Origin of the sequence: Kitasatospora viridis, assembly GCF_007829815.1 — a bacterium.
In the GTDB taxonomy this organism is placed as follows: Bacteria; Actinomycetota; Actinomycetes; order Streptomycetales; family Streptomycetaceae; genus Kitasatospora; species Kitasatospora viridis.
This window is the reverse complement of record NZ_VIWT01000001.1, coordinates 1,135,172-1,188,800: the sequence shown is the minus strand read 5'-3', so window position 1 is coordinate 1,188,800 and position 53,629 is coordinate 1,135,172. Positions and strand designations below refer to the sequence as shown.

Annotated in this window: 59 protein-coding genes (2 of these 59 cut by a window edge); 37 read left to right on the top strand and 22 right to left on the bottom strand. The window is 72.9% G+C overall.

The annotated features are described in order from the left end of the window. On the bottom strand, window positions 1-18 hold the beginning of the coding sequence (locus FHX73_RS05375; protein WP_145903687.1) for a P-loop nucleotide/nucleoside kinase family protein. Its footprint begins 480 nt before the window's first position; only the first 18 of its 498 coding nucleotides appear in the window; it begins with the start codon at window positions 16-18; its stop codon lies beyond the left edge, outside the window. Window positions 19-145: 127 nt separating this feature from the next. Here FHX73_RS05375 and FHX73_RS05370 point away from each other — a divergent pair, with 127 nt between their 5' ends. The 5 genes from FHX73_RS05370 (at window position 146) to FHX73_RS05350 (ending at window position 3,304) form a co-directional block, all read left to right on the top strand. Then, window positions 146-961, top strand: a complete 816-nt coding sequence (locus FHX73_RS05370) for an alpha/beta fold hydrolase (RefSeq protein WP_145903685.1) — start codon at window positions 146-148, stop codon at window positions 959-961. A gap of 27 nt (window positions 962-988) precedes the next feature. Next, window positions 989-1,528, top strand: a complete 540-nt coding sequence (locus FHX73_RS05365; RefSeq protein WP_211786286.1) for a hypothetical protein — start codon at window positions 989-991, stop codon at window positions 1,526-1,528. 10 nt (window positions 1,529-1,538) lie between these two features. After that, complete coding sequence (locus FHX73_RS05360) at window positions 1,539-2,144, top strand: hypothetical protein (RefSeq protein WP_145903681.1); 606 nt, start codon at window positions 1,539-1,541, stop codon at window positions 2,142-2,144. Between the two features lie 130 nt (window positions 2,145-2,274). Continuing rightward, entirely contained in the window at window positions 2,275-2,739 is a 465-nt protein-coding gene (locus FHX73_RS05355) for an excisionase family DNA-binding protein (RefSeq protein WP_145903680.1), read from the top strand. A 1-nt stretch (window position 2,740) separates the two neighbouring features. After that, window positions 2,741-3,304: a PIN domain-containing protein gene (locus FHX73_RS05350; RefSeq protein ID WP_145903678.1), complete on the top strand. Its 564-nt coding sequence runs from the start codon at window positions 2,741-2,743 to the stop codon at window positions 3,302-3,304. A 106-nt stretch (window positions 3,305-3,410) separates the two neighbouring features. Here the strand turns inward: FHX73_RS05350 and FHX73_RS05345 are convergent, their stop codons facing one another. The 6 genes from FHX73_RS05345 to FHX73_RS05320 all read right to left on the bottom strand — a co-directional run bounded on the left by FHX73_RS05345 (window position 3,411) and on the right by FHX73_RS05320 (window position 6,966). After that, on the bottom strand, window positions 3,411-4,178 hold the full coding sequence (locus tag FHX73_RS05345; protein WP_145903676.1) for a helix-turn-helix domain-containing protein: 768 nt from the start codon (window positions 4,176-4,178) through the stop codon (window positions 3,411-3,413). 10 nt (window positions 4,179-4,188) lie between these two features. Next, window positions 4,189-4,461, bottom strand: a complete 273-nt coding sequence (locus FHX73_RS05340; RefSeq protein ID WP_145903674.1) for a hypothetical protein — start codon at window positions 4,459-4,461, stop codon at window positions 4,189-4,191. A 631-nt stretch (window positions 4,462-5,092) separates the two neighbouring features. Continuing rightward, window positions 5,093-5,578 (bottom strand): GNAT family N-acetyltransferase, encoded by a 486-nt coding sequence (locus tag FHX73_RS05335; RefSeq protein ID WP_145903673.1) that lies wholly within the window; start codon window positions 5,576-5,578, stop codon window positions 5,093-5,095. A 100-nt stretch (window positions 5,579-5,678) separates the two neighbouring features. Next, window positions 5,679-5,894, bottom strand: a complete 216-nt coding sequence (locus FHX73_RS05330) for a hypothetical protein (RefSeq protein ID WP_145903671.1) — start codon at window positions 5,892-5,894, stop codon at window positions 5,679-5,681. A 42-nt stretch (window positions 5,895-5,936) separates the two neighbouring features. After that, a complete protein-coding gene (locus tag FHX73_RS05325) occupies window positions 5,937-6,149 on the bottom strand; it encodes a DUF397 domain-containing protein (RefSeq protein WP_246213361.1) in 213 nt (70 codons plus the stop codon). Continuing rightward, window positions 6,124-6,966, bottom strand: a complete 843-nt coding sequence (locus tag FHX73_RS05320; RefSeq protein ID WP_145903670.1) for a helix-turn-helix domain-containing protein — start codon at window positions 6,964-6,966, stop codon at window positions 6,124-6,126. The genes FHX73_RS05325 and FHX73_RS05320 overlap by 26 nt, the downstream gene beginning before the upstream one ends. A gap of 119 nt (window positions 6,967-7,085) precedes the next feature. Here FHX73_RS05320 and FHX73_RS05315 point away from each other — a divergent pair, with 119 nt between their 5' ends. Further along, entirely contained in the window at window positions 7,086-7,319 is a 234-nt protein-coding gene (locus FHX73_RS05315; protein ID WP_246213360.1) for a hypothetical protein, read from the top strand. Between the two features lie 2 nt (window positions 7,320-7,321). After that, a complete protein-coding gene (locus FHX73_RS05310; protein ID WP_145903668.1) occupies window positions 7,322-7,510 on the top strand; it encodes a hypothetical protein in 189 nt (62 codons plus the stop codon). Window positions 7,511-7,517: 7 nt separating this feature from the next. Here the strand turns inward: FHX73_RS05310 and FHX73_RS05305 are convergent, their stop codons facing one another. Next, window positions 7,518-8,381 (bottom strand): HipA family kinase, encoded by an 864-nt coding sequence (locus tag FHX73_RS05305; RefSeq protein ID WP_145903667.1) that lies wholly within the window; start codon window positions 8,379-8,381, stop codon window positions 7,518-7,520. A 61-nt stretch (window positions 8,382-8,442) separates the two neighbouring features. Between FHX73_RS05305 and FHX73_RS05300 the strand changes: the two genes are divergently transcribed. From FHX73_RS05300 to FHX73_RS05260, 9 genes are all read left to right on the top strand, one after another. After that, window positions 8,443-8,883, top strand: coding sequence for an SRPBCC family protein (locus FHX73_RS05300; RefSeq protein ID WP_145903664.1), 441 nt, complete (start codon window positions 8,443-8,445; stop codon window positions 8,881-8,883). 157 nt (window positions 8,884-9,040) lie between these two features. Continuing rightward, the gene (locus FHX73_RS05295; RefSeq protein ID WP_342795282.1) at window positions 9,041-10,189 is read left to right on the top strand and encodes a glycosyltransferase family 4 protein; all 1,149 of its coding nucleotides are present in this window, start codon (window positions 9,041-9,043) and stop codon (window positions 10,187-10,189) included. A 334-nt stretch (window positions 10,190-10,523) separates the two neighbouring features. Continuing rightward, window positions 10,524-12,029: a sugar transferase gene (locus tag FHX73_RS05290; protein WP_145903663.1), complete on the top strand. Its 1,506-nt coding sequence runs from the start codon at window positions 10,524-10,526 to the stop codon at window positions 12,027-12,029. 42 nt (window positions 12,030-12,071) lie between these two features. Continuing rightward, complete coding sequence (locus FHX73_RS05285; RefSeq protein WP_246213359.1) at window positions 12,072-13,391, top strand: O-antigen ligase family protein; 1,320 nt, start codon at window positions 12,072-12,074, stop codon at window positions 13,389-13,391. Continuing rightward, complete coding sequence (murJ, locus tag FHX73_RS05280; RefSeq protein ID WP_145903661.1) at window positions 13,388-15,121, top strand: murein biosynthesis integral membrane protein MurJ; 1,734 nt, start codon at window positions 13,388-13,390, stop codon at window positions 15,119-15,121. Before FHX73_RS05285 ends, murJ begins: the two co-directional genes overlap by 4 nt. Further along, window positions 15,111-15,908, top strand: coding sequence for a polysaccharide deacetylase family protein (locus tag FHX73_RS05275; protein WP_170304855.1), 798 nt, complete (start codon window positions 15,111-15,113; stop codon window positions 15,906-15,908). The genes murJ and FHX73_RS05275 overlap by 11 nt, the downstream gene beginning before the upstream one ends. A 2-nt stretch (window positions 15,909-15,910) precedes the next feature. Continuing rightward, a complete protein-coding gene (locus FHX73_RS05270) occupies window positions 15,911-17,029 on the top strand; it encodes a glycosyltransferase (protein WP_342795281.1) in 1,119 nt (372 codons plus the stop codon). 1 nt (window position 17,030) lies between these two features. Continuing rightward, a complete protein-coding gene (locus FHX73_RS05265) occupies window positions 17,031-17,831 on the top strand; it encodes a YveK family protein (RefSeq protein ID WP_145903657.1) in 801 nt (266 codons plus the stop codon). Continuing rightward, window positions 17,828-18,997, top strand: a complete 1,170-nt coding sequence (locus tag FHX73_RS05260) for a GNAT family N-acetyltransferase (RefSeq protein WP_145903655.1) — start codon at window positions 17,828-17,830, stop codon at window positions 18,995-18,997. The genes FHX73_RS05265 and FHX73_RS05260 overlap by 4 nt, the downstream gene beginning before the upstream one ends. 46 nt (window positions 18,998-19,043) lie before the next feature. Here FHX73_RS05260 and FHX73_RS05255 read toward each other — a convergent pair whose 3' ends face one another. After that, window positions 19,044-20,297 (bottom strand): glycoside hydrolase family 26 protein, encoded by a 1,254-nt coding sequence (locus FHX73_RS05255; protein WP_145903653.1) that lies wholly within the window; start codon window positions 20,295-20,297, stop codon window positions 19,044-19,046. A 327-nt stretch (window positions 20,298-20,624) separates the two neighbouring features. Between FHX73_RS05255 and FHX73_RS05250 the strand changes: the two genes are divergently transcribed. The 10 genes from FHX73_RS05250 to FHX73_RS05210 all read left to right on the top strand — a co-directional run bounded on the left by FHX73_RS05250 (window position 20,625) and on the right by FHX73_RS05210 (window position 27,786). Next, window positions 20,625-21,578 (top strand): hypothetical protein, encoded by a 954-nt coding sequence (locus tag FHX73_RS05250; protein WP_145903652.1) that lies wholly within the window; start codon window positions 20,625-20,627, stop codon window positions 21,576-21,578. Window positions 21,579-21,765: 187 nt separating this feature from the next. Continuing rightward, a complete protein-coding gene (locus tag FHX73_RS05245; protein ID WP_145903650.1) occupies window positions 21,766-23,364 on the top strand; it encodes an ABC-F family ATP-binding cassette domain-containing protein in 1,599 nt (532 codons plus the stop codon). A gap of 400 nt (window positions 23,365-23,764) precedes the next feature. Next, window positions 23,765-23,998, top strand: a complete 234-nt coding sequence (locus tag FHX73_RS05240; protein WP_180356646.1) for a helix-turn-helix domain-containing protein — start codon at window positions 23,765-23,767, stop codon at window positions 23,996-23,998. 336 nt (window positions 23,999-24,334) lie between these two features. Beyond that, the gene (locus FHX73_RS05235; RefSeq protein ID WP_145903648.1) at window positions 24,335-25,144 is read left to right on the top strand and encodes an enoyl-CoA hydratase/isomerase family protein; all 810 of its coding nucleotides are present in this window, start codon (window positions 24,335-24,337) and stop codon (window positions 25,142-25,144) included. A 160-nt stretch (window positions 25,145-25,304) separates the two neighbouring features. Then, a complete protein-coding gene (locus tag FHX73_RS05230) occupies window positions 25,305-25,781 on the top strand; it encodes an Asp23/Gls24 family envelope stress response protein (protein ID WP_145903646.1) in 477 nt (158 codons plus the stop codon). Window positions 25,782-25,814: 33 nt separating this feature from the next. After that, window positions 25,815-26,006 (top strand): hypothetical protein, encoded by a 192-nt coding sequence (locus FHX73_RS05225; RefSeq protein WP_145903645.1) that lies wholly within the window; start codon window positions 25,815-25,817, stop codon window positions 26,004-26,006. Beyond that, window positions 26,006-26,374 (top strand): alkaline shock response membrane anchor protein AmaP, encoded by a 369-nt coding sequence (locus FHX73_RS05220; RefSeq protein WP_246213358.1) that lies wholly within the window; start codon window positions 26,006-26,008, stop codon window positions 26,372-26,374. The genes FHX73_RS05225 and FHX73_RS05220 overlap by 1 nt, the downstream gene beginning before the upstream one ends. Beyond that, window positions 26,374-26,550 carry a hypothetical protein gene (locus tag FHX73_RS44525; protein ID WP_170304854.1) on the top strand — a complete coding sequence of 59 codons (177 nt, stop codon included), beginning with the start codon at window positions 26,374-26,376 and terminating at the stop codon, window positions 26,548-26,550. The genes FHX73_RS05220 and FHX73_RS44525 overlap by 1 nt, the downstream gene beginning before the upstream one ends. Further along, a complete protein-coding gene (locus FHX73_RS05215; RefSeq protein WP_145903643.1) occupies window positions 26,547-27,080 on the top strand; it encodes a DUF6286 domain-containing protein in 534 nt (177 codons plus the stop codon). Before FHX73_RS44525 ends, FHX73_RS05215 begins: the two co-directional genes overlap by 4 nt. A 10-nt stretch (window positions 27,081-27,090) precedes the next feature. Further along, window positions 27,091-27,786, top strand: a complete 696-nt coding sequence (locus FHX73_RS05210; RefSeq protein ID WP_145903641.1) for an alkaline shock response membrane anchor protein AmaP — start codon at window positions 27,091-27,093, stop codon at window positions 27,784-27,786. 220 nt (window positions 27,787-28,006) lie between these two features. Here the strand turns inward: FHX73_RS05210 and FHX73_RS05205 are convergent, their stop codons facing one another. Further along, window positions 28,007-28,768: an SDR family oxidoreductase gene (locus tag FHX73_RS05205; RefSeq protein ID WP_145903639.1), complete on the bottom strand. Its 762-nt coding sequence runs from the start codon at window positions 28,766-28,768 to the stop codon at window positions 28,007-28,009. Window positions 28,769-28,841: 73 nt separating this feature from the next. Continuing rightward, window positions 28,842-29,855 carry a DEDDh family exonuclease gene (locus FHX73_RS05200; RefSeq protein WP_145903637.1) on the bottom strand — a complete coding sequence of 338 codons (1,014 nt, stop codon included), beginning with the start codon at window positions 29,853-29,855 and terminating at the stop codon, window positions 28,842-28,844. 122 nt (window positions 29,856-29,977) lie between these two features. Between FHX73_RS05200 and FHX73_RS05195 the strand changes: the two genes are divergently transcribed. The 4 genes from FHX73_RS05195 (at window position 29,978) to moaA (ending at window position 34,382) form a co-directional block, all read left to right on the top strand. Then, complete coding sequence (locus FHX73_RS05195; RefSeq protein WP_145903635.1) at window positions 29,978-31,021, top strand: zinc-dependent alcohol dehydrogenase family protein; 1,044 nt, start codon at window positions 29,978-29,980, stop codon at window positions 31,019-31,021. Between the two features lie 261 nt (window positions 31,022-31,282). Further along, a complete protein-coding gene (locus FHX73_RS44520; protein WP_170304853.1) occupies window positions 31,283-31,669 on the top strand; it encodes a DUF485 domain-containing protein in 387 nt (128 codons plus the stop codon). Then, on the top strand, window positions 31,666-33,297 hold the full coding sequence (locus tag FHX73_RS05190) for a solute symporter family protein (protein ID WP_170304852.1): 1,632 nt from the start codon (window positions 31,666-31,668) through the stop codon (window positions 33,295-33,297). The genes FHX73_RS44520 and FHX73_RS05190 overlap by 4 nt, the downstream gene beginning before the upstream one ends. 95 nt (window positions 33,298-33,392) lie before the next feature. Next, window positions 33,393-34,382 carry a GTP 3',8-cyclase MoaA gene (gene moaA, locus FHX73_RS05185; protein WP_145903633.1) on the top strand — a complete coding sequence of 330 codons (990 nt, stop codon included), beginning with the start codon at window positions 33,393-33,395 and terminating at the stop codon, window positions 34,380-34,382. A gap of 50 nt (window positions 34,383-34,432) precedes the next feature. On the opposite strand, the gene FHX73_RS05180 is transcribed toward moaA, so the two are convergent. The 6 genes from FHX73_RS05180 to FHX73_RS05155 all read right to left on the bottom strand — a co-directional run bounded on the left by FHX73_RS05180 (window position 34,433) and on the right by FHX73_RS05155 (window position 40,313). Further along, the gene (locus FHX73_RS05180; RefSeq protein ID WP_145903631.1) at window positions 34,433-34,681 is read right to left on the bottom strand and encodes a hypothetical protein; all 249 of its coding nucleotides are present in this window, start codon (window positions 34,679-34,681) and stop codon (window positions 34,433-34,435) included. 344 nt (window positions 34,682-35,025) lie between these two features. After that, on the bottom strand, window positions 35,026-35,400 hold the full coding sequence (locus tag FHX73_RS05175) for a DUF3099 domain-containing protein (protein ID WP_246213357.1): 375 nt from the start codon (window positions 35,398-35,400) through the stop codon (window positions 35,026-35,028). A 107-nt stretch (window positions 35,401-35,507) separates the two neighbouring features. Further along, complete coding sequence (locus FHX73_RS05170; RefSeq protein WP_145903626.1) at window positions 35,508-36,071, bottom strand: RNA 2'-phosphotransferase; 564 nt, start codon at window positions 36,069-36,071, stop codon at window positions 35,508-35,510. 13 nt (window positions 36,072-36,084) lie between these two features. Continuing rightward, a complete protein-coding gene (locus FHX73_RS05165; RefSeq protein WP_145903625.1) occupies window positions 36,085-37,500 on the bottom strand; it encodes a metallopeptidase TldD-related protein in 1,416 nt (471 codons plus the stop codon). Then, a complete protein-coding gene (locus tag FHX73_RS05160; RefSeq protein WP_145903623.1) occupies window positions 37,500-39,047 on the bottom strand; it encodes a TldD/PmbA family protein in 1,548 nt (515 codons plus the stop codon). The genes FHX73_RS05165 and FHX73_RS05160 overlap by 1 nt, the downstream gene beginning before the upstream one ends. Window positions 39,048-39,176: 129 nt before the next feature. Next, window positions 39,177-40,313: an MBL fold metallo-hydrolase gene (locus FHX73_RS05155; RefSeq protein ID WP_145903621.1), complete on the bottom strand. Its 1,137-nt coding sequence runs from the start codon at window positions 40,311-40,313 to the stop codon at window positions 39,177-39,179. A 311-nt stretch (window positions 40,314-40,624) separates the two neighbouring features. Between FHX73_RS05155 and fabG the strand changes: the two genes are divergently transcribed. Together fabG and fabI are read left to right on the top strand one after the other, a co-directional pair. Then, on the top strand, window positions 40,625-41,344 hold the full coding sequence (gene fabG / locus FHX73_RS05150) for a 3-oxoacyl-[acyl-carrier-protein] reductase (RefSeq protein ID WP_145903619.1): 720 nt from the start codon (window positions 40,625-40,627) through the stop codon (window positions 41,342-41,344). 5 nt (window positions 41,345-41,349) lie between these two features. After that, window positions 41,350-42,117, top strand: a complete 768-nt coding sequence (fabI, locus tag FHX73_RS05145; protein WP_145903617.1) for an enoyl-ACP reductase FabI — start codon at window positions 41,350-41,352, stop codon at window positions 42,115-42,117. 115 nt (window positions 42,118-42,232) lie between these two features. On the opposite strand, the gene FHX73_RS05140 is transcribed toward fabI, so the two are convergent. Further along, window positions 42,233-42,904, bottom strand: coding sequence for a FadR/GntR family transcriptional regulator (locus tag FHX73_RS05140; RefSeq protein WP_145903616.1), 672 nt, complete (start codon window positions 42,902-42,904; stop codon window positions 42,233-42,235). Between the two features lie 88 nt (window positions 42,905-42,992). Between FHX73_RS05140 and FHX73_RS05135 the strand changes: the two genes are divergently transcribed. Genes FHX73_RS05135 through FHX73_RS05130 form a run of 3 tightly spaced genes read left to right on the top strand, consistent with a single transcriptional unit; the run spans window position 42,993 to window position 45,051 of the window. Next, entirely contained in the window at window positions 42,993-44,303 is a 1,311-nt protein-coding gene (locus FHX73_RS05135; protein ID WP_246213356.1) for a CynX/NimT family MFS transporter, read from the top strand. A gap of 47 nt (window positions 44,304-44,350) precedes the next feature. Further along, the gene (locus FHX73_RS47090; RefSeq protein WP_281292646.1) at window positions 44,351-44,473 is read left to right on the top strand and encodes an SGM_5486 family transporter-associated protein; all 123 of its coding nucleotides are present in this window, start codon (window positions 44,351-44,353) and stop codon (window positions 44,471-44,473) included. Between the two features lie 47 nt (window positions 44,474-44,520). Continuing rightward, a complete protein-coding gene (locus tag FHX73_RS05130; protein ID WP_145903614.1) occupies window positions 44,521-45,051 on the top strand; it encodes a SixA phosphatase family protein in 531 nt (176 codons plus the stop codon). A gap of 7 nt (window positions 45,052-45,058) precedes the next feature. Here the strand turns inward: FHX73_RS05130 and FHX73_RS05125 are convergent, their stop codons facing one another. Both FHX73_RS05125 and serB read right to left on the bottom strand, forming a co-directional pair. Beyond that, on the bottom strand, window positions 45,059-45,613 hold the full coding sequence (locus FHX73_RS05125) for a Uma2 family endonuclease (RefSeq protein WP_145903613.1): 555 nt from the start codon (window positions 45,611-45,613) through the stop codon (window positions 45,059-45,061). 69 nt (window positions 45,614-45,682) lie between these two features. Then, window positions 45,683-46,924 (bottom strand): phosphoserine phosphatase SerB, encoded by a 1,242-nt coding sequence (serB, locus tag FHX73_RS05120; RefSeq protein WP_145903612.1) that lies wholly within the window; start codon window positions 46,922-46,924, stop codon window positions 45,683-45,685. Window positions 46,925-47,181: 257 nt separating this feature from the next. Here serB and FHX73_RS05115 point away from each other — a divergent pair, with 257 nt between their 5' ends. Both FHX73_RS05115 and FHX73_RS05110 read left to right on the top strand, forming a co-directional pair. Next, complete coding sequence (locus tag FHX73_RS05115) at window positions 47,182-49,785, top strand: FHA domain-containing protein (RefSeq protein ID WP_246213355.1); 2,604 nt, start codon at window positions 47,182-47,184, stop codon at window positions 49,783-49,785. An 89-nt stretch (window positions 49,786-49,874) separates the two neighbouring features. Beyond that, window positions 49,875-51,404, top strand: coding sequence for a helix-turn-helix domain-containing protein (locus tag FHX73_RS05110; protein ID WP_145903608.1), 1,530 nt, complete (start codon window positions 49,875-49,877; stop codon window positions 51,402-51,404). Window positions 51,405-51,465: 61 nt separating this feature from the next. Here FHX73_RS05110 and FHX73_RS05105 read toward each other — a convergent pair whose 3' ends face one another. Next, window positions 51,466-52,218 carry a TetR/AcrR family transcriptional regulator gene (locus FHX73_RS05105; protein ID WP_145903606.1) on the bottom strand — a complete coding sequence of 251 codons (753 nt, stop codon included), beginning with the start codon at window positions 52,216-52,218 and terminating at the stop codon, window positions 51,466-51,468. A gap of 120 nt (window positions 52,219-52,338) precedes the next feature. Continuing rightward, window positions 52,339-53,629, bottom strand: partial view of an MFS transporter gene (locus FHX73_RS05100; RefSeq protein ID WP_145903604.1) — the 3' portion only. It continues 260 nt past the right edge of the window; 1,291 of the gene's 1,551 nt are visible here — the last part of the coding sequence; its start codon lies off the right edge, out of view; the stop codon is at window positions 52,339-52,341.

The following is a 53,629-nucleotide window of genomic DNA, read 5'->3' as shown; positions in this document are numbered from 1 at the left end:
CAGCACCACGGTGCCCATGCCGTCCCGTCCCTCCTCAGTACCCCTACCTATGCACGGCTGATTCCGCCGCCCGCCGACCCGCCTAACGTTCCGGGTGTCAGAGGAACCACACACAAGGAACCACACCACGAAGGGAACGGCCACCATGTTCTTCGAGACCCACGACGGCACCCGGATCGCGTACGAGGACTACGGCACGGGCGAGCCGGTCGTCCTGATCGCCGGCGCCATGCTGAACACGGACATGTGGGAGTGCCAGATCCCGTTCCTGGTCGAGCACGGCTACCGCTGCATCGCCATCGACCGCCGCGGCCACGGCCGTTCCGACCGCCCCTCGGACGGCTACGACATCGAGACCACCACCGAGGACCTGGCCGCGCTGCTGGAGCACCTCGACCTGCGCGACGCGACCCTGGTCGGCCACTCCACCGGCGGCGCCGAGGCCGCCCGCTACCTGGCCCGGCACGGCAACGCGCGGGTGGCGCGGGTGGTGTTCCTCGCCGCGATCCTGCCGTTCCTCAAGCTGACGGAGGACAACCCGGGCGGCATCCCCGAGGAGGTCGCCGAGCAGCTCTTCCAGCAGATCCGCGCCGACCGGGGCAAGTGGATGGCCCGTCAGACGCAGGCCTACTTCGCCACCCACCTGGGCAACGACGTCTCCCCGCAGCAGATCGACGCCACCTACCAGCAGTGCATGTCCACCTCGCCGTGGGCGACCCTGAAGATGCAGCAGGCCGCCTTCCACGCCGACAGCCGCGAGGCGTTGAGCCGGGTCACCGTCCCCGCCATGGTGGTGCACGGGGCCGCCGACTTCTCCGCCCCGATCGACGTCACCGGCCGCAGCACCGCCGCCGCCCTCCCCGGCTGCACCTACCGCGAGTACCCGACCGCCGGGCACGGCCTGTACGTCAGCCACGCGGCCGAGCTCAACGCCGACCTGCTCGCCTTCCTGAAGTCCTGACCACCGGGGACACTGGGTGCCGTGCACATGGGTATCGCCGGCTTCGAGCCGTCCTTCCTGGTCGGGCTCGACGCCGTCCGCCAGGCGCACGGAGGACGCCTGGCTGCGCTCACCGGGCGCCGGCTGACCGGGTTCGCCGTCGTCCGGTTCGCCGAGGACGACGACTGGTTCGCCGACTGCCCGGTGGTCCTGGACTTCGAGGGCGTCCAACTGGAGCTCTGCCACTGGAAGCTCGACGAGCTCTCGATCGGCTGGGGAACGATCGACACCGCGGCGACCATCGCGGGGTGGGAGTGGTTCGAGCTCACGCCCCGCTGGTCGCGGCGCGACGATCGCCTGGAGTCGCTGCTCGGCCGGGAGTTGCGCGAGGTGGCCCTGCTCGAATGGCGGCCACCGAGCGACCGCCGCGACCTGGCCGCCGGCACGGTGGCCGTCGAGTTCGCCTTCGCCGGCGGCGGCCGGCTGTGTGTCTCCAACGCCCTCGACGAGAACCACCTCGACACCGGCCCGGCCCACCCCGACTGCCTGCGGCACGAGTTGGGCCGCGCAGTCACACCCGGGCCGTAGGCTGCCGGGCATGGGACTGTCGATCAGTGTGGGGCTACTCGGTACCCCGGACATGCGGGACGACGCACGGACGCTGCACCGGGCACTCGAAGCCGCCGGCGTGGCCTGGCGGGAGCCCGCAGGGGCGGACGCGTCCTTCTCGGCGGGCTTCCCCTACAGCTTCCTGACCGGCCTGCGCCGGGTGTACGCCCTGCACCGCCTGGGCGAACCGGTCACCCCGGCCCGCCGGGTCAGCCCCGAGCAGTACGAGGAGGACCTCGAACTGGTCGACGAGGAAACCTACTTGTTCGACTCCCACCTGCTCTGCCACTCCGACTGCGAGGGCTACTACATACCGGTGGACCTCGGCGACCCGCTCTTCCTCCCCGCCGACTCCGGCGTCCCCGGCGGCGCCATGGTCGGCTCCAGCCAGAACCTCCTCACCGAACTCCACTCCTTCGCCCCCGCCCTCGGCATCCACCCCAACCCCGACGGCTCCCTCCCCCCGGCCGAAGCCGCCCGCCTCGCCACCCTCCTGGACGACGAGCCCTTCGAACCCGAGCTCTTCACCTGGCACCAGCTCCACCAGGCCTGCCACGCGAGCGTGGCGAGCGGGCGGGCGATCGTGTTCGGGTGACGGAGCCCGGCGTGTTCGAGTGCGCCGACAGCACGCAGGTGATCTCGCCGACTCGCTTCCTCGGAAGACGTTGCGAATATTGCGAATGCTTCGGATGTTGCGACTAGACTGGGCTCTAGGAGGTACGACTATGGCAACCGCCACGGAAGGCCGGAAGATCGAGCCGGGCACGGTCGACGCCGAGAGCGCTGAACGGGCGCTTCGCAGGATCCGTGACTATCTCGCGCACACCGCGGACAGCACCGCGGACATCACCATCCTGGGTGAGGTCGGTTCCGACGGTCCGCTCGTCCTGCCGCGCCCCACTGTCGAGATGTTCGCCGCGATGCTCGCGGCCCTCGCAAACGGGCAAGGTGTGCAGGTCATGCCCGTCAATGCGATCGTGTCCACCCAGGTCGCCGCCGACATGCTCAACGTCTCCAGGCCCTATCTGATCGGTCTGCTGGAGAAGGGTGTGATCCCCTTCGAGCGGGTCGGACGCCACCGCCGGATCAGGTTCAACGACGTCATGGAGTACAAGCGCAGGGATGACCGCGAGCGCAAGGACGCGGCCGACTCCCTCACGGCCCTGGACGAGGAGCTGGGACTGCTCTGACATGGCTTTCATCGTCCTGTACGACTCGAATGTGCTTTATCCGAACACGGTGCGTGACCTGCTCATCCGTCTGGCCCAACACAGGATCGTCCAGGCCAAGTGGACCGAGCAGATCCTGGACGAAGTGGAAGCCGCGCTCCGCCGCAATGACATCGGTGATGACGAGAAGCGGGCGGAGCTGCGGCGCCGGATGAATGCCGCTGTGCGGGACTGCCTCGTCACGAACTACGAGCCCCTGATCGAGGGGCTCAAACTGCCCGATCCGGACGACCGCCACGTTCTCGCCGCAGCGATCAAGGCCGGCGCGCAGGTGATCGTCACTGACAACAGCAAGGACTTCCCGTCCGAGTGCTTAGTGGAGTGGGGCATCGAGCAGAAGACCGCTGATGACTTCGTGATGGACTTGATCGACATGGACGGCCGTGTCGTCTACGGCTGTGTCATGGAGATCGTCAGCAGCCGACGCCGGAAGCCAGTCACCTTCGACGACGTGCTGGACCAGTTGGAACGCTCGCAGCTGATCGGATCGGCGAGCATGCTCCGTGGCGGACCCACCGAGAGCTGACCCACCGAGAGCTGACCCGCCGTACCTGGCCCTGCCGACCGAGCACGGACCCGCGCGCCGCACACTGCTGGAGCCGGAGGCGAGCATGGTGCCGTTGCTCCGTTGACTACGGTGCAGCCGGTTCGTCGAGCCAGCCCGATTGCGGGGTGAAGACGGTGCTCACCGGCCCACCCCGTAGCCCCCAGCCCGACTGGCCGGTGGTGCCCACGAGGGCGTTCACCGTCATCGGGAGGCTCAAGCGCACGCTGCCGTCGGGCTGTTGCTCCGCTGTCAGCAGGTCCCGGTACTGGAGCAGCAGGTCCGTGGCCGCCGGTCTGCTGATCCGGGAGGCGCTGATCCGGTCCCACGCCTTGAGCCACCGGTCCAGCTCCGCGCTCGGCACCCCGCACGCGCGGACGAAGTGTTCGAGCAGGGCGCGGCCGGGCATGGCGCGTCTGCGCAGCACCAGGCTGAGGCTGCTGTGCGGCAGGCGACCGAAGCCGCCGGCTCGTTGTTCCAGGGTGCGCAGCGACGGGCGGCCGACGCGGGAGCGCAGGGCGACCATGGCGTCGCAGAGTTCGGCCGGCTGCCGGATCAGGTCCAGCGGGACGGTGCGCGGCCGGGCCTCCCTCGCGCGGTGAGCGGCCCGCCAGAGGCTGCGCAGTTCTCGCAGCTCGGGGGTGTCGGCGCCGCAGCGCAGTGCGTAGAGCTCGACCACCTCAAGGGTGGGCAGGGCGCTGCCGCTGGCCGCGCGGGAGTACGTGGACGCGTTGTACTTGGTGGATTCCGCCAGCTGACGGTACGACAGGCCGGCTCGCTCGCGCAGCGACCGGAGCCGCTGCGCGAGTGAGCCGGTCTGCGTCAAACCGTCGAGCGGCCGTTCGGGCCGACCCATCGGTTCGGACTCACCCCCGGTGCAGGGACTGCACGGACTGGACGGACTGCGTGCTCCCGGCGCGGGCCGTCACCACGAGCCTGGCGGCCACGTAGGCCAGGCCGCCGAGCAGTTCGACCACCATCGCGGTGGACTCGCCGAGGACGGTCAGGGCTATGCCGGCGAGGATCACCACGATGATGAGGGCGCCCTCGATGCCGGACAGGGCGGGGCGGACCGGCAGCGGCGGCACGGTCTCCACACAGTAGGAGGCGGCGCTGTGGTCGCCGGAGGGTTGGTGCATGATCGGGAACTCCCAACTCGGGTGCGCAGGACCGGTTCCCGGGCCTGCGTCGTTACGGACTCCAAGCGGGCGTCGCTGGTGAACTGCGGTTTGCCGACCGAGCCCTGACGCCACGTCACGATTATGCCGCCGCGCGCCCGGAAGCCACACGAGTCGCACGGCTCCCAGCCGGGTTTGATGCGCTCCTGTCCAGTCGGAAGCGACGCGATCGCGGCGGTCGGCGCCCGCTCGATTCCCGCGAACTACGCTGGGTGACCAATCGGTTAAAGGTGGCGCAGGGGTGCCCATGAGGGTCATCGCCGCTGGTGGGACCATGTTTTCCGGTCGATCCCGGCCCGATCCGCCCAGCGGGCTGCGGAAGTTACCACTACAAGGCGTAAAGCGCTAACCCCGGTGGGATTGATGCACATCCGTCCGCGTTGTGATTGCCCCCGGTCGCCATGCGTGTGACGCTGTGACACGAATCGGGAACTTCGGTCAACGAAGCTTCCGTCCCTAGGTGTTACGGACTCCACCGAGACCCAGGGCTTGGAAGGGAAGGCGTTGCCGCGCCGTCACCCTTCAACCAACAGCTGCGGGCGCCAGGCGAATTCGCCTGGTGCCCGCAGCTGTTGTGCAGGTGCTACTGGTGTCAGGAGCCGAGACGCAGCGTGTAGAACTCCTGCGCGTCCGTGACGTGGGTCCGGGTGAACCCGTTCTTCTGGAGCACCCGCTGGGAGCCGACGTTGTCCAGGTCGGTGTCCGCGTTGATGCTGGTGACCCCGCCGTGGGCGCGGCACACGGCGATCAGGCCGGCGACCGCCTCGGTGCCGTAGCCCTGGCCCCACTCCGGCTCGACCATGCCGTAGCCGATGGTGACGGCGCCCTCGGCGTCCGGCGGGCCGAAGAACCCGGCGGTGCCGATGACCTTGCCGTGGGAGCGGGGGACGAGCGCGTAGACCCCGAACTCGCCGGGGGAGACAGCCGACTTGGCGATGATCGACGCGGGGTCGGAGTCGTCCTCACGCGGGAAGCCCTCCGCCCACCGGTCCTCCGGGGCGGGCGCGCCGGCGGCGACGCGGGCGGCGAGCTCGGTGTCGAGCAGGAGCAGGTCGAGCGTGGGGGCGGGGCTGGTCATCGTGTGCTGGGTATCCGATCGGGTGCGCGGTGGATGCGTCGCCGATGATCATGTCGCATACGGACCGGTTGGGCCATACCTTGAGCTCGAAGAAGAGGAGCTACCGGAAGCGCAGGGTCTCCGTAGTGCCGCGCTCGCGCAGCTGGCGGGTGTACTCGGCGCCGCCCCCGGCCAACTCGCGGTAGCGCGTCACGGGGTCGCCGATCGTCAGCAGCACCTCAGCGCACCCGAAGCACCACGTCTGCGGCGGTTCGGCGTCGAGGTCCTCGATCGCACCGGGCCCGGTGCCGCACGCCTCGCACAGCTGCTCGTTCATGTGGGTACCCCTTCTGTGCTGGGGGCCCAGGCCGACGCGCGATCAGGTGAGGGTGTCGGCGCGGAGGGCGGTGAGGAAGGTGGTGAAGGAGGGGGTAGGGAAGGCGAGGGAAGGGCCGTGGGGGTCCTTGCTGTCGCGGACGGGGGTGAGGGCGGGGAGGTTGGTGGCCACCTCGACGCAGTTGCCGTTCTGAGTGTTGCTGTGGCTGGACTTGCGCCACTGGACAACGTCAGGAACGGGAGCTGCGTGGATCACGGCGGATGTCCTCCATGGTGGCGTGGATCAGGTCGAGGGACATCGACGGCGGGAGTGCCTTGGTCCGGAGGACATCGTAAAGCAGCGTGCACTGCTTGACGTCGGCTCGTTCGTCGTAGAGCCGGCCGTAGTGGGCTTCCTCGATGTAGGCGAGCTGCTTGTCCTTGGAGCTGGTGATGAGACTGAGTGAGGAGCCGAGGACACTGTGCACGCCCGAATTCAGGGGGAGCACCTGAACGGTGACGTTCGGCCGCTCGGCAACCCTTAGCACGCGCGCGAGTTGGGCGCGCATGACGCGAGGCCCGCCGACCTCGCGCAGGAGGGCGATCTGGTCGATGATGACGTGCAGTTCGAGGCCGTCCGGTTGGAACAGGCGCCGCTGGCGGAGCATGCGCGAGGTGACGTCGGCCTCGGTCATCACCCGGTAGCCGGGCAGTTGTTCGGCGAACAGCGAGCGGACGTAGTCGCGTGTCTGCAGGAGTCCAGGGATGAACAGGCCGGAGTACTCGCAGATGCGGGCGGCGGCGGCCTCAGCGCGCATGTAGTCCCTGGCGTAATCGGCGAACCGCTCCCGCTGCATGTGGTGCCAGAGGTCCTCCAGCAGCTCATCCGTATCCAGCGTCTTGTCCAGCGCCTTCGACAGCGGCAGCGTCGGGTGACTCCCCGTCATCCGCTCGATCTGGTTGATCCGCGACGCAACGACGTGCATCTCGCTGCCCACCGCCGTCTGCGTCTTCCCCAACTTCTCGCGCGCCCGCCGCACCCGGTCGGCATACAGTGCAGTGAGAGATGACCTGGGGTCAATTGCCTCGCCCATACGTTCAATTACTCCTCTTACGCCCGCCGAGAGTAATCCGCCCCCCTCTACCAATCGTAGTCGCACACCGCAACCCTGGAGGCACAGTCCGTAGAACCAGAGAAAGCGACCCCCACCCCATGACCACCCGCTACCAGCTCCACCTCAACCCCCACCGCATCGCCGCCGACCACGCGCGCATCCGGCTGCGCGCCGCGCTCGGGGTCGGCGGGCTCGTCCTGCCCTCGCTCGGGCTCGACGAGCCGTCGCTGCTCACCGGGCACGTGCTGGTCGAACTCGGCCGCGCCACACCGGAGACCGTGCTCCGGATGGCCGACCTGCTGCTGTCCGGGTTCGCGTGCGCGGACCGCTGACGATGACCAGGTACGAATACGACTACGAGGAGCGCACCAGCGAGATGACCCTGCGCACCTACCGCATCCAGCCCGACGGCACCCGCGTCGAGTTGAGCGCCCGGACGGTGCGCAACGGCGAGCCCTACTTCCGCCCGATCACCGGCGAGTGGCCCGAGTGCCGCTGCACGCGCTGCGTGCGGCCGGCCTGAGGCACCCTCACCGCCCGTGCAGGTCGGGCACCTGTTGCAGCCAGGCCGGCCGACCGGCCTGGCTGCGCGCCTTCGCGGCCGCCTCCGCCGCGCGCTGCTCCTCCTCGCTGGCGAAGCAGCGCGGGATCCAGCGCTCTGAGACGGCGGCCCGGGCGGCGAGGTGCTGCACGTACGCCTCCCGCAGGTCGGCCACCGAGGCGAACCCCTCCTCGATCTCCAGCCACTGCGCCGGCACCAGCGCGACGACCTCGCGCAGCAACTCGGCGGTCACCAGCGGGGCGAGCCGAGCGTCAGCGGCGAGCACATCGGGTCGGTACGACCCGAGCGCGTGGTTGCTCAGGTCGTACGCCCGGTCCACGGCCGTCAGCGCGGTTGACCAGCGGTGGTGGAAGACCAGCCCGGCCCCGTTGTCGATCAGCCACAGTTTGCCGTGCCACACCATCATGTTCGGGTTGGCGGTGGTCCGGTCCACGTTCGCGGTCAGCGCGTCCAGCCAGACCACCGACCCGGCCTCCAGTGGGTCCAGCGAGCCCAGCGCCTGCCCGGGGCGGAAGTCCGTGGAGCCGGGCAGGTAGTCCATCCCGAGGTTCAGTCCGCTGCTCGCCCGCAGCAGGTCCTGGATCTCCGCGTCCTCCTCGTGCTCGGCGACCGCCGGGTCGAAGTCCACCTCGACCAGCTCCGGCACCCGCAGGCCGAGCCGCCGGGCCAGTTCGCCGACGATCACCTCGGCGACCAGCGCCTTGCGCCCCTGGGCGGCGCCGCTGAACTTGACCACGTACGTCCCGAGGTCGTCGGTCTCGATGATCGCGGGCACCGAGCCGCCGGCCCGCAGCGGGGCGAGGTAGTGGAGGGCCTTCACCTTGGTCAGCACAGCCGCCAGCCTAAGCTGTGCGCAACCAGTCCAGTCCAGCACTGCAGCACGAGGAGCCGTCATGGCCCAGGTCCACGCCCGCACCGAGCGGACGTACTCCGCCACCCCCGAGCAGGCGTACGAGGCGGTGGCCGACTACGCGACCGTCCGTCCGCAGCTGCTGCCGGGTCAGTACAGCGAGTACGAGGTGCGGGCCGGCGGGGTGGGCGCGGGCACCCAGGTGCACTGGAAGCTCCAGGCGACCGAGAAGCGCGTGCGCGACTGCCTGTTCACGGTGAGCGCCCCGAAGCCGGGCACCCTGGTGGAGACGGACGCCAACTCCTCGATGGTGATCACCTGGAGCATCAGCTCGGCGGGGGCGGGCCGGACCACCGTCGCCATCGAGACCACCTGGACCGGCGCCACCGGCATCGGCGGCTTCTTCGAGCGCACCTTCGCCCCGAAGGGCCTGAACCGGATCCACGACGAGGTCCTCGCCAAGCTGGCCGACCACCTGAAGTAACCAGACCGGCCGACCACCTGAAGTAAGCAGACCGGCCGATCACCTGAAGTAGCACCAGAACGCCCGTACGACCACCACGCCCCGTACGGGCGACCGCACGGCACGCCGAGCTGACGGTGGACGATCCGTAGCGCTCCGTCACCATAGGCTCGCGGCCGTGCAACTGACGATCCTTCATGTCTCACAGCCGGTGGACGGCGGTGTCGCCCGGGTGGTGACCGACCTGGTGCGCGGTCAGCGCGGTGCCGGGCACCGGGTGCTGGTCGCCTGCCCGCCGGGCGGGCGGCTCGGCCGGGAGGCCGCCGCCGCGGGCGCCGAGCTGCTGGAGTGGCCGGCCCGCCGCTCGCCCGGGCCCACGGTGGCGGCGGAGACCGCCCGGCTGCGCCAGGTGGTGCGCCAGGCCGGCCCGGACCTCGTCCACCTGCACAGTGCGAAGGCGGGCCTGGCCGGCCGGCTGGCGGTGCGCGGCCGGCTGCCCACCGTCTTCCAGCCGCACGCGTGGTCCTTCGCGGCGGCGACCGGTGCGCTGGCCCGGGTGAGCACCCGTTGGGAGCAGTACGCGGCGCGCTGGGCCAGTTCGGTGCTCTGCGTGAGCGAGCAGGAGCGCGGCGACGGCGAGGCGGCCGGGGTGGAGGCCGACTTCACGGTGGTGCCGAACGGGGTCGACCTGGCGCACTACACGCCCGCCGAGCGCCGCGCCGCCCGGCTCTCGCTCGGCCTCGACCTGTCCGTGCCGTTGGCGGTCTGCGTCGGCCGGCTCTGTCGGCAGAAGGGGCAGGACGTGCTGCTGGCGGCGTGGCCGGCGGTGGCCCGCCGGGTGCCGACGGCGCAGCTGGCGCTGGTCGGCGGCGGGCCGGACGCGTCCGCCCTGGCGGCGCAGGCGCGGGCGCTGCCGGAGCCGTACCGGGTGCGGCTCGCGGGCGACGTGCCCGACCCGCGGCCGTGGCTGGCGGCGGCCGACCTGGTGGTGCTGCCGTCCCGCTGGGAGGGCATGGCGCTGGCCTCGCTGGAGGCGATGGCGATGGGCCGCCCGGTGCTGCTCACCGATGTGCCGGGGGCGCGCGAGCAGCTGCCGCCGGACCAGCGGGAGCACGGGTTGATCCCGCCGAACGACCCGGCCGCGCTGACCAACGCGCTGGCGGTGGCGCTGGCCGATCCGTTGGAGTGCGCGCGGCGCGGGGCGGCGGCCCGGGGGTGGGTGTCCGAACAGCACGACATTCGCACGGTGATCGCGCGGGTGTCGGAGCTCTATCAGAAGTCGATCACCTTCGGCCAGACGACTCCCCGTGTCCCCGCGCGCATCTGATCGTTTCTCAGAGCGTGAAGCGCACGATATTCCGCACCGATCGCGACCGGTGATCAGGGTGTCCAGTGGGTCGGGTGGGCGCACCGGTGGCGCGGAATCCCTGGGCGTGCGAGGTTCCGTCGGTGCTCCAGTGCAGCTCTGACGGCCCATCGCCTATCGGATATTCGTATTAATGGGCGGGTGGAATGAAATGGCAAGTCAACTTCCGGAGATACAGCCTGCGTTCGGTAGTGTCTGATTTTGCCTGCTTCGTTCTTATAGTGCGAGATTCTTGACAGACCCTTGTGCGAAATGGGACGAGCACCGCCCACACAGCAGGGGAGTTCGTGCGCAGATGACAGTTGATCACGAGAGCGTGCCGCGGCCGGGGCGACCCGCGGCGGGCGGCCGGCGGCTCGCCACCGAGCTCCTCGACCGGCCCGCCCGGCCCGCTCTGGCCGCCGCCGCCCAGCTCGGCCGCCACCGCCGCGGCCTGCGCTCCCGGGCCGCGCTGCCCGCCGGACTCCTCACCGTCGACCTGCTCGCGGTGGCCGCCGGGTCGGCAGCCTGCGCCGCCGACCCGGCCCACCCGTTCGCCGACGCGGTCGCCGTGCTCCCGCTGCTGCTCCCGCTCAACCTGGCCGCCGGCCTCTACCGCACCCGGATGTCGCCGTCCGCGCTGGACGAACTCCCCGCACTGGCCGGCCGGGCCGCCGTCGCGCTGGCCTTCGCCGTCACCCTGGCCGCCTGCCTGCCCGAGGCGTGGCCGGCCGCCGGACCGGCCACCGGCGCCAGGCTGCTCGCCCTGCTCGCCAGCCTGGTGCTGCTGGCCGCCGTCGGCCGCACCCTGATCTACGGACTGCACCGCCGGATCCGCCGCCGCCGCCCCGTCCCGGTCCTGCTGCTCGGCGCCGGGCCGCTCGGCCAACGGATCGCCGCCGCCCTGCGCGAGCGCGCCGAGTACGGCATGCGCCCGGTCGGCTTCCTGGACGCCGACCCGCTGCGGCTGCCCGCCGACTCCCCGGTGCCGGTGCTCGGCGGCCGCGAGGTGCTGGAGCGGGCGATCACCCGGTACGGCGTGCGGCGGCTGCTGGTCACCGCCGAGAGCTGCGAGGGCGGGGACACCGCCGCCACCCTGCGCGAGGCGGCCGCGCTCGGCTGCCAGGTCTGGCTGCTGCCCGCGCTGCGCGAGCACGGCGCGCTGGAACCCGGCATCCGGCGCAGCGCCGACCACCTCTGGGGCTACCCCTGCCTGCCGCTGCCCCGGCCCGCGATGCGCCGCCCCGGCTGGCTGGCCAAGCGGTCGCTGGACGTGCTCGCGGCCGGCACCGGGCTGCTGCTGATCGCGCCCGTGCTGGCCGGCTGCGCCCTGCTGGTCCGCCTCGACACCGGCAAGGGCGTGCTCTTCCGCCAGCAGCGCACCGGCCTGGACGGCCGGGTCTTCACCGTGCTCAAGTTCCGCACCCTGCGCCCGGCCAACGAGCACGAGTCGGCCACCCACTGGAACATCTCCCAGGACCACCGGATGAGCCGGCTCGGCCGGCTGCTGCGGCGCAGCTCGCTCGACGAGCTGCCGCAGCTGTGGAACGTGCTGCGCGGCGACATGACCCTGGTCGGCCCGCGCCCCGAACGCCCCTACTTCGTCATGCGGTTCAGCCAGGCCGACCCGGAGTACGCGGACCGCCACCGGGTGCCCGTCGGCCTGACCGGCCTGGCCCAGGTGAACGGCCTGCGCGGGGACACCTCGATCGAGGACCGGGCCCGCTTCGACAACCGCTACATCGAGAGCTGGAGCCTCTGGCAGGACGTCAAGATCCTGCTGCGCACCGCGGCCCTGATGCTCCGACCCGACGGGAGCTGACCCGTCGTGACCCCGCTCCGCCCGAAGGAGAACTGACGCACCGTGGCCCTGACCCTGCCCCACCGGGCGACAACGGTGGGACACCGGGTACCGGCGCTGCTGCGCCGGCCCAGCCTGCTGACCGCCGCCACCGTGCTGCTGGTCTGCGTGCCGACCGAGGAGAAGGACGTCGCCGCCTCGGTGCACGTCACCCCGGCCGACCTGGCCTCGCTGCTGCTGGTCGCGCTGCTCGGCCTGGACGTGCTGCGCGGGCGCCCGATCGGCCTGGGCCGGCGGGCCTGCGCGCTGTTCGGCGCGATCACCCTGGCCGCCGCGCTCGCCACCCTCACCTCGATCGACCCGTCGGCCAGCCTGACCGGCTTCGTCCGGCTGGAGCAGATCTTCGTGCTGGTGCCGGTCGCCGTGCTGGCCGCCCTGCGCGACCGCACCGACCTGCGGCTGGTGCTCGGCTCCTTCATCGCCGCCGCCGTGGTCGAGGGCGCGGTCGGCACCGTGCAGAACCTGACCGGCACCGGCGCCTCCTACACCGGCGCGCCGATCCGGGCCGTCGGCACCTTCGGCGCGCTCGACGTGATGGCGATGTCCGGGGTGGTCAGCTTCGGCCTGCTGGCCGCCCTGGCCCTCGGCCTGATGGAGCGCCGGGGCAGCTGGGCCCGGCGCGGCCTGCTGCTCACGGCGGCGTTCCTGGCCTTCCCGCTCGCGGTCTCCTACAGCCGCGGCAGCTGGATCGCCACCGCGCTGGCCGCCGGCGTGCTGCTGCTCAAGGCGGACGCCAAGCTGGCGCTGCGCTGGGCGGGCCTGGGCCTGGCCGCCGCCGTCGTGCTGGTCGGCGGGCTCGGCGCGGGCGGCGGCGGGGTCACCGCGCGGCTCAGCAGCATCGGCACGGTCTCCGGCGGCAACGAGGACCACTCGGTCAGCGACCGCTACGACCTGTGGACCACCGCCCGGGCGATCTGGGCCGACCACCCGGTCACCGGCGCCGGCCCGAAGAGCTTCCAGCAGCTGCGCGACTCGCACGCCCCGCTGCGGCTCTCCTCCGGCAGCGACACCTCCGACGCCACCAACGGCTTCCAGCGCGAACCGCTGCTCTCCCCGCACAACATGTACTTCCTGGTGCTCAGCGAGCAGGGCCTGGTCGGGATCACCGCCTACGGCACGCTCTTCCTCGCCCTGCTGGTCGGCGCGCTGCGCCGGCCCGGCGCGGCCGGACCGGCCGTGGTCGGGCTGCTCTGCTGGGTCCTGGTCGACTTCCTCTACGCCGACATCGGCGGCACCACCACCGTGCTCACCTCGGTCATCCTGGGCCTGGCCGCCTGGTGGGCGCTGCCCGCCGACCCGGAGCACCGGCCGGAGCCGGCGTGAGCACCACCGAGCAGCTCACCAGCACCCCCAGCCCGCCCGCCGCGGCCCGCCAGGCCTCCTTCCTGGCCAAGGCGTTCGGCATCACCGCGGTGCTCAGCGCGGCCGGCTCCGGCCTCGGCCTGCTGCGCGACCTGCTGCTCGCCCGGTTCTTCGGCGCCGACGAGGGCACCGACGCCTTCCTGGTCTCCTGGACGGTGCCGGAGACCGCGGCGCCGCTGCTGATCGAGGACGCGATGGCGTTCCTCATGGTGCCTGCCTTCAGCCTGGCCCTGGTGCTGCGCGAGGAGGACCCGCAAGGCCGCGACCCGGTCCGGCAGTTGACCGCCGCCACACTGCCCTGGCTGCTGGCCGGGCTGTGCGCGCTGTCGGGCGCCACCATGCTCTGGGCGCCCGAGCTGGTGCACGCGCTCGCCCCGGGCCTGGCCGACCCGGGGCTCGCGATCACCTGCACCCGGCTGACCGCCGTCACCATCCTGCCGTTCGGCGCCGCCGGCTACTTCGGCGCCGCGCTGCGCGCGCACCACCGGTTCACCGCTCCGGCCGCCATCTACGTGGCCTACAACCTGGGCATCCTCGGGTTCCTGACGCTCTGCCACACCTTCCTCGGGGTGCGCTCGGCGGCCCTCGGCGTGGCCTTCGGCAGCCTGCTGATGGTCGGCGTGCTGATCGGCCCGTACGGGAGGGCGCTGAAGGCCGGCGGGGCCCGCCGCCGGCGGCGCAGCCGGACCGGCCGCCCGCTGCTGCTCAGCCCGACGGCACTGCTCCCGGTCGCCGCCTTCACGCTGACCCGCCAGTCCCAGGTCTTCATCGAGCGCTACCTCGGCTCCGACCTGCCGCCCGGCACCATCTCGCACCTCAACTACGCCGCCAAGGTCTCCCAGCTGGCGATGACCACGGCGATCCTGATCTGCACCGTCACCTTCCCGCTGGTCGCCCGGGCGCTCGCCGCCGGCGACCTGCGGGCGGCCCGCGACCGGGTCGAGAAGGACCTCGGCCAGGCCGCCGCGGTGGTGCTGGCCGGCACCGCCTTCCTGATCGCCTGCGCGCCCGCCGTGGTCTCGCTGCTCTTCGAGCGCGGCGCGTTCAGCGCCGCCGACACCACCGCCACCGCCCGGGTGATCCAGGTCTACAGCTTCGGCCTGCTGGCCCAGGCGCTGATCGGCGTGATGGTCCGCCCGTTCTTCTCGATGCGCCCGGCGGTGCGCCGGGCCGACGACCCGCGCCCGGCCGATCCCGCCGACCGGCTGCTCGACTGGTACCCGGTCGGCGCGATGGCGGTCGGCCTGCTGGTCACCACCCTGGTCGGGGTCTGCACGGCCCCGCACTTCGGCGCGCTCGGCCTCGCGGCCGGCAACGCGGCCGGGATCACCACCACCGCGGCGCTGCTGCTGCACGGGCTGGCGCTGCGCGGCATCGCGCTGCGCACCCGCCGGGTGCTCGGCGGCCAGGCCCGGCTGGTCCTGGCCGCGGCCGGCGCCACGCTGCTCGGCGGCCTGGTCAGCCGGGCCGTCGACCCGGCCCTGCCGGCCCTGCTGGCCGGCGGGAGCACCGTGCTGGCGATCTACCTGGTGCTCGGCACGCTGCTCGGCGCGCGCGAGATCACCGGCCCGGTCCGGCGGGTGCTGCGCCCGCTCCTGGTCCGCTCCACCGGTCGGCCGCCGACCGGGTGCGGGGAGGGCGCCGTGCCGGCGCCACGTCTGCAGGAAGGAACGCTGCCCGATGGTCGCTGAACTCACCCACGGTGCCAGGCTGCCGCGTCAGGACACGGGGACCGGGCCGGTCCGCCGGGCGGCCATGCCGTGGATCCTGATGTACCACTCGGTGGCCGACGAGGAGGAGGACCCGTACCTGCTCACCGTCAGCCCCGAGCGGTTCGCCGCGCAGATGCGCTGGCTGGCGGTGCGCGGCTGGCGCGGCGTCAGCGTGCGCGAGCTGCTGGCCGCCCGGGCCGCCGGGCGCCGGGAGCGGCTGGTCGGCCTGACCTTCGACGACGGCTACGCCGACTTCGCCCGCCAGGTCGTCCCGGTGCTCTCCGACTACGGCTTCACCGCCACCGCCTACGTGGTCACCCAGCGGCTCGGCGGCGACAACGGCTGGGACACCGAGGGGCCGCGCAAGGCCCTGCTGACCGACCAGCAGGTCCGCGACCTCGCCGCCGCCGGCTGGGAGATCGGCTCGCACGGCCTGAGCCACACCGCGCTGCCCGGAGTGCCCGCCGAGGTGCTTCGGGCCGAGGTGCGGGAGAGCCGCGCGGTGCTGGCCGGGCTGCTCGGCGAGCCGGTGCGGGGCTTCTGCTACCCGTACGGCGCGGTCGACGGACCGACCGCCCGGGCGGTCCGGGAGGCCGGCTACGACTACGCGGTGGCGATCCGGCACAGCCCGCTGGCCGGCCGCTTCGCCCTGCCGCGCTGCTACGTCGGCGACCGCGACGGCGCCTGGCGGCTGCGCGCCAAGCGCGGCCGGCACGGCCTGCGCGACGTCATCACCGAACTCCGCAGACGGGGAGCGAGCCTGTGAAGGTGCTGCACATCATCACCGGACTGGCGGCCGGCGGCGCCGAGCAGCAACTGCTGCTGACGATCCGTCACCTGCCGCCCGGGATCCACTGCGAGGTGGCCGCGCTGACCAACCCGGGCAGCGTCGCCGAGGCGCTGCGGGCCGAGGGCGTGCCGGTGCACGACCTCGGCATGCGCGGCAACCGCGACCTCGGCGTGCTGCCCCGGCTCACCCGGCTGATCCGGCGCGGCCGGTTCGACGTGGTGCACACCCACCTCTACCGGGCCGGCCTCTACGGTCGCCTGGCCGCCCGGCTGGCCGGGGTGCGCGCGGTGCTGGCCACCGAGCACTCGCTGCACGCCGGCACCATCGAGGGGCGCCCGGTCGGACTCGGCGTCAAGTCGCTCTACCTGGCGGCGGAGCGGCTCGGCAGCACCACCGTGGCGGTCTCCCGGCAGGTGGCCGGCACGCTCGGCGACTGGGGCGTGCCCGGGCAGCGGGTCGAGGTGCTGCCGAACGGCATCGAGGCCGGCCGGTTCCTGCACACCGAGCGGGAGCGGGCCCGGATCCGCCGCGAACTGCGCGCCGAACTCGGGCTGCCCGAGGAGGCGTTCGTGATCGGCGCGGTCGGCCGGCTGGTGCCCGGCAAGCGGTTCGACGTGCTCGCCCAGGTGCTCCCCGCGCTGCCCGGGCAGGTCCGGCTGCTGCTGGTGGGGGAGGGGCCGGAGCGCGCCCGGCTGGCCCGGCTGGCCGGCCCGCGCGCCGTGCTGGCCGGCGAACGGGCCGACGTGCCCGAGCTGCTGACCGCGATGGACGTGCTGGCCGCCCCCTCGGTGGAGGAGACCTTCGGGCTCGCGGTGCTGGAGGGCCTGGCCGCCGGCCTGCCGATCCTGCACAGCGGCTGCCCGGCGCTGGAGGAGCTGCCCGCCGACGCCGCGCCGGGCGCCCGCAAGCTCCCCTCCACCCAGGCCGCCTACCGGGCGGCGCTCTTCGACCTCGCCACCGGGCGCCCGGCGGCACCGCTGCCGCGCCCGGCCGCGGTGGCGCACTACGACATTGTTCGCACAGCGGCCCACCTGGGCGAGCTGTACCAGCGGCTGGGGCGGGGCCTCCCACCGGTCCCGGCCGAGAGGGAGATCTGAGATGTCCGATCGACTGCACAGCATCCGCAGCACGGCCCGCCGCTGGTGGCCGCTGGCCGTGGCGATCCCGGTCGGCGCCGTCGGCGGCGCCGGCTACGCGCTCCTGGCGCCGCCGGTCTACGCGGCCAACTCCTACGTGGTGGTGGTCCCGGTGGACCAGACCCAGGCCGCGCAGACCACCAACTTCGCGCAGGCGTACGGCCGGCTGGCCGGCCAGCCGCAGGTGCTGGCGCTGGCCGCGGCGGACGCCGGCAAGACCACCGCCGAGCTGGCGAACCTGGTGCACGGCACCACCTCGCCGGACGCACCGGTGATCGAGATCGACGGCAGCGGCGCCCACCCCCAGGACGCGGTCAGGTCGGCCGACGCGGTGGCCCGGGCGCTGGTCTCCTTCGGCAACACCAGCAGCAAGGAGACCGGGGTCAGGCTGGTGCCGCTGGCCGCCGCGGCCGCGCCGGACGCGCCGAGCACGCCGAGCCGCAAGCTCGACGTCGCGGTGGGCGGGGCGGCCGGGGTGCTGATCGGCTCGCTGGTGCTGATGACCCGTCGCCGGCCCGGCCAGGCCGCGCAGCCGGTCACCGCGCCGGCCGCCGCGCCCGGTGCGGGCCCCGCGCCGGCCGCCGGTGACGCGCCCGAGCCCGTGGTCCCGGCCCCCGCCAAGGAGGCCCCCGGCAAGCCGGCCCCGGCCAAGCAGGCGGCGGGCAAGGAAGCAGCGGGCAAGGAGGCGGTGGGCAAGCAGGCGGCCAAGGAGAAGGAGGCGGCGGCCAAGGAGGCCCCCGAGAAGGAACAGGCCGCCAAGTGACCGACACCCGCCGCGCCGCCGCCGTGCCCGCCCCCGCCCGCCCGGGCGACCCGGCGGGCCCGGCGGAGGCGGTGCGCTGGCAGACCGAGGTCCGCCGCGACGACGGCGCGCTGGACGAGCTCGCCGCGGAGTGGGACGACCTGGCCGAGCGCTGCGCCACCGCCACCCCGTTCCAGGCCGCCGCCTGGCAGGCCTCCTGGTGGCGGCAGTACGGCCGCCCCGGCCGGCTGCGGGTGGTGCTGGTCCGCCGCGGCGGCCGGCTGGTCGCGGCGACCGCCCTGCACCGCACCCGCGGCGGCGTGCTCACCGCCCTCGGCGGCGGCCTGATCGACTGCACCGACCTGCTGCTGGACGACCGGTACACCGACGAGGCCGCCGCCCGGCTGGCCGCCGCGCTCCCGCTGCGCCGCCCCTGGCAGGCCCTGGAGCTGCGCGAGGTGCCGCCCGGCTCGGCCGCCCACCAGGTCTACGCCCACTGGTCGGGCCGCCGCCACCAGCTGCTCGACTCGCTCTGCCAGCACCTGCCGGCCGTCTCGATGGAGCGGATGTACGACCGGATGCCGGGCCGCACCGCGCAGAAGCGCCGCGCCAAGCAGCGCAAGCTGGAGGCGGTCGGCGTGCGGGCCGAGCGGGTCGAGCCGGCCGCCGTCCCCGCGGCGATGGGCGAGCTGCTGCGGCTGCACGCGCTGCAGTGGGAGACCCGCGGGGTCACCCCGGAGCACACCACCGAGCGGTTCCGCGCCCACCTGGCCGAGTCCACCGCGGGCCTGGCCGAGCGGGGCCAGGCGGTGGTCTACCGCTACCACCTGGACGGCGAGCTGGTCGCCGTGGACCTGCTGCTGCTCGGCCGCACCTTCGCGGGGCTCTACCTCTACGGCGCGCACCCCGGGCTGCGCGAGCGCCTCGACGTCGCCGGGCTGCTGTTCGCCACCGGGCTGGCGGAGGCGGTCGCGGCCGGGGTGCCGGTGATAAGCCTGATGCGCGGTGACGAGCCGTACAAGTCCCGCTGGCGGCCGGACCGGGAGCACAACCACCGGCTGCTGCTCGGCCCGCGCCGGGGCGCCGTGCTGCTCAGCCTGCGGCTGGCGGCGGTGCGCGGCCGGGCGGCCCTGGCACCGCGGCTGCGCGAGCCGGTGCGGCGGCTGCGGGCGCTGCTGCGGCGCTGACGGTCCGTCCGGCACACGACCGGACGGACCGTCACCGCCGCCCCGCTCAGTGGCCGCCCAGCGAGAGCCCGGGCAGCTTGGACAGGTCCGGCCAGCCGGGCAGCAGCGGCCAGTCGGGCAGCAGCGGCTCCTCCGGGGTCGCGGTCGGCTCCGGGGTGGGCGTCGGGGTCGCGGTCGGCGGCTGCGAGGGCTGCGCGGTCGGGGTCCCGGACGGCGTCGGGCGGTCCCCGGTGTCGGGCTCGCCCTTGCCGCTCATCAGCTGCCGGTAGACCGCGCTGGAGCGCGGGTTGTCCCGGCACTCCCAGAAGCCGTGCGGGCAGTAGTCGGTGAGGGTCTGGTAGGCGGTGTCGTGGGTGCGCATCCACTCGACCATCCGGCGCACGAACTCCGGGTTGTCGCCGTTGCGGAACAGCCCCCACTCGGGGTACGAGACCGGCTTGCCGCGCTTGGCGGCGAACTCCACCTGGTCCTCTAGGCCGTAGGGCTCGTGCACGTAGTCGTCGAAGGTGGCGCCGGCCGGCTGGTCGTAGTTGTCGGTGCCGATGATGTCCACCACGTCGTCGCCCGGGTAGCACTTGGTCCAGGCGATGTCGTCCAGGCCCCGGTTCGGGGTGAAGTCGAAGCGGAACCGCTGCCCGGGCACCGAGCGCATCACGTCGACGATCCGGCGCCAGTAGGTCTTCCAGGCGGCCGGGTCGGGCCGGCAGCGGCCGGTGTAGGTGATGCCGTTCATCTCCCAGCCGAGCACCAGCACGGTGTCGCCGCCGCCGAGCGCGACCAGCTTGCGGGCCAGGCGCAGGTAGTGCTGGTCGAAGGCGCCCCGGGCGCCCTGGTGCAGCAGGTCGGCCACCTGGTCGTCCGGCACGTCGCCCTCGTTGGGCACCAGCATCGGCACGTTGAGCACGAGGGTCCGGCTCCGGTCGGCCATCCGCCACTGCGACCACAGGGCGAGCACCTTGGTGTCGCCCTCCACGTCGCTCCAACCGTTTCCGGCCAGATACGTGTGGCCGACTTGGAGGTCGGCGCCGTGCAGCCAGTCGCCCATCTTGGCGATCTGCGGGATGTAGTCGTCCCAGGAGCCGACGAAGGCGCCGAACGGCACGTCGTGGTCGGCCCGCCGGGTGGTCGGCTTGGGCGCGGCACCCCGGCCGACCCGGGCGGGCGCGGTGCCCGGGCTCGGGGCGTCGGAGGCGGCGGGGGTGCGGTCCGCGGTGCTCAGCGGATCGCCGCCGGACGAGATGCCGGCGGTGGTGAGCAGCAGCAGCGCCGACGCGGCCAGGGCCAGGCGGCCGATGCGCATGGTCTCTCCTCGGGTCCGGCTCCGGCGGCGCTCCGTGTCCACCCCGGTACCGACAGTGCTTGGGGGCTTCGACAGTAAGCCGACGAGCCGTCAGAAAAGCCGAATGTCACCCTAAAGTGGGCAGATATCGCGAGTCTGGTGGAATCCAAGATGAAAAGGACGGATTCCTGATCGATCGTCAGCACTTCGCTCGACCGGATCGGACCAGCTCAGCGGGGTGGTTCCCCCGCCGACCCACCCCCGCCGAATGTCCGGTTATCCGTCTGCGAAGTGGTTCACCGGCCCCGCCGTGCTGACGCCGAAACCCCGGCCAGGTACCCTCCGGTGGTGTCCTGGAAGCCGTTTCGAACCCTGACCCCTCGGTCCGCCCTGCCCGCCGCGGCCGTGCTGCTGGTGCTCGCAGCCGGTGCCGCCGCGCACGCCAACCGGCCGGTGCCGTTCGGGGACCAGGTCTCCGCGCCCGGCAAGGCGGAGGCCAGCCCGGTGAGCGCCCAGTCGGCCGACCCGGTCACCCCGGACTTCAAGATCGGCCCCGGCCTGGAGGCCTACGACCCCACCAGCGGCGCGCTGCTCTGGTCCTACCGCCGGGACGGCGCGACCGCGCTGCACCTCTCGCTGGTCGGCGCGGACTCCTCGCCGGACCAGAGCGCCATCGTGGTCTGGGACGACGGGATGGTCACCTCGGTCCGGGTCAGCGACCACGAGGTCCGCTGGCACCGGGCCGTGCCCGGCCTGTCCGACTGGCTGCACGGCGACGGCGACCCGGGCGCGGACCAGCGCACCGACGCCCAGCGCAAGGAGATCGAGCTGGAGCGGGCCGCCGCGGCCGTGCAGACCGTCTCCGTGCCGGAGCCCTGGGTGCAGGTGCTGACCCCCGGTCTGACCATGGGCTTCCGCGACCGTGACGGAGATCTCAGGTTCAACGCCCGCCCGCCGGCCGGCTGCCTCTTCGACCCGCTGCGGGCCGTTGGCGCCGACACCGCCGTGCTGCTCCCGCGCTCCTGCACCAGCACCGGCTCCGGCCGCCCGCTGCCCGGCTCGATCACCGGCTTCAAGCTGGACGGCCACGGCTACATGCTGAACAGCGGCAACCGGGTCGAGCTGATCAAGCTGGACGGCCGCCGGGTGCGCCTGGACGACGGTCCGCTGGTCGGCAGCCGGGTGCTGGACTCCGACACCGGCGTGGTCGAGGTGCCCTGCGACAGCCCGCAGGCGCCGTTCGCCGCCGAGCAGTTGGCCGGCGCCTGCCCTGCCCCGTCGGCGGCCCCCGCCGCGCAGTGACCCCGGGCGCGACCCGCGCCCCGACGCTGGCCCGCCCGCTCAGGCGGGCCAGCGTTATTCCTCCGGGCAGCTCCGGCGTGCCCGGTAGACTGGCCCGCATCGCTGTTCTCGCTCCCCAGGAGCGGCGGCACCCGCCCGGCCCGACCAGCTGCCCGCCGCTTTCCCGTCCCAGGAGTCCCGCCCAGCCATGATTGCCGCCAACGCCCTCGAACTGCGCGCCGGTGCCCGCATCCTGATCGAGTCCGCCAGCTTCCGGGTGGCCCCCGGCGACCGGATCGGCCTGGTCGGCCGCAACGGCGCGGGCAAGACCACGCTCACCAAGGTGCTGGCGGGCGAGGGCCTGCCGGCCGGTGGCACGGTCACCCGCTCCGGCGAGGTGGGCTACCTCCCGCAGGACCCGCGCACCGGCGACCTCGACGTGCTCGCCCGCGACCGCATCCTCTCCGCCCGCGGCCTGGACGTGGTGCTGAAGAAGATGCGCGAGAACGAGGAGCGGATGGCGAACGGCAAGGGCGCCACCCGCGACAACGCGATGAAGAAGTACTCCCGGCTGGAGACCGAGTTCCTCACCAAGGGCGGCTACGCCGCCGAGGCCGAGGCCGCCACCATCGCCGCCGCGCTCGGCCTGCCGGACCGGATCCTCGGCCAGGAGCTGCACACCCTGTCCGGTGGTCAGCGCCGCCGGGTCGAGCTGGCCCGGATCCTCTTCTCCGACGCCGACGTGCTGCTGCTGGACGAGCCGACCAACCACCTGGACGCCGACTCGATCGCCTGGCTGCGCGACTTCCTGGCCACCTACAAGGGCGGCTTCATCGTGATCTCGCACGATGTGGACCTGGTCGAGACGGTCGTCAACAAGGTCTTCTACCTGGACGCCAACCGGTCCGCGATCGACATCTACAACATGGGCTGGCGGCAGTACCAGCAGCAGCGCGAGGACGACGAGAAGCGCCGCAAGCGCGAGCGGGCCAACGCCGAGAAGAAGGCCGCCACGCTGAACGCCCAGGCCGAGAAGATGCGGGCCAAGGCAACCAAGACGGTGGCCGCGCAGAACATGGCCCGCCGCGCCGAGAAGCTGCTCTCCGGCCTGGACGAGGTGCGCGCCTCCGACAAGGTCGCCAAGCTGCGCTTCCCCGACCCGGCCCCGTGCGGCAAGACCCCGCTGACGGCCAGTGGGCTCTCCAAGTCCTACGGCTCGCTGGAGATCTTCACCGACGTCGACCTGGCGATCGACCGCGGCTCCCGGGTGGTGGTGCTCGGGCTGAACGGCGCCGGCAAGACGACCCTGCTGCGGATGCTGGCCGGCGTCGAGGCCCCGGACACCGGCGAGGTGATCCCGGGTCACGGCCTGAAGATCGGTTACTACGCCCAGGAGCACGAGACCCTGGACCCGGAGCGCACGGTGCTGGAGAACATGCGCTCCTCCGCGCCGGACACCGACCTGGTGCAGATCCGCAAGATCCTCGGCTCCTTCCTGTTCTCCGGCGACGACGTGGACAAGCCGGCCGGGGTGCTCTCCGGCGGCGAGAAGACCCGACTGGCGCTGGCCTCGCTGGTGGTCTCCTCCGCCAACGTGCTGCTGCTGGACGAGCCGACCAACAACCTGGACCCGGCCAGCCGCGAGGAGATCCTCGGCGCGCTGCGCTCCTTCAGCGGCGCCGTGGTGCTGGTCACCCACGACGAGGGCGCGGTGGACGCGCTCCAGCCGGAGCGGATCATCCTGCTGCCGGACGGCGTCGAGGACCTGTGGAGCCCGGCCTACCACGACCTGGTGTCGCTGGCCTGAACCGGCGTCAGGGAGCGGCCGCCATTTCGGGAAAGCCGGAGTGGCGGCCGCTCGTTTTCACGCTCGGTGGGCCGACGCGCGCGGTTCGGTAGACGCGCGCTCCTGCATACGGCCGATGCCCCCTCATCATGCGGGGCCGTCCGGGAATGCCGGGGTCTTGGATTCCGTTTTACTCGGATCCACCCCTTGCTCCACCCTCGTCCCCTCGCTGATCAGGGCTTTCGCTCCCCGGTGCCGATTTCCCCAGGGCGCGTGCACCCTGGGTGAGCGCCCCGATGCGCTGGTGGTACCCCCCGTCCGCGCTCCCTTTCCCCGGACGGACCTTGTCGAATGGGTGGCCAGGAGCCAGGGGATGGGTGATCATGGGAATCTGACCGAGCACAGCTACGAGGAGGCACGGGTGGCCGAGACTCTGAAAAAGGGCAGCCGGGTAACTGGTGCCGCGCGTGAGAAGCTCGCGGCCGAGTTGAAGAAAAAGTACGACTCCGGGGCGAGTATTCGCGCGCTGGCGGAGGAGACCGGCCGCTCGTACGGCTTCGTGCACCGCATGCTGAGCGAGACCGGGGTGAACCTCCGGGGTCGTGGTGGTGCCACGCGCGGTAAGGCCAAGGCGGCTGCCGCTGCAGGATCCTGACGGCCCGTCAGACCGGATCGGCCGGGCAGGGACCGGTACCCGCTGAGGCGGGGAGGGGTCACGGCAGCACCGGGTTCCGACGTTTCGTCAGTTTCCAGAGTGCGATCCGACTATCGGCGACCGGGACGTTAATCCGTCCGGCCGCCGATCGTCATGTCCGCCCGGAATATCCACCGTCCGGTGTCGTGATTGACCCGCCGCGCGGGCGGGTCGGAATGTCGGCGGATTGCCGCCCCCCGGGGGTACTACTCAGAACCCGGGCAGTTAAGTTACTCTCCGGTAAATGACGCCGAGGGCAGTGCACTGCCGCCTGCCCGGAACCCGCCGGAGGTCCGCATGACCGCGCCCGTCCCCGCCTTCTCCAGCCCCGACGAGTGGGAGGCGTCCGGCGTCCGGCTGGAGGTCGATGGCGAGTTCGCCGTGGTCACGCTCTGCCACCCCCAGCGGCGCAACGCCCAGACCCCCGCGATGTGGCGCGCGCTGGCCGGCGTCGGCCGCGAACTGCCCGCCGCCGTGCGGGTGGTGCTGCTGCGGGCCGAGGGCGTCTCGTTCTCGGCCGGTCTGGACCGCGCGATGTTCAGCCCCGAGGGGATCCCCGGCGAGCCCGGCTTCCTGGCCCTGGCCGGCTCCTCGGACCAGGACCTGGACGCCAGCATCGCCGCCTTCCAGGAGGCGTTCAGCTGGTGGCGCCGGCCCGACGTGATCACCATCGCCGCCGTGCAGGGGCACGCGGTGGGCGCCGGCTTCCAGCTGGCGCTCGCCTGCGACCTGCGGATCTGCGCCGAGGACGTGCAGTTCGCGATGCGCGAGACCTCGCTCGGCCTGGTGCCCGACCTGACCGGCACCAAGCCGCTGACCGACCTGGTCGGCTACGCCCGGGCGCTGGAGATCTGCGCCACCGGCCGCTGGGTCTTCGCCAAGGAGGCCGCCGAGCTCGGCCTGGCCAACCTGGTGGTGCCCGCCGGCGAGCTGGAGGCCGCCGCCCGCGACCTGGCCGCGCCGCTGCTGGCCGCGCCGCGCAACGCGGTGATCGAGACCAAGGCGCTGCTGCTCGGCGCGGGCGCCCGCAGCTACCAGGAGCAGGTCGCCGCGGAGCGGGCCGCCCAGGCGCGCCGGCTGCGCGACCTGGCCGGCATCGGCGACTGACGGGCCGTCACCACCCCTACCGGGCCCCCGGCGACACGCTGTCGCCGGGGGCCCGCGTGCGTCCGGCGGGCGACCGGGCTCCGGAGGCGCGTTTCGTGGCGGAATGTCAGAGTTGGGGCACATTACGGTATAGCTGGAGCCACACCATGGAGGCACCCCCATGCCCGACACCCCGAAGCCGTCCGACCTGACCAAGCCGCACCACCCGCAGACCGATCCGCACGAGGCCGAGCAGCGGGGCCGCACCGCCCTCGCCGACGGCGTGGTGGAGAAGATCGCCGGCATGGCGGCCCGCGAGGTGCACGGCATCCACGCCCTCGGCACCGGGCTGGCCCGGACCTTCGGCGCGGTCCGGGACCGGGTGCCGGGCGGCCGGACCAGCGTCTCGCGCGGCATCAAGGCCGAGGTGGGGGAGAAGCAGACCGCGATCGACATCGCCCTGGTCGTCGAGTACGGGGTGGTGATCCCGGAACTGGCCGCCGCCGTCCGGCGCAACATCATCACCTCGGTGGAGCGGCTGACCGGCCTGGAGGTGGTCGAGGTCAACATCGCGGTCAACGACGTCCACCTGCCGGACGAGCCGGACGAGGAGGAGGAACCGCTCTCCTCCTCCGACCGGCGCGCCAGGGTCCAGTAGCCGACACCCAACCACAGCGCTCGGGAGCACCTGATGAATCTCGCCCACCTCGGCCTGGTGGCCGGCATGGCCCTGGGCTTCGCCGGCTACTTCGGCGGGTTCGCCGCCTTCCTGCTGGTCGCCGCGCTCGGCGCGGTGGGCTTCGTGGCCGGCCGGCTGCTGGAGGGCGACCTCGAACTGGGCGACCTCGGTGACCTGCTGCGCAGCCGCGACCGGCGCCGCTGATGCCGGCGGGGGACGACACGCTGTTCGGCCCCGGCTGGGGCAGCGACACCGGCGCGGCCACGCCGGCGGCCCGGCGCGGCAGGCTGCGGATCGCCGACCGGGTGCTGGAACGGATCGCCCGGGTGGCGGCCGCGAGGGCGCTCGGGCCGGAGCCGGTGGGCGAGCCGCCTCGGGTCTCGGTGGCCGTGGTGGGCGGCACCGCGCGGATCCGGATCCGGCTCGACCTGCCCTTCCCGAGCGACCTGCCGCGCCGGGCGGGCGAGGTGCGCGAGGCGATGGCCGAGCAGGTGCGGGCGCTGACCGGGATCGCGGTCGGCGACGTCGACGTACTGGTGGAGCGGCTGGTGCCGGTGAAGGGCGAGGCGTGATGACGGGTTCGGCGGCGGTGACCGGCTCCTGGGTGCGCCCGGGCGGCGCGGGGTGGCGCAGGGCGCCGGTGACGGGAGCGGGCAGCTGGCGCCGGCCGGTCGGGCCGCCGCGGCCGGTGCTGCGGGCGCGGGTGGCGCGCAGCCGCGGGGCGCGGCGGGTGCTGGTGGCACGGTGACCGGGTACCGCAGGCCGCGGTCGCCGCGCACCGGGCCCGCGGCGGTGGTGGCGTGCGCCGTGCTGGCCGGCGCCGGGGTGCTGCTCTACGACGTGACGGCGGTGTGGACCGGACACCGGGCCGGCAGCTGGCGCAGCTGGCTGGCCGGCCAGCTGGCGACCCGTCAGCTGGACTCCACCTGGGTGCTGGCGGGCGCCGCCGTGGTGGCGGTGCTGGGCTGCTGGCTGCTGGTGCTCGCGCTGACCCCCGGGGAGCGGCGCTGGCTGCTGCTGCGTCAGGCGCCCGGTGCGGTGGTGGACCGCACGGGCGTGGCGGCGCTGCTGGAGCTGCGGGCCTGCGCGCAGCCGATGGTGGCCTCGGCGCGGGTGCGGGTCGGCCGGCGGCGCGCCCGGGTCACGGTGCACGGGAGCGCGGACGTGGCGCAGGTGCGCACGGAGCTGACGGCCGAGCTGGCGCGGATCGAGCTGGTGCGGGAGCCGCGGCTGACGGTCCGTCGGCGGGCCGCCCGGCACCGGCCGCACATGCACTGAAAGGGATGCGATGGTGAACCGGGTGCTGCTGGCCCTGGTGGGCGCGCTGCTGCTGGTCGGCGCGCTGCTGGTGCTGGCGGGCGGCTTCGACGTCTACCACCACCTCGGGGTGGTGCCGCCGTCCTGGTGGCCGCTGGCCTCGCCGCACCGGGCGGTGCTGAGCGACGCCTCGCGGACCCGCTGGCGGGACCGGGGCTGGTGGTGGCCGGCGGTGGTGGCCGGGCTGGCGGCCGTGGTGCTGCTGGCGCTCGGCTGGCTGGTGGCGCAGTTCCGGCGCGCGACGGTCAAGGAGTTCGACCTGCCGACGGACGGGGCGCCGCCGATGCGGCTGCGGCTGCGCGGCGCCACGCTGGCGGCCGCCGTGCGGGACGCCGCGCTGCACCTGCCGCAGGTCACCGCGGCGCGGACCCGGCTGCTCGGGCGGCACCGGCGGCTGCGGCTGCGGGCGCAGCTGCTGCTGGAGCCCGGGAGCGCGCCGCCGGCCGCTGTGCTGGCCTTCCGGGAGGGTCCGCTCAGCCACGCCTCGGCTGCTCTGGAGGCAGAACTCCCGCTGGAGCTGCGGATCCAGGTCGCCCCGCCGCCGAGCGAGCACCAGGTACGTGAACGCTGGGGCCGTGAACGCTGGGGCCGTGCACATGTGGGCCGTGAACGCCGGGGCCGTGGGCATCGCGGTCGGCGGGCTCGTCGGGTTCCTCGCGTGGAGTGACCGGCATCCGCAGCGTGGCGAGCACCCCCAGCGCGGCCACGCCGATCGCGAGCAGGCCGGCGGCCGCCAGCCAGATCACGCGGCGTCATCCAGGGAGCGCACGGGGGGACCTCCGTTCGACGGTGCCTCGACCATAGCGCCGTGCGTCTGCGACCGATGGCCGCCGCAGGAGGTTCCCCCGTTCGTGGTAACGGTGCGCAGCGGCGCCCGCCGGACCGGGTCAGAGGGCGTGCAGCGCGCCGCCGTCGACCGGGATCATCAGGCCGGTCAGGTAGGAGGCGGCGGGGGAGAGGGCGAAGGCGGCGACCCGGCCGAACTCCTCGGGGGCGCCGTAGCGGCCGAGCGGGATCGCGGCGCTCGCGGCGGCCCGGGCGGCGACCGGGTCCGGGGAGAGCGAGTCGAGCTCGCGGACGCGGTCGGTGTCGATCCGGGAGGGCAGCAGGCCGAGCACCCGGATGCCGCGCGGGCCGAGCTCGTTGGCCAGCGACTTGGCGGCCATCGCCAGGCCCGGGCGCAGGCCGTTGGAGATGCCCAGGCCCGGGATCGGCTCGCGGACCGAGCTGGAGAGCACGAAGGCGATCACGCCGCCCTCGGCGAGCAGCCCGGCGGCGGTGCGGGCGAACCGGACGGCGCCCAGGAACACCGACTCGAAGGCGGCCCGCCAGTCCTCGTCGGCGGCCTTCAGGACCGGGCCGGTGGCGGGGCCGCCGACGCTGATCAGCACCCCGTCGAGGCGGCCGAAGTGCGCGGTGGCGGTGGACAGCACCCGCTCGGCGCCGGCCGGATCGGCGTTGTCGGCCACCAGGCCGAGCGCGTGGTCGGGGCCGCCGAGGGCGGCGACCGCGGCGTCCAGCCGGTCCTGCTGACGGCCGGTCAGCACCACCCGGGCGCCGTCGGTCACCAGCTCGCGGGCGGCGGCCAGGCCGAGGCCGCGGCTGGCGCCGGTGAGTACGTACACCTTGTCCTGCAGTCCGAGATCCATGGGCCCCATCCTGCCGGACCGGAAACCGCAGGTGGAGCAGGGTCGGACGGCGCTGCGGCGCGGGCCCGGCCGGTCAGCGGGCGGCGGCCGGGCCCGGGTGCGGCGCGACGTCGGCGAGCAGCTGCAGGAAGGCGTCCTCGCCGATCACCGGGGTGCCGACCTCGCGGGCCTTGCGGGCCTTGCCGCTCCAGCTGCCCGGCTCGTTGGTGACCAGCAGGCTGGTCAGCCGGCTCACCGAGCTCGCGATGTGCAGGCCGGCCGCGATCGCCCGGTCCTCCAGCAGCTCGCGGTCGGTGGCGGTGTCGCCGGTGATCGCCACCCGCATGCCCTGGACCAGCGGCCCGCCCTCCCGCCAGCGCCCCGGGTTGGGGTAGGGGCAGGCCGGGCGCTTGCGGACCGGGCGGTAGGAGGACGACCAGGAGCCGCGGGCCGGCGCCTCGCCGAGCGGCATGGCCGCCGGGTCCTCGCCCAGGTCGGTGACGGCCACGCAGGTGGTCAGCGGCAGCGGGACCCCGCCGCTCAGCGCCAGCCCGAGGCTGGGCCGGAAGGCCTCGGCCAGCACCCGGGCGTCGTCCAGCGCGTTGTGCGCGTGCAGCTGCCGCACCCCGAAGTACTCGGCCAGGGTGGCGAGCCGGCCGTTGGCCAGCGGCAGGCCGAGGTCGCGGGAGAGCACCATGGTGCAGATCCGCTGTTCCACCGGGGCCCGCAGCCCGGCCCGGGAGAACTCACGGGAGATCATGTTCCAGTCGAAGAGCGCGTTGTGCGCGACCATCACCAGGCCGCGCAGCCGCTCGGCGAGCTCCTCGGCGACCTCCGGGAAGGTCGGCGCGTCGGCCAGCATCGCGCTGGTCAGGCCGTGGATCCAGACCGGGCCGGGATCGCGCTGCGGGTTGACCAGGGTGTACCAGTGGTCGATCTCGTTGCCCTCGGCGTCCAGCCGGTAGAGCCCGATCGAGATCACCCGGTCGGTGCGGCCGAGGCCGGTGGTCTCGACGTCGACCACCGCGTAGCCGGGGGCCTGGGTCTGCCCGGCGGTGGACCCGGCGGTGCGCTGGGTCGGGAAGGCCGTCGGCTGGAGCGGATGCATGGTGCACCAGCTTAAGGGGCGCGGACCGCCGCCCGGCCTTGAGGGGCGACGCCCCCGAGGCAGCGCATAGAGTGACGGAGGGGATTGATCGGGATTAGTCGTACTGCGAAGGAACAGTTGAGATGCGTGCCACAGTGATCCACGGTCCCCAGGACATCCGCATCGAGGAGGTTCCCGACCCCGTCGTCCAGCGGCCGACCGACGCGGTGGTGCGGGTGGTCAACGCCTGCATCTGCGGCAGCGACCTGTGGGCCTACCGCGGGGTCGCGGCCCGGGAGGCCGGCCAGCGGATCGGCCACGAATTCCTCGGCTTCGTCGAGGCGGCCGGCAGCGAGGTGGCCGGCGTCAAGGTCGGCGATCTGGTGGTCGCCCCCTTCGTGTGGTCGGACGGCAGCTGCGAGTACTGCCGGGACGGTTTGCAGACCTCCTGCCCGCACGGTGGTTTCTGGGGCAGCGTGGGGTCGGACGGCGGGCAGGGCGAGGCGGTCCGGGTGCCGTTCGCGGACGGCACGCTGGTGAAGCTGCCGAAGGAGGCGGCGACCGACCAGGCGCTGCTGCCCAGCCTGCTGGCGCTGTCCGACGTGATGGCGACCGGGCACCACGCGGCGGTCTCGGCGCGGGTGCGTCCGGGGGCCACGGTCGCGGTGGTCGGCGACGGCGCGGTGGGCCTGTGCGGGGTGCTGGCGGCGAAGCGGCTGGGCGCGGAGCGGATCATCGCGCTGGGCCGGCACGAGCTGCGCACCTCGATCGCCCGGAAGTTCGGCGCCACCGACGTGGTGGCGGAGCGCGGCGAGGCGGCGATCGAGGCGGTGCGCGAGCTGACGGGCGGTCAGGGAGCGCACGCGGTGCTGGAGGCGGTGGGCACCGAGGAGTCGATGCGCACCGCGATCTCGATCGCCCGGGACGGCGGCGCGGTGGGCTACGTCGGAGTGCCGCACGGCGGCAGCGCGGGCGTGGACATCGGCCAGATGTTCGGCAGAAACGTTTCGCTGGGCGGCGGCGTGGCCCCGGCCCGCGCGTACATTCCGGAGCTGCTCGCGGACGTGCTGAGCGGGCGGATCGAGCCGGGCCTGGTCTTCGACCGCACCGTCGGTCTGGACGGGGTGCCGGACGGTTACCAGGCGATGGACGACCGTTCGGCCTTGAAGGTGCGGATCGAGTTCTGACCCGATTTCCCGAAGGGGTCGGAAAAGGCGGTAGATAATACCGTCACCCAATCCAACGACCCATCAACTCCCTGCTGAGGGCGGTGCCGGATAACGGTGCCGCCCTCAGTTCTTTTCGGAAACAGGGGGTGCGGACCCGCCGCATTTCGGCCAGATTGACGGTGCATCAGTGTGAAGAGTGGGCTGAACGTGTCTCAACCCGGTTCGTGAACAGGGAATCGCTCCTAGCATGCATCGGAACGCGCACGAAGGAGAGATGGATTGGACCTCCCCCCGCAACCCGGAACCCCGCCGGACGGCACCCTCACCGAGACCGTCCCGCCGCAGGGCCACCGGATCGACCAGGACCCGCAGTTCCGCACCCTGCGCCGGACCTTCCGCGGCTCCGCCTTCCCGGTGACCGTCGCCTTCCTCCTCTGGTACCTGCTCTACGTGCTGCTCTCCGGCTACGCGCCCGGCCTGATGGGCGCCAAGGTGATCGGCAACCTCAACGTCGCACTGCTGCTCGGCCTCTCGCAGTTCGCCAGCACCTTCGCGATCGCCGCCTGGTACGCCCGGTTCGCGGGGCGCCGGCTCGACCCCCGGGCCGAGGAGCTGCGCCGCCGGTACGCGCGGAGCGCCGTCGTCACCAGCGGGGAGGGCGCGTGAGCCGCACGCACACCGCCGCCCTGCTGGCGGCCGGCCCGGCCGGTGCCCACCGCGGCCTGACCGTCGCGCTGTTCGCCGGCTTCGTGCTGGTCACCCTGGGCATCACGCTCTGGGCCGGCCGGCAGACCAGGACCGCCGCCGACTTCTACGCCGGCGGCCGCGGCTTCACCGGCCTGCAGAACGGCCTGGCGATCTCCGGGGACTACATGTCCGCCGCCTCCTTCCTCGGGATCGCCGGCGCGATCGCGCTCTCCGGCTACGACGGCTTCCTCTACTCGATCGGCTTCCTGGTGGCCTGGCTGGTCGCCCTGCTGCTGATCGCCGAACCCCTGCGCAACTCCGGCCGCTACACCATGGCCGACGTGCTGGCCTTCCGGATGCGCGAGCGGCCGGTGCGCACCGCGGCCGGGATCTCCACCCTCGTCGTCTCGGTCTTCTACCTGCTGGCCCAGATGGTCGGGGCCGGCTCGCTGGTCGCGCTGCTGCTCGGCATCGAGGGCGACGCGGCCAAGCGCTGGACCGTGGTCGCCGTCGGCGCGCTGATGGTGCTCTACGTCACGGTCGGCGGGATGAAGGGCACCACCTGGGTGCAGATCGTCAAGGCGGTGCTGCTGATCCTCGGCGCCGCGCTGATGACCGTGCTGGTGCTGGCCCGGTACGGGTTCGACCCGTCCGCCCTGCTGGGCGCCGCCGCGCACGCCAGCGGCAAGGGCGCCGCCTTCCTGCAGCCCGGCCTGAAGTACGGCGCCAGTCCGACCAGCAAGCTGGACTTCCTCAGCCTGGCCGTCGCCCTGGTGCTCGGCACCGCCGGCCTGCCGCACGTGCTGGTCCGCTTCTACACGGTGCCCACCGCGAAGGTGGCCCGGACCTCGGTGTTCTGGGCGATCGGGATCATCGGGGCCTTCTACCTGATGACCCTGGCGCTGGGCTTCGGCGCCGCCGCGCTGGTCGGGCCGCGGACCGTCAAGGCCTCCAACGCGGCCGGCAACACCGCCGCGCCGCTGCTCGCCCAGGAGCTCGGCGGCGGTCCCGGCACCACCGGCGGGGCGGTCCTGCTGGCGGTGATCTCGGCGGTGGCCTTCGCCACCATCCTGGCCGTGGTGGCCGGCCTCACCCTGACCTCCTCCGCCTCCTTCGCCCACGACCTCTACGCCAACGTGATCCGGCGCGGCCGGGCCACCGAGCGCGAGGAGGTGCGCTCGGCGAAGTGGGCGGCGGTGGCGGTCGGCGCGGTCTCGATCGGCCTGAGCCTGTCCGCGGACAAGCTGAACACCGCGGCCCTGGTGGCGCTGGCCTTCGCGGTGGCCGCCTCGGCCAACCTGCCGACCCTGCTCTACTCGCTCTACTGGAAGCGGTTCACCACGGCCGGCGCGGTCTGCTCGGTGTACGCGGGACTGGTCAGTTCGGTGCTGCTGGTGCTCCTCTCGCCGGTCGGCTCCGGCACTGCGACCTCGCTCTTCCCGCACGCCGACTTCCAGGTGTTCCCGCTGGAGAACCCGGGCCTGGTGTCGATCCCGATCGGCTTCCTGGCCGGCTGGCTGGGCACCGTGCTCTCCCGCCGGCCCGCCGACCCGGCGAAGTACGCTGAACTGGAGGTCCGTTCCCTCACCGGGATCGGGGCGCACTGAGCCGAGCCGGAGGCCGAAGATCCCGCTGGTCTAAGCTGGCGCCCGGTCCACCCGGTGGTGGGCCGGGCGCCGCTCGCGACTGGAAGGTGTGCACCGTGCTCCTCGACACCTTCGGCCGGCAGGCCGTGGACCTGCGGGTCTCGCTGACCGACCGGTGCAACCTGCGCTGCACCTACTGCATGCCGGAACAGGGCCTGCAGTGGCTGGCCAAGCCGACCCTGCTGACCGACGAGGAGATCGTCCGGCTGGTCGGGCTGGCGGTGCGCGAGCTGGGCGTGCGCGAGGTGCGGTTCACCGGCGGGGAGCCGCTGCTGCGGCCCGGGCTGGTGTCGATCGTGGCCGCCTGCGCCGAGCTGCGGCCGCGCCCCGAACTCTCGCTCACCACCAACGGGGTGGGGCTCACCCGGGTCGCCGCGGCGCTGCAGGCGGCCGGCCTGGACCGGGTGAACGTCTCGCTGGACACCCTGGACGAGGACACCTTCCACACCCTGACCCGCCGCCAGCGCCACCGGGACGTGCTGGCCGGCCTGGCCGCGGCGGAGGCCGCCGGGCTCACCCCCGTGAAGGTCAACAGCGTGCTGATGCGCGGGGTCAACGACCACGAGGCCGCCGACCTGCTGGCCTGGAGCCTGGAGCACGGCTACCAGCTGCGGTTCATCGAGCAGATGCCGCTGGACGCCCAGCACGGCTGGGACCGGGCCGGCATGATCACCGCCGAGGAGATCCTGGCCCGGCTCGGCGAGCGGTTCGCGCTGACTCCCGAGCCCTCCGCCGACCGGGGCGCCGCGCCGGCCGAGCGGTGGCTGGTGGACGGCGGCCCGACCACCGTGGGCGTGATCGCCTCGGTCACCCGGCCGTTCTGCCGGGCCTGCGACCGGACCCGGCTGACCGCCGACGGCCAGGTGCGCAACTGCCTGTTCGCCACCGGGGAGACCGACCTGCGCACCGCGCTGCGCTCCGGGGCGGACGACGCGGAGCTGGCCGCGCTCTGGCGGGCCGCGATGTGGGGCAAGAAGGCCGGGGCCGGGATCGACGCCCCCGACTTCCACCAGCCGGACCGGCCGATGTCGGCGATCGGCGGCTGAGGCAGCGGGCTGGGACGGCCGGGGAGGGACGGTTGACGGGCCGTCAGGCCTCAGGCCTCGTCGGTCCAGTCGGCCAGCGGCACGGTGTCGCGCAGGAAGCCGCGGACGCCGAGGAACTGGCTCAGCTGCTCGCGGTGCTCCTCGCAGGCCAGCCAGGTCTTGCGGCGCTCGGGGGTGTGCAGCTTCGGGTTGTTCCAGGCCAGAACCCACTCGGCGGCGGACCGGCAGCCCTTGGCGGAGCACTTCGGAGGGCCCTGCGGACCCTCGGCCGAGTCGGTGCCGAAGAAGTCGATGCTCATGATCGGAGAGTCTCTCACCCGGCTGCGGGCGTGACGACGCCGGGCGGCCACGGGGGGAGCCGCCCGGCGTCGGTCTGTCGCTCCGACGGGGGATGCGGAACGCGTACGCAGTATGTCACGAAAGGGTGGGGCATTGGCTAGGCCTGACAAGATTTATTTGAGGTTCCCCTGAGGTTGACGGCCGTCAAAGGCCCATGAAAAAGGGCGAATCGGGCATAGATTGCCTTGAGGCTCAAGTCTGCGGCCCGAGCCGCCCGTATACGGAGAGTAGTGGTGACGGCCTGTCAGGTCACTGCCAGAAATAGTGGCAGGTCGACGGGCCGCCCGGCCGGGGCCCGCTCGGCTCAGGCCTGCTCGGCGTCGGCCGCCGCGGCAGCCGGGCCGCCCTGCGCACCCGCGCCACCCGCGCCACCCGTGCCTCCCGGGCCGAGCATCAGCGGGGTGGTCGGCGGCACGTCGAAGGTGCTCGGCAGGCCCGGCGCCCGCTCCCGGCCGGCGTTGGCGATGATCACCGCGAAGTACGGCAGCAGCACCCCGCCGGCCAGCGCGGCGAAGGCCAGGTAGCGCTGGACGTCCCAGAGCACCACGGCCAGCAGCACGCACAGCGTGCGGATCAACATCGAGATGACGTAGCGGCGCTGACGGCCGCGGACGTCCTCGCTCAGGCCGGTCCGGGCGCCCGTGATCCGGAAGACCTCGCGGTCCCCGCTCCTGCTCATCTGCACTTCCGCCTTCACTGCGTACCCGCACGGCTCCGATTCCGCCCGGTTCATCCCCACGGTACGCCGCGCCGGGCGGCCCGGGCAGACCGGGGCCGAAGGTCCTTTCAGTCGTTGCGGCCCGCTGCCGCCGGGCTCAGGAAGCCCGGCGGCACCGCCCCGGTCAGCCACACCCCGTTGGCGCTGCGGCGGAACTCGTGGCCCAGCCGGGCGAGTCCGGCCGCGTCCACCCGGAGCACCACCGGACTGCCGTGCCGGGAGCCGACCCGGCGTGCGCTCTCCGGGTCGGCGGACAGGTGCACGTCCTGACGGTTCATCGGGCGCAGCCCCTCGCGCATGATCGCCGGCACGGTGCGCCGTGCCGTGCCGTGGTAGAGCACGGCGGGCGGCGGTACCGGGGCCAGCCCGAGGTCCACCTCGACGGTGTGCCCCTGGCTGGCCCGGATCCGGGCGCCGTCCGGGCTGAACGCGAAGCGCTTCTTGTCGTTGGTCGCGACCAGCTGGTCGAGCTGCTCCCGGGTGAGCCGGGTGCCGGCCCGGGCGAGGGCGGCGAGCAGGGTGTCCACCGGCACCCAGCCGCCCTCGTCCAGGCTGATCCCGAGGGAGTCGGGATCGTGGCGCAGGGTTCGGGCGATCAGCTTGGAGGTCTTGGTCAGTCGTTTCTCGTCCAATCCGGACTCTCGGTCAGGAGGCCTGGCTCACCGAGCTCATGTTGAAGCCGGACACCCGCACCGGGGGCATCGCGGCCCGGCTGAACCAGTCGCCCCATTCGCGGGGCAGGCAGCGTTCGGTGCGGCCGACTTCGGTGATCCGGGAGAGCAGGTCCACGGGTGATTCGTTGAAGCGGAAGTTGTTGACCTCGCCGACCACTTGGCCGTTCTCGACCAGGTAGACGCCGTCCCGGGTGAGGCCGGTGAGGAGCAGGGTGGCCGGGTCGACCTCGCGGATGTACCAGATGCAGGTGAGCAGCAGCGCCCGCTCGGTGTCCGCGACCATCTGGGCCAGCGTGGGTGCGGCGGACTGGTCGGCGGTCTCCAGCACCAGGTTGTCGCCGAGCGGCCGCACCGGCAGTCCGGTCAGCCCGGCCGAGTGCCGGGTGGTGGCCAGGGTGCTGAGTTCGCCGTCGCGCAGCCAGTCGGTGCGGCCGATCGGCAGGCCGTTGTCGAAGGCCGAGTAGTCGCTGCCGGAGGCGTGCGCGAGGACGAACGGCGCGCACTCCAGGCCGGGTTCGGCCGGGTCGGAGCGCAGGGTCAGCGGCAGCGGGCTGAGCTTCTCGCCGAGCCGGGTGCCGCCGCCGGGGCGGCTGAAGACGGTCCGGCCCTCGACCGCGTCCCGGCCGCTGGTGGTCCAGGCCAGGTAGATCATCAGGTCGGCGAGCGCGGAGGGCGGCAGCAGGGTCTCGTAGCGGCCGGCCGGCAGCTCGATCTTCCGCTTGCCCCAGGCGAGGCGCTCGTCCAGCCGGGTCTGCAGGGCGGGCACGTCGACGTCGGCGAAGTCGCGGGTGCTCTCGCCCAGCCAGGCCGAGGAGTTGTCCGACTTCGCGTTGAACTCCACCGTGCCGGTGGGTTGGTCGTGCCGCAGCCGCAGGCCGGTGGAGCTGCCCAGGTAGGTGGAGGTCACGCTGTGCTGGGCGAAGCCGTAGAGCGCCTGGCCGCTCGCCTTGGCCCGGGCGAAGGCGAGGCCCAGCTGCGGGGCGAAGGAGTCGAAGACGGCGATCGAGGTCTGCGCGGGCTCGGCGGTGAAGTCGGACGACGCCGGGCCGCCCGGCAGCAGCGGCTGGGCGTCCTCGGCCGGGCCGGCCGCGCGGGCGGCGGCCTCGGCGGCCCGGACCAGCTCGGCCAGGTCCTCGGCGGTGGCGGCCTCGCGGGAGAGCACGCCGGAGGCGGTGCCCTCGGAGCCGTCCACGGTGGAGACCACGGTCACCCGGCGGCCCCGGGTGACGCCGTTGGTGGTCAGCGCGCCGCCCGGCTGGTTCTCCAGGGCGGCCCAGCGCAGGTTGGCCGAGCTCTCCTCGTCCACCAGCACCAGGCAGCCGTCGGCCGTGGACAGCTCCAGGGCCCGCTCGACCAGCTGGTCCGGGGAGTTCTTCCGATTGGTCATCAGCGACCAGCCTCCTGCTGCGTGTTGAGCACGTTGACCTGCCGGAAGAGCGCGGAGGGGCAGCCGTGGCTGACCGCGGCGATCTGGCCCGGCTGGGCCTTGCCGCAGGTGAAGGCGCCGCCCAGCAGGTAGGTGCCGGGGCCGCCGACCGCGGTCATCGAGCCCCAGAAGTCGGTGGTGGTGGCCTGGTAGGCGAAGTCCCGGACCTGGCCGGCCAGTCGGCCGCCCTTGATCGCGTAGGCCCGCTGGCCGGTGAACTGGAAGTTGTAGCGCTGAGTGTCGATCGACCACGAACGGTCGCCGACGATGTAGAGCCCGTTCTCCACCCCGGCGAACAGCCCCTCGGTGTCCGGGCCGTCCACGGCCGGCTGGAGCGAGACGTTGGCCATCCGCTGCACCGGCACCCGGGCGGGCGAGTCGGCGAAGGCGCAGCCGTTGGACCGGCCCAGGCCCTTCAGCCGGGCCATCCGGCGGTCCAGCTGGTACCCCGTCAGCACGCCGTCCCGGACCAGGTCCCAGGACTGGGCGGCCACGCCCTCGTCGTCGTAGCCGATGGTGGCCAGGCCGTGGTCGGCGGTCCGGTCGCCGGTGACGTTCATCAGCTCGGAGCCGAACCGCAGTGCGCCGAGCTGGTCGAAGGTGGCGAAGGTGGTGCCCGCGTAGGCGGCCTCGTAGCCGAGCGCGCGGTCCAGCTCGGTGGCGTGGCCGACCGACTCGTGGATGGTCAGCCAGAGGTTGGTCGGGTCGATCACCAGGTCGTAGCGGCCGGGCTCGACGCTCGGCGCCTTGACCTTCTCGGCCAGGTACTCGGGGATCCGGGAGAGCTCCTCGGTCCAGTCCCAGCCGGTGCCCAGCAGGTACTCCCAGCCCCGGCCGGCCGGCGGGGCCACCGTGCTCATGCTCTCGAAGCCGCCGGTGCGGGAGTCCACCGAGACCGCCTCCAGCTGCGGGTACAGCCGGACCCGCTGCTGGGTGGTCACCGTGCCGGCCGTGTCGGCGTAGAACTTGTTCTCCTGCACCGTCAGCAGCGAGGCGGTGACGTGCGACACGCCGTCGGCCGCCAGCAGCGCGGCGCTCCAGTCGGCCAGCAGCCCGCTCTTCTCGGCGTCCGGCACGTCGAACGGGTTGATCCGGTACGCCGAGACCCAGACCGCGTCCCGGTGCACCGGCTCGGCGGCCAGCTCCACCCGGTCACCGCCGGCCGCCGCGCCCACCCGGGCGGACAGCCGGGCCACCGCCACCGCCTGCTCGGCCACCTCGGCGGCGGCCTGCTCGGTCAGGCCCACGCCCGCGGCGAAGCCCCAGGCACCGTCCACCACCACCCGCACCGCGAAGCCGAGCTGCACGCGGTCGGAACTGCCGGCCAGCCGGGCGTCACGCAGCCGCCAGGAGGCGCTGCGGACGCGCTCCAGGCGGAAGTCGGCGTGCTCGGCGCCCAGTCGCCGGGCCCGGTCCAGCGCCGCGTCGGCCAGCCGGTGCATCGGCAGCGCGAGGAAGACCGGGTCGACGGCGTGGGCGGGCGGGGCGCTGCTCGGTGTCGGCGGCATCGGACTCCCAGGGGTGAGGGCGCGGTGTCGGGCCGGAACCGGTCCGACACCGCATCATGTCCTGTCCGGGGCGGGCAGGGCCAGGAGATATGGCGCGCGTCGACGGGGTGTCAGTTGCCTGATGGCGCGTCAGGCCAGCCCGGTCCACCAGGAGTCCAGCTCCGGCGGCGCGTCCAGGTCGATCCGCTGGCCCGGGCGCGGCACCGCCACCGGCACGTCGTGCGCCTTGGCCTCGGTGAGCAGCCGCTCGACCGGCTCGGCCCACGGGTGCAGCCCCAGGTTGAAGGTGCACCAGTGCACCGGCAGCAGCAGGCCGCCGCCCAGCTCCCGGTGGGCCAGCACGGCGTCCTCCGGGGTCATGTGGATGTCGGCCCAGCCGGCGTCGTAGGCGCCGATCTGCACCAGCGCGGCGTCGAACGGGCCGTGCTGGGCGCCGATCGCGGCGTAGCCCTCGAAGTAGCCGGAGTCGCCGGTGTAGAACACCCGGCGGTTCGGGCCGGCCACCACCCAGGAGCCCCAGAGGGTGGAGTTGCGCCGGAACGAGCGGCCGGAGAAGTGGTGCGCGGCGGTCAGCGTCAGGTGCAGGTCGCCCAGCGTGCAGGTCTCGTCCCAGTCCAGCTCGATGATCCGGTGCTCCGGCACGCCCCAGCGGCGCAGGTGGCCGCCGATGCCCAGCGGCACGGCGAACGGGGCGGACTGGCTGTGCACCAGGCGCTTGACCGTCTCCATGTCCAGGTGGTCGTAGTGGTCGTGCGAGATCAGCACCACGTCCACCGGTGGCAGCGCGGCCAGCGGCACCGGTGCGGGGTGCAGCCGGCGCGGGCCCACCCGGGACAGCGGCGAGCAGCGCTCGCTCCAGATCGGGTCGAGCAGCACCCGGCTGCCCTCGATCTCCACCAGCGCGCTCGCGTGCCCGAACCAGGTGACCGCGACGCCCTCGGCGGCGGTGGCCGGCGGCAGCTCGCGGACCAGTGGGACCGGGCGCACCGGGGTGCGGCCGTTCTTCTCGAAGACCGCCCGGCGCAGCGAGTCCGGCACCGAGCGGCCCGGCTCGGACCGCCGGACCAGCTCGGAGGGTGCGTTGTGGAAGGTGCCGTCCGCGTACTGCGGGGAATTGCGGATCCGCTCGTCCCGGCCGTCCGGGTTGCGGCCGAAGGACCCGGGCAGGCCGCGCAGCGCCCAGGCCGCGGCGCCCAGTCCGGCGGCCAGTGCGGTCAGGGTGAGCAGCCGGCCCCGGCGTGTGGTCCGGGGGAGTGCCTCGCTCATCGGGATGTCGCCCTTACTGGAGAGTTCTCGGCGTCGGTCGCGGCCCGGAGCCGGAGGGGAGGCTGCGGCGCCGTGCCGTGGGTGCAAACGGGCACCCGGGCCGGAGCGTTCCCGTCCGTACGGAGTCCGGGTTCACGACCGCCGATTGTCGGAAGACGACAGTTAACCCGTTGCGGCCCTGTCGAGGGTCGATTCGTCGGGGCGCGGAATCGACCGATAGCGTCACGGTGCGTACGTTCTCCCCAGCCGGGGGGACCAACCGGGACCACCCGTGCAGCGACACGGTCGTCCCTCCAGGGAGAGGTGGATCTGTGAGCCGGTCGGTTCTGGTCACCGGAGGCAACCGGGGCATCGGCCTCGCCATCGCCCAGGCGTTCGCCGAGGCGGGAGACAAGGTCGCGATCACCAGCCGCTCCGGCGAGGTGCCCGAGGCCCTGGCCAAGTACGACGTGCTGGCGGTTCGCTGCGACATCAACGACGGCGCCCAGGTGGACGCCGCCTTCACCGAGATCGAGGCGCAGCACGGCGCGCCCGAGATCGTGGTGGCCAACGCCGGCATCACCAAGGACACCCTGATGCTCCGGATGACCGAGGCCGACTTCTCCTCGGTGATCGACACCAACCTCACCGGCACCTTCCGGGTGGTCAAGCGGGCCTCGGGCAAGATGCTGCGGGCCCGCAAGGGCCGGATCGTGCTGATCTCCTCGGTGGTCGGCCTGACGGGCTCGCCCGGCCAGGCGAACTACTCGGCCTCCAAGGCCGGCCTGGTCGGGTTCGCCCGCTCGCTGGCCCGCGAGTTCGGTCCGCGCAACATCACCGTCAACGTGGTCTCCCCGGGCTTCGTGGACACGGACATGACCGCGGTGCTCAGCGAGGAGCGCCGCAAGGAGATCGTCTCGGGTGTGCCGCTCGGCCGTTACGCCGCGCCCGCCGAGGTCGCCTCCACCGTGCGGTTCCTCGCCTCCGACGAGGCCGCGTACATCACTGGTGCCGTCATTCCCGTGGACGGCGGATTGGGCATGGGTCACTGAGCAACATGAGCGGAATCCTTGAGGGCAAGAAGATCCTGGTCACCGGTGTGCTGATGGAGTCCTCCATCGCATTCCACACCGCCAAGCTGGCCCAGGAGCAGGGCGCCGAGCTCATCCTGACCGCCTTCCCCCGGCCCAGCCTGACCGAGCGGATCGCCAAGAAGCTGCCGGCCCCGGTCAAGGTGCTGGAGCTGGACGTCACCAACACCGAGCACCTGGCCGGCCTGGCCGACCAGGTCCGCGAGGAGCTCGGCAGCCTGGACGGCGTCGTGCACTCGATCGGGTTCGCGCCGCAGGACGCGCTGGGCGGCAACTTCCTGAACACCCCGTGGGAGTCGGTCGCCACCGCGATGCACGTCTCGGCGTACTCGCTGAAGGCGCTCACCATGGCCTGCCTGCCGCTGATGCAGGAGGGCGGCTCGGTGGTCGGCCTGACCTTCGACGCCCAGTACGCCTGGCCGCAGTACGACTGGATGGGCCCGGCCAAGGCCGCGCTGGAGGCCACCTCCCGCTACCTGGCCCGCGACCTGGGCAAGCAGAACATCCGCTGCAACATGATCTCGGCCGGCCCGCTCAAGTCGATGGCGGCCAAGTCGATCCCCGGCTTCGAGGTGCTGGCCGACAGCTGGAACGCGCGCTCCCCGCTGCACTGGGACGTGACCGACATGGAGCCGGCCGGCCGCGGTGTGGTCGCGCTGCTCTCGGACTGGTTCCCGATGACCACCGGCGAGATCATCCACGTGGACGGCGGCCTGCACGCGATCGGCGCCTGACACCCCGTACGAAACGCCTCGGCCCCGCACACCGTCAGGTGCGCGGGGCCGAGGCGTTCGCACGGGCGGGGCCGGCCGGGTCGTCAGTCGGACAGGCCGTCAGTCGGACGGGCCGTCAGTCGGCCGGTGCGCAGTTGCGGATCACCGAGGACGCCTCCCGGGACGCCTCCTCGCCGTCCTGGCGCTGGATCGCGTCCAGGATCCGGTCGTGGCCGACGTACCGCTCCGGGGAGAGCACCGGGCCGACGTCCTGGCGCAGCTGGTCCCGGGTCACCTCGCCGAGGTCGGCGTAGAGCGCGGCCAGCACGTCGTTGTGGGCGGCGGCCACCACCGCCTGGTGGAAGGCGGCGTCGGCCTGCACGAAGACCTCCGGGTCGCCGCCGAACCAGGCCTCCTCGCGGCGGGCCAGCGCCGTCTCCAGCAGCACCAGGTCGCGCTCGGTGCGGCGCCCGGCGGCCAGCGCGGCGGCCGAGGCCTCCAGCAGCGAGCGCAGCTCGGCGACCTGGCTCGGCTCGGCGTCGCTGAACCGGCGGTGCATCACGCCGGCCAGCTCGCTGGTGGCCAGCACGTAGGTGCCGGAGCCCTGCCGGATGTCCAGCAGGCCGTTGTGGGCCAGCGCCCGGACCGCCTCGCGGACCGTGTTCCGGGCCACCCCGAGCTGCTCGACCAGGGCCGCCTCGGTGGGGATCCGGGAGCCGACCGGCCACTCGCCCGAGGTGATCTGGGCCCGCAGCTGGGCGATCACCTGGTCGGCCAGCGGGGTGCGCCGCGGCGAGGACAGCGTCATGGGTCTCCTTGATGCTCGGTCAGGGCAACCACCATCTTGCCTCCGAATCGTGCTGGCAAATTCATCCCATCATTCTATGATGTCGTCCATGTCCACGGCCGAGAAGACCACCAAGCACTCCGACGACGCCGGTGACCCCGGCGAGACCGCCGGCACCGCCGAACCCGCCGGCACCGCCGATCGCCCTGGGGCCCGACTGCTCGGCCCGCTGCTCGCGGTCGCCGTCGCACTGGCCGCCCTCAACCTGCGACCCGTCGTCACCAGCCTCGGGCCGCTGCTCTCCCGGGTCCGCGGCGACCTGCACATGAGCGCCGCCGTGGCCGGCGCGCTGACCGCCGTGCCCTCGGTCTGCTTCGGGCTCTTCGGCTTCGCCTCGCCCGTGCTGGCCCGGCGGTTCGGGCCCACCGTGGTGGTCACCGCGGGCATGGGCGCGATCACGGCCGGCGTGGCGGCCCGCTCCTTCGCCGGCTCCACCGCCGTCTTCCTGGTGCTGACCGCCGTCGCGCTGGCCGGGGTGGCGGTCTCCAACGTGCTGATCCCGGTGGTGATCAAGCGTTACTTCCCGCAGCGGGTCGGCCCGATGATCGGCCTCTACTCGATGGCGCTCTCGCTCGGCACCTCGCTCGCCGCCGCCACCACCGTGCCGCTGACCGGCGCGCTCGGCGGCAGCTGGCGGGTCGGGCTCGGCCTCTGGGCGGTGCTCGCCGCGCTGGCACTGCTGGTCTGGGTGGTCACCGTGGCGCTGCGGCGGGACGGCCGGGGCTCAGCGGCCGGTGCCGGTGGGGCTGGTGCGGCTGGTCCGGCTTCGGGGGAGCGGCTGGCGATCGCCCGCAGCCGCACCGCCTGGGCGATGGCCGGCTTCTTCGGCTGCCAGGCCACCGGCGCCTACGCCACCATGGGCTGGATCTCGCAGATCTACCAGGACGCCGGGGTCAGCGCCTCGACCTCCGGAGTGCTGCTGGCGGTGGTCATGGCGATCAGCGTGCCGGTCTCCTTCGTGCTGCCCAACCTGGCCGCCCGGCGCGGCGACCAGCGGCTCTTCGTGGTCGTGCTGGCGGCCTGCGGCGTGGCCGGCTACCTCGGCCTGGCGCTGGCCCCGGCCGGCGGGGCCTGGCTCTGGGCGCTGCTGGTGGGCCTGTCCAACTGCGCCTTCCCGCTCACCCTGACGATGATCGGCCTGCGGGCCCGGTCGGCCGGCGGGGTGGCCCAGCTGTCCGCCTTCGCCCAGGGCGTCGGCTACCTGATCTCCATCCCCGGCCCGATCCTGGTCGGCACCCTCTACGAGAGCACCGGGGGCTGGTACCTGCCGCTCGCCTTCATGGGCGCGCTGCTGGTGCCGCAGGTGCTGATCGGCCTGCGGGCCGCCCGCAACCGGTTCGTGGAGGACGAGGCCGGCTGACCGGACCCCGGTGCGGGGCGAGTCGGAAAGGGTGCGAAACTCTCCCCATGCCCGTTCTCGAACCCAACCCGCCGGACAGCCACCGCAAGCTGCTGGGGATCCTCGGCATCTTCCTCGGCGTGGTCGTCGTGGTCTCGATCATCGCCACCGTCGCCCAGTCGATGGGTTGATCCCGGAGAGCTGAGCCCGGCGCGGGGTTTTCTGCCAAGCTGACCCCATGACCGAGCACGCCGCGCCCCGCAGGATCATCGTTCTCCGCCATGCCAAGGCCGACTGGCCGCAGGTGGACGACCACGAGCGCCCGCTCGCCGAGCGCGGTCGGGCCGAGGCGCCGGTCGCGGGGCAGTGGCTGGCCGACTCGGGGATCAACCCGGAGTACGTGCTCTGCTCCACCTCGGTGCGCACCCGGGAGACCTGGAAGCTGGCCGCCCACGAGCTGCCCAAGCGGCAGCGCCGCACGGTCTTCGAGAAGCGGATCTACGACGCCACCGCGGGCGAGATCATCGAGGTGCTCAAGGAGACCCCCGGCGACGTCGCCGACCTCCTCCTGGTCGGCCACAACCCCGGCGTGCAGAACCTGGTCGAGGTGCTGGCCGGCGACGAGTCCCTGGGCGACGAGCTCAACCAGCTGCGCCAGCGCGGCTTCCCGACCGCGGGCATCGCGGTGCTCACCTTCGACGGCGCGTGGGACGGCGTGGAGCCGGGCGTGGGCCGACTGGTGTCGTACTACGTGCCGTCGGTGGACTGACGGGCGGTCAGGGAGTGGTGAGGTCCACCTCGACCGGGAACGGCGCGGTGGCCTTCACCCTCCCCGTGAAGACCTCGGTGGCGCGGTAGGCGCCGGTGCCGGGGTCGAGCTCGTAGGTGAAGACTTCGGGCTCCGGATCGGTCGCCCGCTCGACCCGCCAGTAGTGGCGGATGCCGGCCTGGGCGTACTGGACAGGCTTGGTGACGCGGTCGGTGGTCTCGGAGCCGGGGGAAACCACCTCGACGACGAGCAGGACGTGTTCGGGGCGGCACGGCATGATGTCGATCGTGTCCGCTCGGTAGACGACGGTGTCGGGGCATCGGTTGTTGAGCGGAACGTCCTGGAGCCGGAGGTCGAAGCGACCGTCGGCGTACCACTGCGGGGTTGACGCTGCTTCAAGGGCAGTGGCTATACGGCGGGCGAGTCGGTTGTGGCGTGCGGTGGGGCGGGCGGACAGGTGCACCATCCCGTCCACGATCTCGATCTCCCGGCACACCTCCTCGGACCAGGAGTCGTACTCGGCCGCGGTGATCTGCTCGCGCATCCAGTCGGGGACCGCCATCTCCAAGGTGCCACCTCCGGGACGACCGTAGCGCGTGCCGGACCGAGGGGTCCGGCACGCGTGCGCGGTTCACTCGTGGGGGGTGCCGTGCAGGTCGTCGGCGGCCTCGACCTCTTCGCGGGTGATGCCGAGGAGGTAGAGGACGGTGTCCAGGAAGGGGACGTTGACGGCGGTGTCGGCGGCCTCGCGGACCACCGGCTTGGCGTTGAAGGCGACGCCGAGGCCGGCTGCGTTGAGCATGTCGAGGTCGTTGGCGCCGTCGCCGATCGCCACGGTCTGGGCCAGCGGGACCCGGGCCTGCTCGGCGAAGCGGGTGAGCCAGCGGGCCTTGCCGGCCCGGTCGACGATCTCGCCGGTGACCCGGCCGGTGAACTTGCCGTCCACCGTCTCCAGGGTGTTGGCGGCGGCGAAGTCCAGGCCCAGCAGCTCGACCAGGTAGTCGGTGACCTGGGTGAAGCCGCCGGAGACGATGCCCACCTGGTAGCCGAGCCGCTGCAGGGTGCGGATCAGGGTGCGGGCGCCCGGGGTGAGGCGGACCTCGGTGCGGACCTTGTCCACCACCGAGGCGTCCAGGCCCGCGAGCAGCGCCACCCGGGCGTGCAGCGACTCGGCGAAGTCCAGCTCGCCGCGCATCGCCGCCGCCGTCACCTCGGCCACCTCGGCCTCGCAGCCCGCGTGGGCCGCGAACAGCTCGATCACCTCGTCCTGGATCAGCGTGGAGTCGACGTCCATCACGACCAGGCGCTTGGCGCGGCGCTCCAGACCGGCCGAGACCACGGCGATGTCGACCCGCTGGACCGCCGCCTCGCGGGCCAGCAGGGCGCGCAGCTCCTCGGTGGGGACGCCGGAGACGGCCAGCTCGACGGCGGTGACCGGGTACTTGGCGAGCCGGAAGACCCGGTCGATGTTGCCGCCGGCCTCGGTGATCCGGGAGGCGAGCGCCGCCACGGCCGCCGCGGTCAGCGGGCTGCCGAGCACGGTGACGTGCGAGCGGCCCTCGGCGCGCGGGCGGTTGTCGCCGGTGCCGGAGATGATCTCGGCCTGGAGCTTGTGCTCCTCGGCCCACCGGTGCACCGTCACCCGCAGCGCGCCCTCGACGGCCTGGTCGCCGCCGGCCGGCGGGGTGACCAGGGCGCACAGCGTTATCCGGCCACGGGTGACCAGCTGCTCGAAGTCGATCACGTCGACGCCGAACTCGGCCAGGATGGTGAAGAGTCCGGTGGTGAGGCCGGGACGGTCCTTGCCGAAGACCTTGACCAGCAGGGTGCGCCCGTCGTCGGCGGTCCGGGGCTGCGTGGGTGTGGTGTCCATGGTGCGGCCAACGCTACCGGGCGCACGGCTGGGCGCCGGGGTCCGTCCGGCCCGTGGACGTGCACCGTTCACCTCGGTGGCGTCCCGCGTCACCGGCTCGCGGTGAGAACGTTGCCGCCAGGTCACAGTCGACGGGGGTGACTTTTCGGCCTCCGGTGCGAGCTGGAATGATTACCCCCCGTCAGACGCGATATTCCTCACTCCCCGAAACCGACGGGGAAGCCATCGGGGGACCGAGAGAGCGGGGCAGGCGGACAGTGCCGCAACTCGTACTTGAGATCAACGGACAGCACCGGACACTGGAACCCGGGAGGTCCTACACCATCGGCCGGGACCCGCAGGCGGACTTCCCGTTCGACGACGCCAGGGTCTCCTGGCGGCACGCCACCATCTCGTTCAACGGCGCCGCATGGCAGCTGGAGGACCACGGCAGCACCAACGGCACCTGGGTCGGCGGCGGTCGCACCCTGAACGCCCAGCTGCTCCCGGGGACGGTGCTCAACCTGGGCAACGCCGAGAACGGGCCGCGGCTCGCCTTCTCGGCGCCCGCGCCGGTGGCGCAGCCGGTGGGGCAGCCGTACCCGCCGCAGGCCAACCAGCAGCAGTACGCGCAGCAGCAGTACGGCCAGCAGCAGTACGCCCAGCCGGTGGCCCAGCCGCCGGTGCACGAGGCGGAGACGCACCGGCACGCCACCCCGCAGGCGCCGCAGTACGGCGTGCCGGCCCAGCAGGGCTACCAGCAGCCGCAGCAGCAGGCGCAGGCCCAGGGCGCGCCGCAGCAGCCGTACCAGCCCGTCCACCAGGACTTCGGCCACGGCGTGGGCGGCGGCTCGGTCGGCTACCTCAGCGAGCGCAACCCCACGATGATCCGGAACCTGACGGCCGCGATGCGGATCGTCCGGATCGGTCGCGCGCTGGACAACGACGTCGTCGTCTCCGACCTGCAGGTCTCCCGGCACCACGCCGAGCTGCGCCAGCTCGCCGACGGGCGCTACGAGATCGTCGACCTGGGCTCGCACAACGGGATCTACGTCAACGGCCAGCCGGTGCAGCGTCAGCTGCTCGGCCCGCAGGACCGGCTGACCGTCGGTCACTCCTCCTTCCAGCTGGTCGGCGACCAGCTCCAGGAGTTCATCGACAACGGCCCGGTCTCCTTCGCCGCGCACCACCTGACCGTCGAGGTCGAGCACAAGGGCGGCAAGAAGGTCCTGCTCAACGACGTCAGCTTCGGCGTGCCGGAGAAGTCGCTGATCGCGGTGATCGGCCCGTCCGGCTCCGGCAAGTCCACCCTGCTGCGCGCGCTCACCGGCTACCGCCCGGCCGACCGCGGCGAGGTGCTCTACGACGGCCGCAACCTCTACAAGCAGTTCGCCGAGCTGCGCCAGCGGATCGGCCTGGTGCCGCAGTCGGAGATCCTGCACAAGGAGCTGACGGTCCGCACCGGCCTCAAGTACGCGGCCCAGCTGCGCTTCCCCGGTGACACCGAGCCGGCCGAGCGCGCCCGCCGGATCGACGAGGTGCTCTACGAGCTGCGCCTGGATAAGCGCGCCGAGAACCGGATCACCGCGCTCTCCGGCGGTCAGCAGAAGCGCGTCTCGGTCGCCCTGGAGCTGCTCACCAAGCCCTCGCTGATCTTCCTGGACGAGCCCACCTCGGGCCTGGACCCGGGCATGGACCGCGAGGTCATGCAGATGCTGCGCGGCCTGGCCGACGACGGCCGCACGATCCTGGTGGTCACCCACTCGGTGGCCGAACTGGCGATCTGTGACCGGTTGCTGGTGATGGCGCCGGGCGGTTCGGTGGCCTACTTCGGCCCGCCGGACGAGGCGCTGCACTTCTTCGGCTACGAGACCTGGGCGGACGTCTTCCAGGCCTTCGAGAACTACCCGGACCACGACTGGGCCGGCCGCTACAAGAGCTCGGTGCACTACCAGCAGTACTCGGCCGACGTGGACCAGGTGCAGGTGCAGCACACGCCGGTCAACCAGCAGCCGGTGCTGCCGCCCAAGCCGCAGAGCTGGGGCTCGCAGCTGTGGACGCTGATCCGCCGCTACCTGTCGGTGATCGCCTCCGACAAGGGCTTCATGGCGCTGTCGGTGCTGCTGCCGCTGGTGCTCGGCGTGGTCTCCACGGTGGTCCCGGCCACCTACGGCCTGGCGCCCAACCCGCTGCACGGCTCCAACAACGCGGCCGGCACCATCATGCTGGTGCTGGCGATCGGGGCCTGCTTCTCCGGGGCGGCCAACTCGGTCCGCGAGCTGATCAAGGAACGGGCGATCTACGAACGGGAACGGGCCACCGGGTTGTCCCGGAGCGCGTACCTGATGTCGAAGATCATCGTGCTCGGCTTCGTCAGCGTGCTGCAGGGCGCGATCATCGCGGGGGTCGGCTTCTCCACCCGCAAGCTGCCCACCTCGGGCCTGATCTTCTCCGGCACGCCGGCCATCGAGATGGCGATCGGCATCATCCTGCTCTCCTTCGCCTCGATGATGTTCGGCCTGGTGATCTCGGCCCTGGTGAAGACCGCCGAGAAGACCATGCCACTGCTGGTGATGTTCGCGATCATCCAGGTGGTCTTCACCGGCTGCCTCTTCGAGCTCTTCAACAAGGCCGGGCTGGCCCAGCTCGCCTGGCTGATGCCGGCCCGCTGGGGCGTCGCCGTGGTCGGCACCACGCTGGACCTCGGCCACATGATGATCCTCGACCCCGCGCACCCGACCGACCATGACGGCCTGTGGGCGCACAGCGCCCTGCAGTGGTCCGTCGACGCGGGCATGCTCGTGGTGCTCTCGGTCGCGATGGCCTTCCTGGTCCAGCGGCTGCTGCGCCGGCACGAGCCGGAGGTCATGCAGAAGGGCTGATGCCAGGTCATCACCCCACCTGCGGGCGGTATCCCTCGAACGGGGGTGCCGCCCGCAGGCGTATCTCATGGATGAGATAAGGTCTGCGCATGGCAGATGACTACCTCTCGCGCATCGGCAAGCTCATCCGGGACGCCCGAAAGCACCGTGGCTGGACGCAGGCCGAGCTGGGCGCCGCTCTGGGGACCAGTCAGAGTGCGGTCAACCGGATCGAGAACGGCGGGCAGAACATCAGCCTTGAGATGATCGCCCGCATCTCCGAGGCGCTGGACAGCGAGATCGTCTCGCTCGGCTACGGCGGCCCGATGCACCTGCGGGTGGTCGGCGGCCGCCGGCTCTCCGGCAGCATCGACGTCAAGACCAGCAAGAACGCCTGCGTCGCGCTGCTCTGCGCCTCGCTGCTCACCACCGGCCGCACCACGCTGCGCCGGGTGGCCCGGATCGAGGAGGTCTACCGCCTGCTGGAGGTGCTCAACAGCATCGGCGTGAAGACCCGTTGGACCAACGACGGCGCCGACCTGGAGATCACCCCGCCGGCCGAGCTGGACCTGGCAGCGATGGACCAGGCGGCGGCCCGCCGCACCCGCTCGGTGCTGATGTTCCTCGGCCCGCTGATGCACCGGGTGGACCGGTTCAAGCTGCCCTACGCCGGCGGTTGCGACCTCGGCACCCGCACCGTCGAGCCGCACATGGCCGCGCTGCGCCGGTTCGGCCTGGAGGTGACCGCGACCACCGGGCTCTACCACGCCGAGGTGGACCGCACCGTCAGCCCCGACCGCCCGATCGTGCTGACCGAGCGCGGCGACACCGTGACCGAGAACGCGCTGCTGGCCGCCGCCCGGCACGACGGCGTGACGGTGATCCGCAACGCCAGCCCCAACTACATGGTCCAGGACCTCTGTTTCTTCCTGGAGAAGCTGGGCGTGCGGATCGACGGCATCGGCACCACCACGCTGACCGTGCACGGCGTCGCCGAGATCAGCTGCGACGTGGACTACGCGCCCAGCGAGGACCCGGTGGAGGCGATGAGCCTGCTGGCCGCCGCCGTGGTCACCTCCTCGGAGCTGACGGTGCGCCGGGCGCCGGTCGAGTTCCTGGAGATCGAGCTCGCGGTGCTGGAGGAGATGGGCCTGGACTACGACCGGAGCGCGGAGTACTTCGCCGACAACGGCCGCACCCGGCTGGTGGACCTGACGGTGCGTCCGTCCAAGCTGAGCTCGCCGATCGACAAGATCCACCCGATGCCGTTCCCCGGCATCAACATCGACAACGTGCCGTTCTTCGCGGCCATCGCGGCCACCGCGCAGGGCTCCACGCTGATCCACGACTGGGTCTACGACAACCGGGCGATCTACCTGACCGAGCTGACCCGGCTGGGCGCCAGCGTGCAGCTGATGGACCCGCACCGGGTGCTGGTGGAGGGGCCGACCCGCTGGCGGGCGGCCGAGATGATGTGCCCGCCGGCGCTGCGGCCGGCCGTGGTGGTGCTGCTGGCGATGCTGGCCACCGAGGGCACCTCGGTGCTGCGCAACGTGTACGTGATCAACCGCGGCTACGAGGACCTGGCGGACCGGCTGAACTCGATCGGCGCGCAGATCGAGACCTTCCGCGACATCTGACGGCTGCTCAGCACACGCCTGCGCCGGAGGTCGGATCGGCCGACCTCCGGCGCAGGCGTGCTCAGTCCTGCTTCGGCAGCCGGTCCACCGTCGCCTCGATGCCGGCCAGCGCCATCTCCAGGCCCTGGTCGAACTGGCGGTTGCGGGCGGCCTCGATCGACTTCTCCCGGTCGTAGCCGAGCAGTTCCTCGAACTCCTGGTGCCGCGGGTCGGCCTGGCTCAGCAGGCCGAGCATCTGCCGGTAGAGCACGTCCTCGTCGGTGCCCGCCAGCTTGACCCGCCGGTTCCACTGGGTCTCGACCAGCGCGAACGCGTAGGCGTACTGGAAGACCAGGGCCAGCGCGCCGCCCAGCTGGTCGCCGGTCAGCCCGGTGCGGGTGAGCGCGTGCACCGCGCTGCTGGAGAACAGCATCGCGTTCGGGCCGACCGCCAGGTAGCGCCCGCTCAGCTCGGCCGCCCACGGGTGGTTCAGGTAGCAGCGGCGGTACTCGTGGGCCAGCACGTAGAGGTGCCGGTGCCAGTCGCCGTGGTCCTCCAGCGGCTGCGGCCGGATCTCGCCGATGACCGCGTCCAGGGCCAGCTCCAGCAGCGCGTCCTTGTTGTCGACGTACCAGTACACCGACATCGGGGTGACCGAGAGCCCGGCCGCCAGCTTGCGCATCGAGAACGCCGTGACGCCCTCGGCGTCCAGCAGGGCCACCGCGGCCTCGATGATCCGCTCCCGGCTCAGCCCGCTCGGCGCCGCGCCCCGCCGCTTCTTCTCGGGCGGCGAGAGCCAGACGCTGAGGGTGGGGTCGTGCGGCTTGTCGGCCATGCCTGCTGCCTCTGTCCTTCGGGGGCCGTGCCTTGCGGCGCGGCCGCCCGGGGATGGCCGCGTCAGCTGCGATGGTAGATCGTGATCCGGGTCGGACCGGACCGGGCAGGCGGGTCCGGCTCAGCCCGGCTGGGCCACCGGCTCCTCGCTCGGGGCCGGCGCGACCGGCGGCTGGGCGGCACCGGCCCGGCCGAGCAGCCAGGCCGCCAGCAGGCCGCCGACCAGCACCGCGACCGCGCCGATCAGCTGACTGCTGGTCAGGCTGTCCGCGAAGGCCGACTTCACCTGCTTCTTCAGGTCCGGCCCGGCCGCCGCCAGCGCCTGGTTCAGCGAGCCCGCCGCCGAGGACGGCACCCCGGCGGGCAGCGCGCCGGTGAAGCCGGCCGTCAGCACCGCGCCGAGCACCGCGACCCCGAGCGAGTTGCCCAGCTCGCTGAGCGTGCCCATCAGGCCGGAGCCGACGCCGGCCTTCTCCGGCGGGATCGAGGACATGATCGAGCCCGCCATGGCCGGCTGGGAGCAGGCCGCGCCGGCGCCGATCAGCACCAGGCCGAGCAGGATGCCCGGGTAGGAGCCGTCGTGCCCGAACTCGGCGATCGCGGCCAGCCCGCAGGCCAGCAGGGACAGGCCGAGGCCGATCGCCACCGGCGGCTTGAGCTTGGCGGTCAGCCGCATGCCGACGCCGGTCATGTTCAGCGCCACCACGGTGAGGGCCATCGGCGCGGTCCGCAGGCCGGCCTGCAGCGGGTCGTAGCCGAGCACGAACTGCAGGTGCTGGGTGAGCAGGAAGAGCGAGCCGCCCATGCCGAAGCTGACCAGCACGCCGCCGGAGACCGCGCCGCGGAACCGGGCGTTGCGGAAGAAGCCGAGGTCCAGCAGCGGGTGCTCGATCCGGCGCTCCCAGAGCATGAAGCCGATCAGGAAGAGCAGGCCGAGGCCGCCCGCGAGCAGGGTGCGCGGCGCCGTCCAGCCGGCCTCCGGGCCCTGGATGATGCCGTACACCACGCCGACCATGCCGCAGCTGGAGAGCAGCACGCCGAGCAGGTCGGGCCGGGCGCCGCGCGGGTCCTTTGACTCCGGCACCAGCCGGGCCACCGCGATCAGGCCGAGCGCCGCGACCGGCAGGTTGACCAGGAAGCAGGAGCCCCACCAGAAGTGCGCCAGCAGCACGCCGCCGATCACCGGGCCGAGCGCGAAGCCGAGCGAGGCCACCGCGGACCAGACGGTGATCGCCTTGGGCTGCTCGTCCGGCTCGAAGGTGCGGACCACGATCGCCAGGCTGGTGGCCAGCAGCAGGCTGCCGCCGACGCCCATGCCGGCCCGGGCGGCGATCAGTTCGCCGGGGTCGCCGGCCATGGTGGCGCCCAGCGAGCCGAGGCCGAACAGCGACAGGCCGATCAGCTGGACCTTC

What these genes read in the sequence shown, in the direction of transcription:
- FHX73_RS05370 (WP_145903685.1), top strand. Translation starts at nt 146, where the DNA reads ATGTTCTTCGAGACCCACGACGGCACCCGGATCGCGTACGAGGACTAC.
- FHX73_RS05365 (WP_211786286.1), top strand. Translation starts at nt 989, where the DNA reads ATGGGTATCGCCGGCTTCGAGCCGTCCTTCCTGGTCGGGCTCGACGCC.
- FHX73_RS05360 (WP_145903681.1), top strand. Translation starts at nt 1,539, where the DNA reads ATGGGACTGTCGATCAGTGTGGGGCTACTCGGTACCCCGGACATGCGG.
- FHX73_RS05355 (WP_145903680.1), top strand. Translation starts at nt 2,275, where the DNA reads ATGGCAACCGCCACGGAAGGCCGGAAGATCGAGCCGGGCACGGTCGAC.
- FHX73_RS05350 (WP_145903678.1), top strand. Translation starts at nt 2,741, where the DNA reads ATGGCTTTCATCGTCCTGTACGACTCGAATGTGCTTTATCCGAACACG.
- FHX73_RS05345 (WP_145903676.1), bottom strand. Translation starts at nt 4,178, where the DNA reads ATGGGTCGGCCCGAACGGCCGCTCGACGGTTTGACGCAGACCGGCTCA.
- FHX73_RS05340 (WP_145903674.1), bottom strand. Translation starts at nt 4,461, where the DNA reads ATGCACCAACCCTCCGGCGACCACAGCGCCGCCTCCTACTGTGTGGAG.
- FHX73_RS05335 (WP_145903673.1), bottom strand. Translation starts at nt 5,578, where the DNA reads ATGACCAGCCCCGCCCCCACGCTCGACCTGCTCCTGCTCGACACCGAG.
- FHX73_RS05330 (WP_145903671.1), bottom strand. Translation starts at nt 5,894, where the DNA reads ATGAACGAGCAGCTGTGCGAGGCGTGCGGCACCGGGCCCGGTGCGATC.
- FHX73_RS05320 (WP_145903670.1), bottom strand. Translation starts at nt 6,966, where the DNA reads ATGGGCGAGGCAATTGACCCCAGGTCATCTCTCACTGCACTGTATGCC.
- FHX73_RS05315 (WP_246213360.1), top strand. Translation starts at nt 7,086, where the DNA reads ATGACCACCCGCTACCAGCTCCACCTCAACCCCCACCGCATCGCCGCC.
- FHX73_RS05310 (WP_145903668.1), top strand. Translation starts at nt 7,322, where the DNA reads ATGACCAGGTACGAATACGACTACGAGGAGCGCACCAGCGAGATGACC.
- FHX73_RS05300 (WP_145903664.1), top strand. Translation starts at nt 8,443, where the DNA reads ATGGCCCAGGTCCACGCCCGCACCGAGCGGACGTACTCCGCCACCCCC.
- FHX73_RS05290 (WP_145903663.1), top strand. Translation starts at nt 10,524, where the DNA reads ATGACAGTTGATCACGAGAGCGTGCCGCGGCCGGGGCGACCCGCGGCG.
- FHX73_RS05275 (WP_170304855.1), top strand. Translation starts at nt 15,111, where the DNA reads ATGGTCGCTGAACTCACCCACGGTGCCAGGCTGCCGCGTCAGGACACG.
- FHX73_RS05265 (WP_145903657.1), top strand. Translation starts at nt 17,031, where the DNA reads ATGTCCGATCGACTGCACAGCATCCGCAGCACGGCCCGCCGCTGGTGG.
- FHX73_RS05255 (WP_145903653.1), bottom strand. Translation starts at nt 20,297, where the DNA reads ATGCGCATCGGCCGCCTGGCCCTGGCCGCGTCGGCGCTGCTGCTGCTC.
- FHX73_RS05245 (WP_145903650.1), top strand. Translation starts at nt 21,766, where the DNA reads ATGATTGCCGCCAACGCCCTCGAACTGCGCGCCGGTGCCCGCATCCTG.
- FHX73_RS05235 (WP_145903648.1), top strand. Translation starts at nt 24,335, where the DNA reads ATGACCGCGCCCGTCCCCGCCTTCTCCAGCCCCGACGAGTGGGAGGCG.
- FHX73_RS05230 (WP_145903646.1), top strand. Translation starts at nt 25,305, where the DNA reads ATGCCCGACACCCCGAAGCCGTCCGACCTGACCAAGCCGCACCACCCG.
- FHX73_RS05225 (WP_145903645.1), top strand. Translation starts at nt 25,815, where the DNA reads ATGAATCTCGCCCACCTCGGCCTGGTGGCCGGCATGGCCCTGGGCTTC.
- FHX73_RS05220 (WP_246213358.1), top strand. Translation starts at nt 26,006, where the DNA reads ATGCCGGCGGGGGACGACACGCTGTTCGGCCCCGGCTGGGGCAGCGAC.
- FHX73_RS44525 (WP_170304854.1), top strand. Translation starts at nt 26,374, where the DNA reads ATGACGGGTTCGGCGGCGGTGACCGGCTCCTGGGTGCGCCCGGGCGGC.
- FHX73_RS05210 (WP_145903641.1), top strand. Translation starts at nt 27,091, where the DNA reads ATGGTGAACCGGGTGCTGCTGGCCCTGGTGGGCGCGCTGCTGCTGGTC.
- FHX73_RS05205 (WP_145903639.1), bottom strand. Translation starts at nt 28,768, where the DNA reads ATGGATCTCGGACTGCAGGACAAGGTGTACGTACTCACCGGCGCCAGC.
- FHX73_RS05200 (WP_145903637.1), bottom strand. Translation starts at nt 29,855, where the DNA reads ATGCATCCGCTCCAGCCGACGGCCTTCCCGACCCAGCGCACCGCCGGG.
- FHX73_RS05195 (WP_145903635.1), top strand. Translation starts at nt 29,978, where the DNA reads ATGCGTGCCACAGTGATCCACGGTCCCCAGGACATCCGCATCGAGGAG.
- FHX73_RS05180 (WP_145903631.1), bottom strand. Translation starts at nt 34,681, where the DNA reads ATGAGCATCGACTTCTTCGGCACCGACTCGGCCGAGGGTCCGCAGGGC.
- FHX73_RS05175 (WP_246213357.1), bottom strand. Translation starts at nt 35,400, where the DNA reads ATGAGCAGGAGCGGGGACCGCGAGGTCTTCCGGATCACGGGCGCCCGG.
- FHX73_RS05165 (WP_145903625.1), bottom strand. Translation starts at nt 37,500, where the DNA reads ATGACCAATCGGAAGAACTCCCCGGACCAGCTGGTCGAGCGGGCCCTG.
- FHX73_RS05160 (WP_145903623.1), bottom strand. Translation starts at nt 39,047, where the DNA reads ATGCCGCCGACACCGAGCAGCGCCCCGCCCGCCCACGCCGTCGACCCG.
- FHX73_RS05155 (WP_145903621.1), bottom strand. Translation starts at nt 40,313, where the DNA reads ATGAGCGAGGCACTCCCCCGGACCACACGCCGGGGCCGGCTGCTCACC.
- fabI (WP_145903617.1), top strand. Translation starts at nt 41,350, where the DNA reads ATGAGCGGAATCCTTGAGGGCAAGAAGATCCTGGTCACCGGTGTGCTG.
- FHX73_RS05140 (WP_145903616.1), bottom strand. Translation starts at nt 42,904, where the DNA reads ATGACGCTGTCCTCGCCGCGGCGCACCCCGCTGGCCGACCAGGTGATC.
- FHX73_RS05135 (WP_246213356.1), top strand. Translation starts at nt 42,993, where the DNA reads ATGTCCACGGCCGAGAAGACCACCAAGCACTCCGACGACGCCGGTGAC.
- FHX73_RS47090 (WP_281292646.1), top strand. Translation starts at nt 44,351, where the DNA reads ATGCCCGTTCTCGAACCCAACCCGCCGGACAGCCACCGCAAGCTGCTG.
- FHX73_RS05130 (WP_145903614.1), top strand. Translation starts at nt 44,521, where the DNA reads ATGACCGAGCACGCCGCGCCCCGCAGGATCATCGTTCTCCGCCATGCC.
- FHX73_RS05125 (WP_145903613.1), bottom strand. Translation starts at nt 45,613, where the DNA reads ATGGCGGTCCCCGACTGGATGCGCGAGCAGATCACCGCGGCCGAGTAC.
- serB (WP_145903612.1), bottom strand. Translation starts at nt 46,924, where the DNA reads ATGGACACCACACCCACGCAGCCCCGGACCGCCGACGACGGGCGCACC.
- FHX73_RS05110 (WP_145903608.1), top strand. Translation starts at nt 49,875, where the DNA reads ATGGCAGATGACTACCTCTCGCGCATCGGCAAGCTCATCCGGGACGCC.
- FHX73_RS05105 (WP_145903606.1), bottom strand. Translation starts at nt 52,218, where the DNA reads ATGGCCGACAAGCCGCACGACCCCACCCTCAGCGTCTGGCTCTCGCCG.